This is a genomic window from uncultured Sutterella sp., from assembly GCF_937923675.1.
Taxonomy (GTDB): Bacteria; Pseudomonadota; Gammaproteobacteria; order Burkholderiales; family Burkholderiaceae_F; genus Sutterella.
Map to the genome: position 1 here is coordinate 1 of NZ_CALDXB010000044.1, position 55,981 is coordinate 55,981.

Annotated in this window: 50 protein-coding genes (1 of these 50 cut by a window edge); 20 read left to right on the plus strand and 30 right to left on the minus strand. The window is 59.9% G+C overall.

Annotated elements, in window-relative coordinates:
* Positions 1–5 precede the first annotated feature (5 nt).
* From Q0106_RS05240 to Q0106_RS05255, 4 genes are all read right to left on the minus strand, one after another.
* Positions 6–449 (minus strand): hypothetical protein, encoded by a 444-nt coding sequence (locus Q0106_RS05240; RefSeq protein ID WP_297609846.1) that lies wholly within the window; start codon positions 447–449, stop codon positions 6–8.
* A 313-nt stretch (positions 450–762) separates the two neighbouring features.
* Entirely contained in the window at positions 763–1,860 is a 1,098-nt protein-coding gene (locus Q0106_RS05245) for a threonine synthase (RefSeq protein ID WP_297609849.1), read from the minus strand.
* A 7-nt stretch (positions 1,861–1,867) separates the two neighbouring features.
* The gene (locus tag Q0106_RS05250; RefSeq protein WP_297609852.1) at positions 1,868–2,251 is read right to left on the minus strand and encodes a RidA family protein; all 384 of its coding nucleotides are present in this window, start codon (positions 2,249–2,251) and stop codon (positions 1,868–1,870) included.
* Complete coding sequence (locus Q0106_RS05255; protein ID WP_297609855.1) at positions 2,248–3,060, minus strand: transcriptional regulator; 813 nt, start codon at positions 3,058–3,060, stop codon at positions 2,248–2,250. Before Q0106_RS05255 ends, Q0106_RS05250 begins: the two co-directional genes overlap by 4 nt.
* A gap of 185 nt (positions 3,061–3,245) precedes the next feature.
* Here Q0106_RS05255 and Q0106_RS05260 point away from each other — a divergent pair, with 185 nt between their 5' ends.
* Positions 3,246–4,469, plus strand: a complete 1,224-nt coding sequence (locus tag Q0106_RS05260) for an alanine racemase (protein WP_297609990.1) — start codon at positions 3,246–3,248, stop codon at positions 4,467–4,469.
* A 77-nt stretch (positions 4,470–4,546) separates the two neighbouring features.
* Here the strand turns inward: Q0106_RS05260 and Q0106_RS05265 are convergent, their stop codons facing one another.
* The gene (locus Q0106_RS05265; protein WP_297609858.1) at positions 4,547–5,647 is read right to left on the minus strand and encodes an adenosine deaminase; all 1,101 of its coding nucleotides are present in this window, start codon (positions 5,645–5,647) and stop codon (positions 4,547–4,549) included.
* A 176-nt stretch (positions 5,648–5,823) separates the two neighbouring features.
* On the opposite strand from Q0106_RS05265, the gene dcuC (Q0106_RS05270) reads away from it, so the two are divergent.
* Positions 5,824–7,197, plus strand: coding sequence for a C4-dicarboxylate transporter DcuC (gene dcuC, locus Q0106_RS05270; RefSeq protein WP_297609861.1), 1,374 nt, complete (start codon positions 5,824–5,826; stop codon positions 7,195–7,197).
* A gap of 78 nt (positions 7,198–7,275) precedes the next feature.
* Here dcuC (Q0106_RS05270) and Q0106_RS05275 read toward each other — a convergent pair whose 3' ends face one another.
* Positions 7,276–8,592 carry a HAMP domain-containing sensor histidine kinase gene (locus tag Q0106_RS05275; RefSeq protein ID WP_297609864.1) on the minus strand — a complete coding sequence of 439 codons (1,317 nt, stop codon included), beginning with the start codon at positions 8,590–8,592 and terminating at the stop codon, positions 7,276–7,278.
* A gap of 3 nt (positions 8,593–8,595) precedes the next feature.
* Positions 8,596–9,288, minus strand: a complete 693-nt coding sequence (locus Q0106_RS05280; protein ID WP_297609867.1) for a response regulator transcription factor — start codon at positions 9,286–9,288, stop codon at positions 8,596–8,598.
* A 174-nt stretch (positions 9,289–9,462) separates the two neighbouring features.
* Between Q0106_RS05280 and Q0106_RS05285 the strand changes: the two genes are divergently transcribed.
* On the plus strand, positions 9,463–11,892 hold the full coding sequence (locus Q0106_RS05285; RefSeq protein ID WP_297609870.1) for a sulfatase-like hydrolase/transferase: 2,430 nt from the start codon (positions 9,463–9,465) through the stop codon (positions 11,890–11,892).
* A gap of 81 nt (positions 11,893–11,973) precedes the next feature.
* On the opposite strand, the gene Q0106_RS05290 is transcribed toward Q0106_RS05285, so the two are convergent.
* Positions 11,974–12,813: a hypothetical protein gene (locus tag Q0106_RS05290; RefSeq protein ID WP_297609873.1), complete on the minus strand. Its 840-nt coding sequence runs from the start codon at positions 12,811–12,813 to the stop codon at positions 11,974–11,976.
* A 263-nt stretch (positions 12,814–13,076) separates the two neighbouring features.
* Here Q0106_RS05290 and Q0106_RS05295 point away from each other — a divergent pair, with 263 nt between their 5' ends.
* Positions 13,077–13,520, plus strand: coding sequence for a hypothetical protein (locus Q0106_RS05295; protein ID WP_297609876.1), 444 nt, complete (start codon positions 13,077–13,079; stop codon positions 13,518–13,520).
* Here Q0106_RS05295 and Q0106_RS05300 read toward each other — a convergent pair.
* From Q0106_RS05300 to Q0106_RS05320, 5 genes are read right to left on the minus strand one after another with little or no spacing between them, the layout of a single operon-like run.
* A complete protein-coding gene (locus Q0106_RS05300; RefSeq protein WP_152157618.1) occupies positions 13,514–13,771 on the minus strand; it encodes a rubredoxin in 258 nt (85 codons plus the stop codon). The genes Q0106_RS05295 and Q0106_RS05300 overlap by 7 nt on opposite strands.
* The gene (locus tag Q0106_RS05305; protein ID WP_297609879.1) at positions 13,764–14,654 is read right to left on the minus strand and encodes a hydrogenase expression/formation C-terminal domain-containing protein; all 891 of its coding nucleotides are present in this window, start codon (positions 14,652–14,654) and stop codon (positions 13,764–13,766) included. Before Q0106_RS05305 ends, Q0106_RS05300 begins: the two co-directional genes overlap by 8 nt.
* 45 nt (positions 14,655–14,699) lie before the next feature.
* On the minus strand, positions 14,700–15,170 hold the full coding sequence (locus Q0106_RS05310; protein WP_297609881.1) for a hydrogenase expression protein HyaE: 471 nt from the start codon (positions 15,168–15,170) through the stop codon (positions 14,700–14,702).
* A 44-nt stretch (positions 15,171–15,214) separates the two neighbouring features.
* On the minus strand, positions 15,215–15,538 hold the full coding sequence (locus Q0106_RS05315; RefSeq protein ID WP_152157615.1) for a HypC/HybG/HupF family hydrogenase formation chaperone: 324 nt from the start codon (positions 15,536–15,538) through the stop codon (positions 15,215–15,217).
* A gap of 27 nt (positions 15,539–15,565) precedes the next feature.
* Complete coding sequence (locus Q0106_RS05320) at positions 15,566–16,228, minus strand: HyaD/HybD family hydrogenase maturation endopeptidase (protein ID WP_297609884.1); 663 nt, start codon at positions 16,226–16,228, stop codon at positions 15,566–15,568.
* Positions 16,229–16,732: 504 nt separating this feature from the next.
* Between Q0106_RS05320 and Q0106_RS05325 the strand changes: the two genes are divergently transcribed.
* The gene (locus Q0106_RS05325; RefSeq protein ID WP_297609886.1) at positions 16,733–17,065 is read left to right on the plus strand and encodes a hypothetical protein; all 333 of its coding nucleotides are present in this window, start codon (positions 16,733–16,735) and stop codon (positions 17,063–17,065) included.
* Positions 17,066–17,193: 128 nt separating this feature from the next.
* Here Q0106_RS05325 and Q0106_RS05330 read toward each other — a convergent pair whose 3' ends face one another.
* Together Q0106_RS05330 and Q0106_RS05335 are read right to left on the minus strand one after the other, a co-directional pair.
* Entirely contained in the window at positions 17,194–18,789 is a 1,596-nt protein-coding gene (locus Q0106_RS05330) for an AAA family ATPase (protein WP_297609888.1), read from the minus strand.
* Between the two features lie 45 nt (positions 18,790–18,834).
* Positions 18,835–19,194, minus strand: coding sequence for a hypothetical protein (locus Q0106_RS05335; RefSeq protein WP_297609889.1), 360 nt, complete (start codon positions 19,192–19,194; stop codon positions 18,835–18,837).
* 340 nt (positions 19,195–19,534) lie between these two features.
* Between Q0106_RS05335 and glnK the strand changes: the two genes are divergently transcribed.
* Together glnK and Q0106_RS05345 are read left to right on the plus strand one after the other, a co-directional pair.
* A complete protein-coding gene (glnK, locus tag Q0106_RS05340) occupies positions 19,535–19,873 on the plus strand; it encodes a P-II family nitrogen regulator (protein WP_297609891.1) in 339 nt (112 codons plus the stop codon).
* A gap of 72 nt (positions 19,874–19,945) precedes the next feature.
* Entirely contained in the window at positions 19,946–21,226 is a 1,281-nt protein-coding gene (locus Q0106_RS05345) for an ammonium transporter (protein ID WP_297609894.1), read from the plus strand.
* A gap of 133 nt (positions 21,227–21,359) precedes the next feature.
* Here the strand turns inward: Q0106_RS05345 and Q0106_RS05350 are convergent, their stop codons facing one another.
* Together Q0106_RS05350 and Q0106_RS05355 are read right to left on the minus strand one after the other, a co-directional pair.
* Positions 21,360–21,836: a hypothetical protein gene (locus Q0106_RS05350; RefSeq protein ID WP_297609896.1), complete on the minus strand. Its 477-nt coding sequence runs from the start codon at positions 21,834–21,836 to the stop codon at positions 21,360–21,362.
* A 158-nt stretch (positions 21,837–21,994) separates the two neighbouring features.
* Entirely contained in the window at positions 21,995–22,420 is a 426-nt protein-coding gene (locus Q0106_RS05355) for a copper resistance protein NlpE (protein ID WP_297609899.1), read from the minus strand.
* Between the two features lie 426 nt (positions 22,421–22,846).
* On the opposite strand from Q0106_RS05355, the gene Q0106_RS05360 reads away from it, so the two are divergent.
* Positions 22,847–23,857, plus strand: a complete 1,011-nt coding sequence (locus Q0106_RS05360; protein ID WP_297609902.1) for an asparaginase — start codon at positions 22,847–22,849, stop codon at positions 23,855–23,857.
* 87 nt (positions 23,858–23,944) lie between these two features.
* Here the strand turns inward: Q0106_RS05360 and Q0106_RS05365 are convergent, their stop codons facing one another.
* A complete protein-coding gene (locus Q0106_RS05365) occupies positions 23,945–24,319 on the minus strand; it encodes a hypothetical protein (RefSeq protein WP_297609905.1) in 375 nt (124 codons plus the stop codon).
* A gap of 207 nt (positions 24,320–24,526) precedes the next feature.
* Positions 24,527–25,552, minus strand: coding sequence for an aminotransferase class I/II-fold pyridoxal phosphate-dependent enzyme (locus Q0106_RS05370; RefSeq protein WP_297609908.1), 1,026 nt, complete (start codon positions 25,550–25,552; stop codon positions 24,527–24,529).
* A 61-nt stretch (positions 25,553–25,613) separates the two neighbouring features.
* Here Q0106_RS05370 and Q0106_RS05375 point away from each other — a divergent pair, with 61 nt between their 5' ends.
* Positions 25,614–25,799 (plus strand): hypothetical protein, encoded by a 186-nt coding sequence (locus Q0106_RS05375; RefSeq protein WP_297609911.1) that lies wholly within the window; start codon positions 25,614–25,616, stop codon positions 25,797–25,799.
* A 35-nt stretch (positions 25,800–25,834) separates the two neighbouring features.
* Here Q0106_RS05375 and nrfD read toward each other — a convergent pair whose 3' ends face one another.
* The 3 genes from nrfD to Q0106_RS05390 are packed head-to-tail and all read right to left on the minus strand — an operon-like array spanning position 25,835 to position 29,951.
* Positions 25,835–26,728, minus strand: a complete 894-nt coding sequence (gene nrfD, locus Q0106_RS05380) for an NrfD/PsrC family molybdoenzyme membrane anchor subunit (protein WP_297609914.1) — start codon at positions 26,726–26,728, stop codon at positions 25,835–25,837.
* Positions 26,725–27,309, minus strand: a complete 585-nt coding sequence (locus Q0106_RS05385) for a 4Fe-4S dicluster domain-containing protein (protein WP_297609917.1) — start codon at positions 27,307–27,309, stop codon at positions 26,725–26,727. Before Q0106_RS05385 ends, nrfD begins: the two co-directional genes overlap by 4 nt.
* 17 nt (positions 27,310–27,326) lie before the next feature.
* Complete coding sequence (locus tag Q0106_RS05390; protein ID WP_297609920.1) at positions 27,327–29,951, minus strand: molybdopterin-dependent oxidoreductase; 2,625 nt, start codon at positions 29,949–29,951, stop codon at positions 27,327–27,329.
* Between the two features lie 589 nt (positions 29,952–30,540).
* On the opposite strand from Q0106_RS05390, the gene Q0106_RS05395 reads away from it, so the two are divergent.
* Both Q0106_RS05395 and dcuC (Q0106_RS05400) read left to right on the plus strand, forming a co-directional pair.
* A complete protein-coding gene (locus Q0106_RS05395) occupies positions 30,541–31,461 on the plus strand; it encodes a manganese-dependent inorganic pyrophosphatase (protein ID WP_297609923.1) in 921 nt (306 codons plus the stop codon).
* 196 nt (positions 31,462–31,657) lie between these two features.
* The gene (dcuC, locus tag Q0106_RS05400; protein ID WP_297609927.1) at positions 31,658–33,028 is read left to right on the plus strand and encodes a C4-dicarboxylate transporter DcuC; all 1,371 of its coding nucleotides are present in this window, start codon (positions 31,658–31,660) and stop codon (positions 33,026–33,028) included.
* A 132-nt stretch (positions 33,029–33,160) separates the two neighbouring features.
* Here the strand turns inward: dcuC (Q0106_RS05400) and mscL are convergent, their stop codons facing one another.
* Positions 33,161–33,709 (minus strand): large conductance mechanosensitive channel protein MscL, encoded by a 549-nt coding sequence (gene mscL, locus Q0106_RS05405; RefSeq protein WP_297609930.1) that lies wholly within the window; start codon positions 33,707–33,709, stop codon positions 33,161–33,163.
* 71 nt (positions 33,710–33,780) lie between these two features.
* Positions 33,781–34,539 (minus strand): DNA alkylation repair protein, encoded by a 759-nt coding sequence (locus Q0106_RS05410; protein ID WP_297609933.1) that lies wholly within the window; start codon positions 34,537–34,539, stop codon positions 33,781–33,783.
* A gap of 221 nt (positions 34,540–34,760) precedes the next feature.
* Between Q0106_RS05410 and Q0106_RS05415 the strand changes: the two genes are divergently transcribed.
* Complete coding sequence (locus Q0106_RS05415) at positions 34,761–35,483, plus strand: nucleoside recognition domain-containing protein (protein ID WP_297609936.1); 723 nt, start codon at positions 34,761–34,763, stop codon at positions 35,481–35,483.
* 136 nt (positions 35,484–35,619) lie between these two features.
* A complete protein-coding gene (locus Q0106_RS05420) occupies positions 35,620–36,519 on the plus strand; it encodes a DMT family transporter (protein WP_297609938.1) in 900 nt (299 codons plus the stop codon).
* An 88-nt stretch (positions 36,520–36,607) separates the two neighbouring features.
* Here Q0106_RS05420 and Q0106_RS05425 read toward each other — a convergent pair whose 3' ends face one another.
* A complete protein-coding gene (locus Q0106_RS05425; RefSeq protein ID WP_297609941.1) occupies positions 36,608–37,237 on the minus strand; it encodes an NAD(P)H-binding protein in 630 nt (209 codons plus the stop codon).
* Positions 37,238–38,497: 1,260 nt separating this feature from the next.
* Between Q0106_RS05425 and Q0106_RS05430 the strand changes: the two genes are divergently transcribed.
* Positions 38,498–38,815, plus strand: a complete 318-nt coding sequence (locus Q0106_RS05430; RefSeq protein WP_297609945.1) for a helix-turn-helix transcriptional regulator — start codon at positions 38,498–38,500, stop codon at positions 38,813–38,815.
* Positions 38,816–39,295: 480 nt separating this feature from the next.
* On the plus strand, positions 39,296–40,210 hold the full coding sequence (locus Q0106_RS05435; RefSeq protein WP_297609948.1) for a HipA domain-containing protein: 915 nt from the start codon (positions 39,296–39,298) through the stop codon (positions 40,208–40,210).
* Between the two features lie 89 nt (positions 40,211–40,299).
* On the opposite strand, the gene Q0106_RS05440 is transcribed toward Q0106_RS05435, so the two are convergent.
* On the minus strand, positions 40,300–40,809 hold the full coding sequence (locus Q0106_RS05440) for a GNAT family N-acetyltransferase (RefSeq protein ID WP_152157594.1): 510 nt from the start codon (positions 40,807–40,809) through the stop codon (positions 40,300–40,302).
* A 272-nt stretch (positions 40,810–41,081) separates the two neighbouring features.
* On the opposite strand from Q0106_RS05440, the gene Q0106_RS05445 reads away from it, so the two are divergent.
* Genes Q0106_RS05445 through Q0106_RS05460 form a run of 4 tightly spaced genes read left to right on the plus strand, consistent with a single transcriptional unit; the run spans position 41,082 to position 46,155 of the window.
* Complete coding sequence (locus Q0106_RS05445) at positions 41,082–42,065, plus strand: HlyD family efflux transporter periplasmic adaptor subunit (protein WP_297609952.1); 984 nt, start codon at positions 41,082–41,084, stop codon at positions 42,063–42,065.
* Between the two features lie 8 nt (positions 42,066–42,073).
* Positions 42,074–43,843 (plus strand): ATP-binding cassette domain-containing protein, encoded by a 1,770-nt coding sequence (locus tag Q0106_RS05450; protein ID WP_297609955.1) that lies wholly within the window; start codon positions 42,074–42,076, stop codon positions 43,841–43,843.
* Positions 43,840–44,997 carry an ABC transporter permease gene (locus Q0106_RS05455; protein ID WP_297609958.1) on the plus strand — a complete coding sequence of 386 codons (1,158 nt, stop codon included), beginning with the start codon at positions 43,840–43,842 and terminating at the stop codon, positions 44,995–44,997. The genes Q0106_RS05450 and Q0106_RS05455 overlap by 4 nt, the downstream gene beginning before the upstream one ends.
* An 18-nt stretch (positions 44,998–45,015) precedes the next feature.
* Positions 45,016–46,155 (plus strand): ABC transporter permease, encoded by a 1,140-nt coding sequence (locus Q0106_RS05460; protein ID WP_297609961.1) that lies wholly within the window; start codon positions 45,016–45,018, stop codon positions 46,153–46,155.
* A gap of 124 nt (positions 46,156–46,279) precedes the next feature.
* Here the strand turns inward: Q0106_RS05460 and fdhF are convergent, their stop codons facing one another.
* From fdhF to Q0106_RS05475, 3 genes are all read right to left on the minus strand, one after another.
* Positions 46,280–49,015, minus strand: coding sequence for a formate dehydrogenase subunit alpha (gene fdhF / locus Q0106_RS05465; RefSeq protein WP_297609966.1), 2,736 nt, complete (start codon positions 49,013–49,015; stop codon positions 46,280–46,282).
* On the minus strand, positions 49,008–50,846 hold the full coding sequence (locus Q0106_RS05470) for an NAD(P)-binding protein (RefSeq protein WP_297609969.1): 1,839 nt from the start codon (positions 50,844–50,846) through the stop codon (positions 49,008–49,010). The genes fdhF and Q0106_RS05470 overlap by 8 nt, the downstream gene beginning before the upstream one ends.
* Positions 50,847–51,371: 525 nt before the next feature.
* Positions 51,372–52,709 carry an AAA family ATPase gene (locus tag Q0106_RS05475; RefSeq protein WP_297609972.1) on the minus strand — a complete coding sequence of 446 codons (1,338 nt, stop codon included), beginning with the start codon at positions 52,707–52,709 and terminating at the stop codon, positions 51,372–51,374.
* Positions 52,710–53,240: 531 nt separating this feature from the next.
* Here Q0106_RS05475 and Q0106_RS05480 point away from each other — a divergent pair.
* A complete protein-coding gene (locus Q0106_RS05480) occupies positions 53,241–54,824 on the plus strand; it encodes an AAA family ATPase (RefSeq protein ID WP_297609975.1) in 1,584 nt (527 codons plus the stop codon).
* Between the two features lie 365 nt (positions 54,825–55,189).
* On the opposite strand, the gene Q0106_RS05485 is transcribed toward Q0106_RS05480, so the two are convergent.
* Positions 55,190–55,981: the 3' portion of a LysR family transcriptional regulator gene (locus Q0106_RS05485; RefSeq protein WP_297609978.1), read on the minus strand. The gene runs 126 nt beyond the window's last position; the window shows 792 of its 918 coding nt (coding positions 127–918); its start codon lies off the right edge, out of view; the stop codon is at positions 55,190–55,192.

Here is a 55,981-nt window from a genome sequence, read left to right on the forward strand (position 1 = left end):
AAAATTCACGATTCAGCTACTTTTTGTGAACTGGCCCCGTGCGATCGCCCTGTGGCATGGATAACATTTACGCCTCTTTGACCGGAGATATGAGGGGCAGTACTGCCGTAATCATGCACATTTGTATAAATTTTTTGATCGTTGGTGAGCTGAAGATCAATTGAATCAATGCCCTGAACATTCAGCTTGCCGACATTTTGATCTTTCTGTTCAGCCAAAAAAGCATTAGCCCATCTGCCCTGCATAGACAAAGACGAACCGGTTGATCCTGTGAGCGTTTCTGTTTTTCCGGATGCAACATAAGCCTGGACGCCATCCTTCAATGCTTCAGGCGTAGGCAGTTGATATTCACCGGTAACATTCCACTGCAAGCCATTAATAACTTCCGCATTCGCAGCAGAGCACGCCAAAGCGGCCAAAACAGCAAAAGAGATCGTCGAATATCTCATTTCAAACTCCAAATAGTCCCGACAAACCACTCCCGGGCGAGATAGGTTTGTCGTTTATAAGCGACTATCCGAGTCTAGTTTTCATGAAACCTTCCGCCGCAAAAGATTTGAACCCAATCCAATGAATTGCGTAAATTTCATAAAGATATGATCGTTTACGGATAAAGCAACGTTGTTTACGAACAACTCCAATGGCCGGCCCTCCGCCCTCCTTCCATGCTCCGTGAAGTGCAGAAAGCCCGGCCTCCCCTGCGCGCAAACGGCAGAGAAGCACCGGGCTTCGAAATGCTCAGATCGACCTGACCTCAGAGACTCAGTGATCCGACTTGATTCCCGCCCCGCAGAGCGTAATGAGAACATCGGTCGCCGGACCGTAGAGCTCGCAATAGCGGTCCCACGCGGCGAAGTTGGCGGCCGTGGTGTGCTCGATGTAGTAGCCCTCGCGAGCCACCGCGGCGCGCGCGGCGAGGATCTTGTCCTCAGGCGCCGTCACGACCGTGATGTCGTGGCGCTTCATCATGTCGAGGATCTCGTGCCCGCGAAGGGGCTTCCCGATCGCAATGCCCTCAGCAATCGTGGGCTTCACGTCGACCGAGACGGGATCGTCCTTCCCTTCTTTCCTCGCCTGATAGAGCGGATCGCAGAATTCGCTCTGAAGCGCCACAATCTTCGGGAACTTCTGGATCACGCCCGAGGCATGGAGGTGTTCAAGGGCCTTCACCGCACCGATGAAGAGCGTGCCGTTCCCGACCGGGAGCACCACGTGCTCGGGGATGCGTCCGAGCTGCTCGTAGACCTCATAGATGTAGGCCTTCATGCCTTCATAGAAGAAGGGATTCACGACATGATTGGCGTAATAGACGCCCTCGTCCTTCACGCGGGCGCGGCAGACGTCGGCGCAGTGGTCGCGAGAGCCCGGAATCACATGGACTTTAGCGCCGTGCGATTCGATCATCGCGATCTTCTTGGGGCTCGTGCCTTCAGGCACATAGATCTCGCACTTGATACCGGCGCGGGCGCAGTAGGCGGCGACGGAATTCCCGGCATTGCCGCTCGAATCCTGAACGCATTCAGCGACGCCGATCGACTTCATGTGGGAGACGAGGCCCGCGGCGCCGCGATCCTTGAAGGACAAGGTCGGCATGGCATAGTCGACCTTCACGAACATGCCGGGCTTCATTTCCACAGTGGGCGTGAGGCCTTCGCCGAGCGAAACGCCGCGCCAGGCATCGCCGTCGAGCGCCATGAATTCGCGGTAGCGGAAGATGCTCCATTCCTTCCTGTCGATTTTCCCGTCGTTCCACTTCGGGGGCGTGAAGTCAAGTTCGAAAAGTCCGCCGCAGGAGCATGTGGGCTCGCGGGTCGTCACCGGGGTTTTCCTGCCGCAGCAGGTGCAGATGTAGTTGAGCATTCCTGAATTACTCCTCATTGAGCTCAGCAACCGCCTCAATTTCAACGAGGCATCCGAAATGAAGGGGCGTCGTCGAGACAACGACGCGGCCGGGCTTGTGTTCTCCGAAGAAGTCTCGGTAGACCTCATTGATCGCGCCCCAGTATTCGTTCGAGGGCGTATAGACGCGGCAGAAGACCACCTGATCGCGGCGGGCGCCCGCGGCCTTCAGAATGCGGTCGAGATTGTCGAGCGCCAGCGCCGCGTGCTCGCGGATGCCGCCCGTGCAGGGTTCGCGCGTGTCCGGGTTGATGGAAAGCTGTCCGGAGACATAAAGCATGCCGTGCGAGACGACGGCAGCGCTGTAATGGCCGGGATTGGTTCCCCTGAAGCCTGGATCGATGAATTTCATTCTTCTCCCCTCCAGTATGGTGTTTTGCCGAATCTCGCCAGCCGTCTGATCTGGTCGAGATCGCTGTAGATCGTTACCTTTGAGACGCCGAGCCGGTCGGCGGCATGTTCAAGCGCTCCCTTCATGAGGAAGATGCCGCGGCTCTCCATGAAGACAAGGAGCTTCACCCGGTCCTCACGCGTCCACGAAGCCTTTCTCCCGGGCCGCGGGGGCGACGAACCGGACGGCGCCGCCTGCGCCTTCGCCTCATCCACCATGCGGTCGATGAGATCAAATACGGCGTCGGCAACGCTCTCCCCTGCCGCAAGGCCCTCTTCGCGGGCGCTATTCTTCGTCGGGCCGGCGGAGAGGGAAGATTCCCCGAATTGAGCCTTCATTTCCGGAGGAAGAAGCCAGTCGAGGCGTTCGAGCTCTGCTGCATCGGCCGTCACGTCCTGATTGACGCAGAGGGCGCCCGCGAGCTTCCCGTCGGCCCCGCGGATCAGCATCGTGACCGAACGGATCAGCTTCTCAACTCCGTCCTCGCCCGTGTGCCTGAACCACCAGACCGGAAGCAGATCGCCTTTTTCAGGGTGCTCGCCCCGAAGGAGCATCTCCTCAACGAGGTGCCTCACGCCCTGCCCGACCTTTCGATCCGTGACATGGCCGTTCACGACGTAGACAACGGAATGAAGGGGATCGGAAAGATCATGGAGCACGACCTCCGTCTGAGTGCCGCCCACGAGCGCCACCAGATCGGCAGTCATCCGCCAGGGTGCGAGCGAGCCAGGGACCGGCGTCGCATATGAAGAGGTGTCGTTCTGAGGCATATTTGCTGCGTGCATCCCGAAGAGGCTGAAAGGAACAACGGGCAGTATTCCATAATTTTTTATATATTGCAACTCTATAAAATTCAATGTGTTTTGCACAAATAAATCAGGGATTCACGCATTCACTCTAGCAGAAGCCTGCTTAGTGATAGAATTTTTTATACATTCCAACAGGAGTCTCCGTGATGATCCCCAGCGACGCTCTTCCCATCGTTTCGCCCGAAGCCCTCGGCAAATTCGCGCCCGATCCGGCTGAGGCCCTGATCGGGCTCTCCGTCAATGACCCGCGCGTCCCGACGCCCTCATTTCTGATTGAGGACGGGAAGCTCGAAAAGAACCTTGAACGCGCGAGAGCCCGCGCCCGGGAACTCGGCGTCGCCTTCCGCCCGCACCTCAAGACCCACAAGTCGATCGTGATTGCGAGGCGGCAGATGACGTCGCCCGAAGGCCCCGCCACCGTTTCCACGCTTTCCGAAGCGCGGTACTTTGCCGCCAACGGCGTCAGGGACCTGATCTACGCCGTCGGCATTGCGCCCCAGAAGCTCGCAGAGGTCGCGAGGATCCGATCCCTGGGAGTCGATCTGAAGATCATTCTCGACAGCGAGGAAGCCGCGAAAGCTGTTTCGGACTTCTGCCGGGAACATCAGACGGAAATCCCGGTGCTCCTCGAAGTCGACGTGGACGGCCATCGCTCGGGGCTTCCTCCCGAGTGCGATGAGCTCATTGATGCCGCAAAGGCGCTTCAGGGAGGCGCGAAGCTTGCGGGCGTTCTCACCCACGCGGGCGACAGCTATGAATGCAAAACGATTGAAGCGATCGAGGCCGCTGCCGAAGGCGAGCGCGCCGGCATCGTGCAGGCGGCCGGGCGCCTCAGGGCAGCCGGATTCGAGGTCCCGATTGTTTCCGTGGGCTCGAGCCCGACGCTCATGCATTCAAAGAGCGAAGCGGGCGTCACGGAAATCCGCGCGGGCGTCTGCGCTCTATTCGACCTCTTCATGACGAACCTCGGCGTCTGCGAATCAGAAGACATCGCAGGTTCGGTTCTCGCCACCGTCATCGGAAGGCAGACAAAGAAGAACCAGCTGATCCTTGATTCGGGGTTCCTCGCCATGTCGCGCGACCGCGGCACCTCGCGCCAGAAGCGCGATTTCGGCTACGGACTCGTCTGCGACGCGCTTGGGACGCCGCTCGACGGCGGCCGCATCATTCTCACCGGCACGAACCAGGAGCACGGCATTCTCACGCTCCCGGCGGATTCCGCTTGCAGGCTCGACGACTTCCCGCTCGGCACCCGGCTCCGGATTCTTCCGAATCACGCCTGCCCGACGGCGGCGCCCTATAAATACATGCTCCTCGTCAAAAACGGGATCATCATCGATGTGCTTGAGCACGTCCGCGGCTGGGATTGATTCCAGCACGAGAGAAAGCCCCGGGAGAACCGATTGGATCCGCCCGGGGCTTTTCTTTATTTCAAAATCGCTTCAATTCAATCAAGCGGCGGAAGCGCTGCCGCGAGACGGTCGAACTCGGCGAGCCACGTCTTCTTCCACTTTGCCTTTTCTTCGTCCGTCACCCAGGCGGCATCGATGGAGTTCTCCAACATGCCTCGCAGGTCGGCGAGCGTGAACCCGAGGAAATTGAACATCAGGTACCAGGATTCGCTGATCCGGATGTGGTGCATGGTCGGGTCGTCGCTGTTGGGGAAGAGCCTGAGGCCCATTTCGTGCATGCGGCGGATCGGGTGCTTCTCCGCCCACTCCTCGTCCGTGAAGGTTCTGAGGTAGTAGGAGTTGGTGGGCACCACGGCGAAAGGCATGCCGAGCGCCTTCGCGTGCTTCATGAGCCCGGGGTTGTCGATGATCGTGTAGCCGTGATCGATCCTTTCGCACTTGAGAAGGTCGATCGCCGTTTCGACGTTTCGCCAGTGTTCGCCGAATTCGCCCGCATGCGCCGTGATGTGAAAGCCCGCATCGCGCGCCATGAAGTAGGCCTTCCAGAAGTTCTCGGGCTCGTGGTTGGTTTCGCGGTAGTCGATTCCGAGGCCGATCGATTCGGGCTCGCGGTGCGCGATCATTTCGCTGACGAGCTCCACCGCATCCTCAGGCGTCGCCTCGCGGTCGATCGAGGGCACGAGGCGCCCGATCACGCCGTAGCGGGCTTCGCCTTCGCGAAGACCCTCGCAGATCGCGCGCTGAGCGGCTTCAAAGGTCATGAAGTGCTTGAGGCCCGTCCAGTTCCAGAAGAATTCGATGTAGCGCACGCCCTGCTTCGACACGCATTCCATGTGCTCGACGGTAATGCGCTTCAGGTATTCGGGCTTCTTCAGAATGTGGGCTTCGAGCGCGCGGAAGATGCGAAGCACCCCTACGGGCTTTTCGCCGCGGGTGTAGAAGCCTTCGATTTCCTCCATGGAAACCGGGGCGCCGGAGTCGCGCACGAGATCGATGAAGGTTTCGCGGCTCGTCGTGCCGAGCAGATGGCAGTGGAGCTCCGCCTTCGGGAATTCGGAGAAGAAATTCATCCATTCGGCCGGAAGCTTCCGGCTGAAGGGGGAATCAGGAACAAAACCGGGATTTGTGCTGCGCATGAGTGCCTCGGGACTTCTTTTGAATGCGATGGGGAAAGATTTCTGCCGGGCCCGCTTCAGAGAATGTTTCAGGAGCCCGGGAAAACGGAGAGATTAGCGCACTTTTCCTGCAGAGCGCATCGGGTAGCGGTATATTCCCCGACTTCCCGTTTTCCCCTCACGATTTCTCTCCCCAAATGCTTGCCGCACTGATATCCATCATCGTGCTCGTCCTTGCGGGCTGGGCCATTGCCAAGAATTACGACGCCAAGGTCGTGCTTTTCGCCGCCGGGCTGATCCTCATGTACGCCGCGCTCCTCCTCGGGCACGACGTCCTCGCCGCCAAGGCGTCCTCGGGCCTCTCCTGGGTCGATCCCTTCAAGGCGATCAAGGACCTCTTCGTTCGTCAGTATTCGAACGCGGGCCTCATCATCCTCACGCTCTTCGGCTTTGCCGCCTACATGTCCCACATCGGCGCCAATGCCATGGTGATCAAGGTGATGAGCCGGCCGCTCGCGCACGTCCACTCGCCCTACGTGCTCGTGCCGCTCGTCTTCTATCTCGGCACGCTCCTCTCGATCATCATCCCGAGCGCGTCGTCCCTTGCCGTGATTCTGATGGCAACGCTCTACCCGGTTCTGAAGGCGGCGAAGATGTCGCCCCTTACGGCCGCGGGCGTCATCGCCACGACGGCAACGATCGTTCCGACGCCCCTGGGCGGCGACAACGTGGTTGCCGCGCGCGTCCTCGGATTCGAGCACGTGGTCGACTACGTCTTCTACCACCATGCGCCGATCTCAATCCCCGCGATCATCATCATGGGCATCGTGCACTACTTCTGGCAGCGCTGGGAGGACAAGAAGGACCTCGAATCCGGGAAGGCCCTTGCGGGCTCGATCGACGAATCGAAGCTCGAAGAAGATGAAACCGACGCCCCCGTCTGGTATGCGATCTTCCCGGTTCTGCCCCTCATTCTCACGATCTTCTTCTGGGCCTTCTTTAAGTCGGTGAAGATCGGCCTCGTTGAAATCACGCTCTTCTCCTTCGTCTGCGCCTTCATTGCCGAACTCGCGCGCAAGAAGAACATGAAGGGCTCGATGAAGGACGTGAACCTCTTCTTCCGCGGCATGGGCGACGGCTTCTCGAAGGTCGTCGTGCTGATCGTCGCCGCCTCGACCATGGTGGCGGGCCTCTCCGCGATGGGCCTCATCAGCATGATTTCGTCCTCGGTCTCGGGCGTTGAAAATGCGGGCGCGGGCCTCATGCTTGCCTTCTCGGGCATCACGGCGCTCATCACCTTCATCAGCGGCTCCGGCAACGCCGTCTTCTACAGCTTCATCGAACTCATCCCGCAGCTCGCGGAAAAAGCCGGCATCGACCCCCTGATGGTGGCGCTCCCGATGCAGCACACCTCGAACCTCATCCGCGCGGTCTCGCCGGTTTCGGCCGTGGTGATCATCGTTTCGGCGGTGGTCAAGGTGAATCCCCTCATGGTCGTGAAGCGCACCGCCGTGCCGCTGCTCTCGGGCTTCGTCGCGGTTCTCATTATTTCGCTCATCCGATACATGTAACGAAAGAAGCTACTTTTCAGAATTCAGACACAGAAAGCCCGGGAGCCGCCGTCAAAGCGCCCGGGCTTTTTCGCATCCTTATGCCTCGTCTGCGCGAAGGCCTTTGATTCCGGTATTAAAGACCCGCACCCGGAAAACATTCCCTTCAGGAGCGCTCTCAAGCTCCACCTTCCAGCCCGAGCGCCGGGCCGCCTTCGCAACAATCGCGAGTCCGAGTCCGGTACCGGGAGCCGCCGGGCTCCCGCCCCGCTCATAGGCTTCAAAAATCCGCTCCCGGTCCTCGGGCTTAATGGGAGGCGCGTTGTCGGCAACGAGAAAGCCGTCCGATGTTTCCTTGAGAAGAATCCTGCCCCGCCCCGTATAGGCCACCGCATTCCGCAGAAGGTTCGCAGCAACGATCCCGAGCATTCCGGGCGAATAGGTCCCGGGACAGGTTTCGGAAAAATCAGCTTCAAAAACGAGGCCCTTTGCTTCTGCGAGCGGCTTCCAGACGTCGCAGGCATTAAGGAGAATGCCTCGCACCGCATCCGGAGGCTCGGTGCTCCTCCCCGACGACGCACGGGCGAATTCGAGGAGCGTTTCCATGAGGGAATGCATTTCGCGTGAGGCGCGGTGAATCCTCTCCACCTGGCGGCGTTCTCTTTCGCCGAGGTTCCCTGCAGCGAGGAGTTCCGCGCTTGTTTGAATCACCGTGAGTGGCGTTCTGAGCTCGTGACTCGCATCCGCCGTAAAGGCGCGCTCGCGCTCGAGCGCATCGTTGAGGCGCCTGAGCGCCCGGCTGCAGATCGCCGCAAGTTCGCCCACCTCGTCGGGCGTCTGAAGCTCCTCCGGAATCGGCGTCCAGCTGCTGCTTATCGACGCGTGCTTCACTGCGTCGGAGAGCCTTTCAATCGGACGCATGATGCGCCGCGAAAGCCACCAGCCGGCAAGAGCGCCGGCGAGCCCGGCGAGGCCGAGCGAAAGCGCCGTAAAGAGGAGAATCTCCTTTTCGGCTTCTTCAAAGCGGCTCTGGTCGCGCACGATGAGAATCGTTCCGCCCGGAGTGTTTTCCCGCCAGACGAACCGCGCCGGGTCGTCCAGGATTTCCGTGAAGCCCTCGGGGACGCCCTTCAGCGCCTCCGGGATGGGCGGAAGCCGTTTGTCGTCGCCGAAAATCTCGGTTCCCGGGGGAACTCCCGGGACATTTCCTTTTGCAAGCAGCTCCTGCACATAGCTCGCTTCATCCTTGAGAAGCCCGGCCACGAGATGCTCCTCTGTAAAGCCGATCGCGAACCAGATGGCGCTTCCGTAGAGCGCCGCCGTCAGAAGAAGAAGCGCCGCGAAGGACAAAATAATGCGCTGCGAGAGACCGCGCATGCGGCGCCTGACAGAAGCGAATAGACGCGCGATGGGCATGGTTCATTCGCTCCTCTCGCCTTTCGGCGCGGCAATGGACCAGCCGAAGCCGGGATGCGTTCTGATCATCGGAGCGTCGAAGCCCTTATCGACCGCATTTCTCAGAAGATGCATGTTGGAGCGGAGGCTGTCCGACTTCGGCGCATCGCTTCCCCAGATCCGGTTTTCGAGCGCCTCGCGGCTCACGACGCCCGGGCTCGCGCGCATGAGCTCCCTGAGAATCCGCAGCCCCGTCGGGTTGACGCGAAGAAGGACGCCGTCACGCGTGACGGTGCCCGCCGCGAGGTCGAGTTCCAGCGGGCCGATCCGGAGCGCATGGACGCGCCCGCGGTTGGCGCGCCTCAGGAGCGCCTCGATGCGGGCCGAGAGTTCAGGAAGCGCAAAGGGCTTCACAAGATAGTCGTCCGCTCCGGAGGAAAGTCCTCTCACCCGGTCTTCCACGGCATCGCGGGCCGTGAGCATCAGAACGGGCGTTTCGTCTCCGGCCTCGCGAAGGCGCCTGAGGAACGTGACGCCGTCCGTGCCTGGGAGTCCGATGTCGAGCACCAGAAGATCGGCTCCCTGCTGATTGAGAAGATGCGCGCAGGCTTCCGCGTCCGCCGCGCCCGAAACCTCATACCCGCGCATTTCAAGCCAGTCGCGCAGGTTCGCGCGGATGTCCGGATTGTCGTCGACCACCAGAATCTTTTGCGGCATGAAAGGACCTTCACCGAGTAAAAACTTCAACGGGAAGTGTATCGGGAAAGCCTTCCTCAACAAATCCTCACAAAATGGGTTTACAAGCATTGAGGCGGATCACCCGCTTTGACGCACTTTTGACGCGGCATCCGGATAATTGCAAGATTATTCGTATACATGGATTTTCCTGAAATGCGCGTCAGAGACCTTCCCCCGCAGGCCGAAAGCCGCCCGCTTTCACCGCTCGAAATCCTCTTCTGGTTCGTCATTCCGGCCGGGCTCCTCGTCTGGCTTGTCCTCAACCCGCCGCATGCGCTTGATCTCGCTCTCCAGCGCCTCATCTGGAAGAGCTTCAGCGCCGGGTGGCTCAATACCGATCAGACGGAATTCTGGCTCCACAAGCTCCCGAAGTTCGCGTCGATCGCCGCCTATGCGCTCCTTCTCCTCGCGCTGATCCGGAGCTTCATCAGGGAACGGACATCTCCATTCGCCGCAAACGCCTGGGATCGCCTCATGCGCGGGCGGATTCTTTATGCGCTCCTCGCGGGAGCGCTCTGCGTGCTCGCCGTCTGGTGGCTTAAGAAAACGACGGGCGTGAGCTGCCCCTGGAGCATCGCGGAATTCGGCGGCAGCGCCGAAATTACGAACCCGACCCTCTCCCTCGGCTTCCGCCCGGGCGTATGCTGGCCCTCGGGCGCGGCGGGAAGCGGCTTCTGTCTTCTCCCCGTTTTCTTCATGCTGCGCGGTTTCCCGAGGAAGCTCTCAGCCCTGGCCCTCGCCGCCGCACTCATTCTCGGCCTCACGGCCGGGATCGGACGCATGCTCGCGGGCGCGCACTTTCTTTCGCACGTCGTCGACGCCTTTTTGATTGACTGGCTGATTTCCGCCGCGCTCTACGCCCTCTTTTTCTGCCGCCGCGGATTCTCGAGCTCCGCTCTCCGGGTCCTTCGGGGGTCGGGCCGAACGGAAGGCACGATCGGCTCGGAAGTACGGCGAAGCCAGGCACTTCGCCCCGGGTTTCCCGTTCTCCTCCTCGGACTCGGTCTTTGGTGGGCCTTCGTCTTTGATGCCCCGATGCTCATGAAGCTCCTCGCTCCGCAGGGGACGGCGACGCTCTCCTCCATCGTGCTCGCACTCTCATCCGGCATTGCATTCACGCTCGTGGGCGCAGGACTCACTGCGCTCCTCTCGCTCCTCCCACGGGCAATCTTCAGGACGGTCCTCATTCTTCTCAACATCCTCGGGGCCCTTTCCTTTGCCGCCGCATTCCTTTACGGCACGGCAATGACCCCGGACATGGTGAGGAACTTCCTCGCGACCGACCCGGCCGAATCGGCGGGCTACCTTGCCGCGCGGCCGGTCTTCGTCTTCCTCTGGGTGCTGATTCCGCCCCTCTGGCTCTCTCTAAGAGGTCGGGTGCCTCCTCCTCTCAGCCTGCGGACTGGAAAACGAGCGCTCCTGAAGCGCCTGGGGCTTCGTCTCGGCGGAGCGATCGTCCTCGCTCTCGCCGGCGTTCTGGTCATTGCCCTCAATTTCCAGGCCTTCTCGAGCGCCATGCGGAACGACAAGACGCTTCGCTACCAGATCGCGCCCGTCAATGTCGTCTATTCAACGATCCGCACCTTTGCCGCGGACGAGTCTCCGGACGCAAAACGAGTGCGTCTCGTGACCGATCCGGCGCCGAAGGCAGCCATTAAGGTTAATCGTCCGACGCTCTTCGTCTTCGTCGTGGGCGAGACGGCGCGCGCCGCCAACTGGGGCTTGAACGGCTACGCCCGCGATACGACGCCCGAGCTCTCGAAAATCAAGCTCATCAACTTCCCGAAGGTCACGGCCTGCGGGACCTCGACCGACGTGTCGCTCCCCTGCATGATGAGCCGCATCGGGAGGAGCAGCTACGACCGCGACCGGATTCTTCACGAGGAGTCGCTCCCGAAGCTTCTCGAGCGCGCCGGCATGAACGTGCTCTGGATCGACAATCAGTCGGGCTGCAAGGGGACCTGCGAAGGCGTTCCGACGCGCGAGGCCTCGTGCCCGGAGGGAAAGTGCAGAAACGACGACGTGCTCCTCACGGAACTCAGCCGCGAAATCCCGAAGCTCCCGGCTGACCGCCCGACGGTGCTCTTTCTTCACATGATCGGCTCCCACGGACCTGCCTATTCGGAGCGCTCGCCCGAAGGCGTCAAGGCCTTCGAGCCCGAATGCCGGAACGCTGATTTAGGAAGCTGCTCGCGCGAGGAAGTCGTCAATGCCTACGACAATTCGATCCGCGAGACCGACCGCGTGCTCGCGGGCCTCATCCGGCGCCTAGAAGCGAGCTCGCCCCGCATGGATTCGGCGCTCCTCTACGTGTCGGATCACGGGGAGTCGCTCGGCGAATCAGGGCTCTATCTTCACGGCGCCCCGTGGTGGATGGCGCCTTCGGACCAGACGCGCGTACCGATGATTCTCTGGATGAACGACGGCTTTGCGCGCACCTTCGGCCTCAATCCCCAGTACATTCTCGCGCGCTCGAAGGAAGCGCTTTCGCATGAAAACCTCTGGTCGAGCGTCCTCGGCATTCTCGGCATCGAAAGCTCCACCCTGCGGCCTGAATACGATTTCTCGGGCAGAAGCCGGTGACGAAATCAGGAACGGCAAAGAGGCGCTGCGGGCATCCCGGAGCGCCTCTTTGATTCTGAGGAATAGGCAAAATCACGCGCTTCAGGCGCGAAGATCCTTGTCCTCGGCAAGAATCCCGAACATCTTCTCGACGCGCCGGAACATCCGCCTGCAGTCTTCCGCCTGCGGATGAAGACGCCGGAAGAGAAGCTCGTAGCGGGCGTCGGCCTTGCCGAGAATCTCGAGCCGCTCCTTCGCGTCGAGCGTCACGGCCTCCGCGGCCGCACGATGGATTTCAAGGACGAGGTCGCCCACGGCCATGAGGAAGCTCTCTGGCTCAAGGACGGCCTTGGGGTCTTCGGGGAGCGCCTCCGCGACCGTTCCCCAGTAGCGGAGATCCGGGTTTTTAAGGTCAATCAGCGTCTGCGCGGCAAGGGACACCGCCGTCACGAGATAGTCGGGAGCGGCCTCGAGGGCATTCCCTTCCGCCCAGGCGTCCGAAATCCGGCGCTCGAGGTTGGCGCGCGCAATCAGGCGGAAAGCAAGGTCGAACTGTCCGGTGCGAAGCGCGAGGAGACCCTCCGCGAGGGGAAGGAGCGCCCGCTGGCCGTGGGCATCGGACTCTCTCACTGCCGCCGCAATCCGCGGGAAATGGTTGAGCGCAATCTGCGCGAGCGCCATCGTCTGGCGCACAGGGGCGTCAATGTGCGAGAGCGCTGCGAAAAGCGCCCGGAGGAGATTCTTCGCGTAGAGCGGGTCGTCTAGCCGCTCGGCCGGAAGCGCCTCAAAGGCCGCCACGGCTGCCGGCCATCGCGGGAGTCCGTCGGCCGGAAGTTTTTCAAGAATTTCGAGGAGCCGCTCATCGACCGGCTGGTCGGCCGAAGCGTCGCGCGGCGCATCCGTTGAAGGACCCTTCAGCTTCTCCTTCAGCCATTTGAACATGTCTCTTTCCCCTGCTTTCAGTTGTGAATCCATCGTGTCCGCATTTGCCGGATCAGTTCGATACTACCGCGGCGAGAAGGAGATTCGCCTCTGCAGATTTCCTGATGGAAGCTCCTTTTGAGCCGCCCGGGAGTCCTCTCCGGATTCTTTTGTCAGATTTCTTTATAAGAGATTCCGCCCGATCGGGCGACAGATAGAATGTTGAGGACGATTTTCCGCGCCTCTTTTCGCGGACCTCAACGGCACTCCGGGACCATACGCACATGCGCCGTGCTCTTACCTTTCTACTCATTCTCTGCACGCTCCTCTTCTGGAGCATGAGCCTCTGGACGCTTTCCGCCCGCGTTTCCGGCACGGACTTCCTCTGGTGCGCGCTTCCGGCAGCGGCGGGTCTTCTGATGATGATCGGGCTCTTTGCCTCGGGAAGAATCTTCAATCCCGTCGACCGCGTAAGGCGCCTCTTTTCCGCGGTGCTCGCGACGACGCTTCTCGTCGTCATCGCCTGCGTCTACGCCGACGTCCTCATGCTGAACGGCGTCATCTTCGAAAAGCTCCTCGGGATCTTCAATCTCGGGATCTTCATCGACAGCCGTCTCATTCTCACGCTCGCCTGCGCCGGAGCCTGGGTTCACCCCGTGCTCTTCATCATCGCCGGGGTCGGGCTGCTCTGCCTCCCGCCCCCGTCGGACAACTTCTTTCGTCAATGATCCTCGTCGGCCGGAATGAAGGCCGACTTCGGATGCCCGCAGTCAGGGCACACGAATTCGTCGGGAAGGTCCCTGAAGGGCGTTCCCGGGAGAATATTCTCCTCGGGACAGCCTTCGGCCGGGTCGTAGACGTACCAGCAGACCTTGCACTGCATCCGGGCGTCGGGCGGAACGCGCTCGGCGGCGAGCCGGTCAAGGAGCGCCTCGATCTCAGAGCCCTTCGTGAAGCGCCCGGAATTTTCCTCAGGCATGGGACGCCTCCCTTTTGCCTCCGATCGTGCCGCGCTCAAGGTCGTGGCGGATCCATTCAATGAGGTCCGTGCACTTTCTCACCGCTTCGGGGAACTCCTCCGCCGACACCGGCACCTCGGGCGGCACGCGCGCGATCACGAAGGCGTCGAGAAGCGTTTTTCCGGAATTGTTGATGATGCGGCTGCGCCAGAGGTTCTTCACGCGCGTGCGCGTGAAGCGCGAGTGCGCGAACCCCTGAAGCTCCACTTCAATGTCGCCTGTACCGAGGGTCGAAAGGAGCGCCGTCATGTCGCCGGGCGACAGGGGCTGGCGCTGGAGCTCCACCATGAACGCCGGGTCGTCGGAAAGCTTCTCGATTCTGCCCGAGGCGGTTTCTTCCTTCAGCTCATGCCCGAGTTCCTCAAGGATCGCCGGGGCGGCAAAAACGTCGGCGCTCGGGTTCACGAGCTTCGGAACTTCCGTTTCGCCCCGTTCCGAGACAACGAGCACCGTGCGGGGAAGGCGCCCCAATACGAAGGAGTTGGCGGCGCGGCCCTGGTCCCCCGCCTGAACGCGCCAGAGGCCGGGAACGCCAGTGTCGGCTGCGCGCGCTTCGCCGTCGAAGAGCAGGATCTTCACCTCGCCCTCGCCGATCGTGGAGAGAAGGAAGTCGAGATGCTTGGGGTCAAAGCCTGAAAAATCCCAGACGGCGTGAAGGTCGGAACCGTCCGCAGCCGCATTTCCCTTTGCCATGTCGTCGAGATGCTGCGAAAGCTTCTCCCTCACGTCAGTGAGGAAGTCAATGGTTGCGAGCGCCGCCCTGCGCTCCGTTTCCGGGTCGAGTTCCGGGGCGTTCTGCCACCGGCGCGCCACATCGGCGGCGGAATAAGTCTGAAGGCTCATCTCTATCTTGTCCGAATAGGTTTTGAATTCTTCTGCGAAAATCGATCAGCAGCAGGAGCTCTCTTCGGCCGCGTTCCTCGGGAGGATCGCGACGGAGCGCTTCGGCGCCTCGGTGCGCGCTGCAATCCCGGCGAGCTTCGCAAGGTACCCGTCCCAGGAGTCGAGCCCTTCGGCGGCGCCGAGAAAGACATTGCCTCGAAAGAGCGCGAGCGCGGGGAGCTTTCTCACGCCCCAGCGGGCTGCGAGCGCTCTTCCTTCCGCGACATCCGTGCACCAGGCGCTTTGAACGATGCTCCCCATGCTGCGGCGGATTTCCGGACCGATCACGACGATGTCCATCGTTTCCTTCCGGGTATTCGGGTCATCGGCAAAAATCACGAATTTGAGTCCCGGCTCGGCAAGAAAGCCCTCGAGCGAGGCTTCGGAGAGCGTTCTGAATCCCTCTTCCCCGCGCATGCGCTGAAAGAGCGGGTTCGTCTGCGGATCGATTTCCGCAATTCGCGTGAATTTGGACATGCTTGAAATTCTTTTCTTTATGGAGGATTGAGGCGATCGCGGGATCAGCTTCTTCCCGGAACCAGCCTGCGCAGATGTTCGGGAAGCTCGGGCTCGCGGTCAATCAAGTCGCCGAAGCCCGCGCGGATCGCCGCCTCGTCGGCTTCGCCCGCCATGGCAAGCGCCGTCGCCTTAAGCGCGGCTTCAATTTCAGAAGCTTCCGCCTCATCAATCGCCCGGATGGCGCGATCCTGAAAGACGAGGAGCCAGTCGCCCGGCTTCGGCGGGTCGATCATGGAAATGTCGACGACGACTTCGCTTCCCTTTCGCTCGCACCGCGCCTTCATTTCCTCGAGCGCGACGATTTTCATGGGCAAGGCAATGCACATTTGAAGTGTTCTCCGGAAAACCGATCCTTATGAGGGGTCGGAAGCATGACCCGCGGGACGAACCAGAAACCGCTCGTCCCCGGTCCGGCAGGCCTCGGCCTCGTCGGGGCGCCCGGACTCATAGGCGTCGATTGAAAGGCTCTGGAAGGAAAGCGGCGGCACGCGCTCGCCCGGCGCTCTCTCGACGGGCGGGAATCCCCACTCGCAAAGGATGCCGCGGGCGGCTTCCAGGGCATCGGGAATGCGCGCCTTCACCGTTTCGGTGAGGCTTCCGCCGTAGTCGTCAAGGAGCTCCGGCTGAATGCCCACGACGGCGATGTCCTCGGGGCTCGAGCCCATGAGCGCAGCTGTCGCGAGGAGATCGTTGAAGCCCGTCTGGTGGGGCGAAATCTTGGTCGAGCTCCAGATGCGGATGTCGTCCTTTCTGAGGACGCGAAGCGTCCCCGGAGGCGCCTTCAGATCGCAGCAGTCGAAAACGAGAATGCGCTTCGTCGAGCAGATCTCGTTCACGAGCCAGCCGCCGAGCGTTCCGCCGTCCATGACTTCCGCGCCCTCAGGCAGCCGGTAGCGGCTGTTGAAGGCCTCGGCCGCCCTGGGGCCGAACCCTTCGTCCGCCCAGAGGATGTTGCCGATGCCGAGGAGCAGCACGTCGCGGGCATAGCGCCCCGGCGAGAGTTCCTGTGTATTCATGAATTTCCTCCCAGAGAGGGTTCCTGCCGGCATCTTTCTCTTCAAAAAAAACGGGGTGCGGATGCTGCCGGAGCCTCTTCTTATGTGATCTCAACTATATCGAGTGAGGCTCATAAGCCGCCATTCTCCGAAAGGCCCACCGTTAAGCCTCCGGAAGCACTCCCTATGGAATAATGCGCTCCGCTTTTGGGCATAGTCCGGCCGGTCATGAGCGGAAAGTCCCGCGGACAGGAAAGCAGTACTTCAAAAATATACAAAACTATCGTCCGAAGATTGGGTACTGTTTTTTCAAATTCCCCTTTACCTCCCGGTCGACCCCCTGCACTCTCACATTGTTTACCAGAAAAGTCAAGAGAAGTACGCGAATGATGATGTTGGATCGTCCTTCCCTAAGAAGAAACCCTGATTTTTGCCTGTTTATACTGAATCGAGTTGCAAAACGTTTGAAAGCGCCATACAGTGGAACTGAGCAATGGCAATCCGTCCTTAGAAGGAGGAACCACCATGCCGGGTAAGAAAACACCATCCGCACCGAGCCTCATCAAGCCGTGCAAGCCCCTTGCAAAGAGAAAAGCCTCCAGTCATGACGGCTGGGGCGGCGTTCGTCAGGGCGCCGGCCGCAAACCGCTTGGCGAAAAGGCCCTCGACAAAATGGTCGTCATTCGTCTGACGGCTGAACAGAAGACTTTCTTCAGAACGCTCGGCGGCAGCGTCTGGCTGAGACAGGTCCTTGACCTCTGCATGCGTGAAAGCACGCCGGAGAAAATCCGGGACGCAGCCAACGAGTCGCCCTTCGGCGGCATTCCCGCAGAAAAATTCTTCACTGAAAGGATCTAAAGCCAAAATCGCCAGCAGACGAGCCGGAAGATTCAAAACATCTTCCGGCTTTTTTCTCGGTGCTGAGGAAACGCTTTGAGGAAAGCGATTCCGCTCCGCATCAGATGCCCGCAAAACGACCTTCCGGTTCAGTCTCCGCCCGCGTCAACTTCGAGCCACTTCTCGAAGCGCCGGGTCTCGGCGTTGAAAACAAGGACTGCCCGACGGAGCTCTCCTTCCTGCGGACCTTCGCCGTATCGGCGGCTCAGAATCTGCTCTTTTCCTCTTTCGAGGAGCTTCGTGACCTCATGAGCGTCGGCCGCGAATTTAAACTCAAAGACCCAGTGCCGGTTTCCGGCGCGCACTTCCAGGTCGCTTCTCCCAAGCGCCGAATGCTTTTCGACCTCCGGCATCAAAGCAGCTCCCATGAGAAAGAGCTGGATTGAAGCGCGACAGGCTGCCTCCGTTGTAATCGGGAAATTCTGATAGTCAATCAAATTGATGCCGTCGTTAAAACGAGCAACGATGTCGTTCAACGTCCCGGATTCGATGAGTTCGGAGAGCATCGGAACTCCCAGAGGATCAAGATTTTTCCCGCGCAGAAGCTCATCCGCGTAAAGCTGCGCCATAGAGAGCTCCACTTCCTTATTGGGATAGCCGAGTTCAACATACCCGTTACTGCGAACAGACCGTATTGTCAGGTAGCCCGCCTGTGCCAGAAGCGCCTCGATGCCGATATTCTTATATTCCCGAGCGGCCATAAGTTCAGAAAGTCGGATCTGCACGTTCTCGTCAAAGGCAAAAGGATTGGCTATCTTATGTGTTTTAAGATAGTTTAATAAAACCCTTGGCTGTCCCCCGCTTGCATACCAATAATTAAGAAATCCTTCTCCCGGATTATTGAAAAAATTAAGAACCGACCACGGGCAATATACATGGTTTTTCCCTTTTCGGTCAAAACAAAAACCGTCATAATTTTCTCGTATTTTATCCAGAAGCTCAGTTCTGCTAATTTGGAGTTCCTTTTCAGCCCTTAAAAGATAGCCTTCAAAATATAATGAAATCTCCCTTTCAGTCAGTCCTAGAAGACTGCTGTATTTTGTATCCAGTGAAATGTCCGTAAGATCATTTAGTGCAGAGAAAATGCTGGTATTACTGAGCTTCGTAATACCCGTCATAAAGAAAAATCTAAGACAACGTTCTGCGGACTTGAGGACAGTATAAAAATTATCAAGATGATTTAGAATAACTTCAAGAACATCATGATCATCGAGATGCGCGGTGAGCGGAGTATCGTATTCATCAATCAGAAGCACCAGCGAGTCCGATGGAAGCGTCAGCAGCCAAGAACCGAGCTGGTCTAAGAATACAATATTTTCATCGGAATAATTAAAATTGAATCCGAGTGGTGCAAAAGCAGATATTAGTACGCTGCGAAAATCCCGCTCAAATTGAGCGGAGGTTTCAAAAAGCTTAAGTCTAGAAAAATCAAGCCGTACAACTTTGTATTGCCGATCCGTCCAGAGTTTTTCTATAGCGAGCCCGGAAAATTGCTCAAGCCCGTCGCTAAAAAGCGTTTGGAAGGTTGAAACGAGGAGTGATTTACCGAAACGTCTGGGCTTTGCGAGGAAAACTTTTCCGCGAACTGATGCGAGGGAGTAAATCAGATCCGTTTTATCGGCATAGATCATGTCGTTGCGCCGCAGTGTCGGAAAATCGCTGGAGCCCAAAGGTAATGGACGCATTAAACACTCCCTAAAATAGGGTCATCAACGTCAATAGACGTAACCTTATTTTGCTTTTGCGTAGGCAGCATGCGCCGCCCGAACGGCCTTGACGAGCTCCGCTTCCATGTCGGCGTAGCTTCTCTCCTTGCGGGGTTCGCCGCCGATGCTGTAGACCACATCCTTCGGACCGTAGCGAGGATCCTCGCGCACGATTGTTTCGACCGTCATGCCCTTCCCGGCCATGTAGTCCGCTTCGGAAAGCGCCCGGAGGCCCGCGAAGAAGTGCGCCCTCGCGGCGATGTCCGAATTGCTCATGCAGGGAAAGACTTTGGTGAGGCGGACAAGAGGCCATCCCCGGCTGTCGAGGAGCGGCTCTTCCGGCACTCCTTCTTCCTTCTTATTGTCTTTGACGTTCCCTGTCATGGCGCAGACGCTCCGCTCAATGGTTGCAATGCACCCGATTTTAACGGATGCCGCATGACGCGCCCGAGTTCCCGTCCTCTCGCCCGGGAAAGCCGATCTCAGAGGCCGTCGCCTGAACTTCCCGCAGCTTGCCGCCGCCCACTACACACTTCTTTCCGCAGAAGGCAATGCCGCAGGCATAGTGCTTTCTGCATTGCAGCCGGTGAATAACATTCCGACGACTCGACATCCTTGTCCGCCCGAGAGAAGCTCCCCTGGCAGAGCGCTTTTGGCACAAATCTTGCTTCAGAGTATTTAAGCGACGAAAGAAATTCTTCTTCCGTCCCATGGAGAAACACTCATGAAGCTTGTCACCATCATCATCAAGCCCTTCAAGCTCGACGACGTCCGGGAAGCCCTCTCCGACGCCGGCGTTCACGGCCTCACCGTCACGGAAGTGAAGGGTTTCGGCCGGCAGCGCGGCCACACGGAGCTCTACCGCGGCGCTGAATACGTCGTCGATTTTCTTCCCAAGACCCGCATTGACGTTGCGGTAACGGAAGACATGCTCGACGACGTGATCGAAACGGTCATTGCCGCCGCCCGCACGGGCAAGGTCGGCGACGGAAAGATTTTCGTGACGCCCCTTGAACAGGTCGTCCGCATCCGCACCGGCGAAACGGGAGAAGCCGCCATCTGACGCCCCGGAAGCTTCAGAGCGGTTCTTAAACCCCCAGTATCAAAAAAACTCCCAAAGACGGAGTATGAAAAAATGCACGCCTACATCAAATACATCCCTTTCGCGGGGCTCCTTGCACTCATGAGCGCCCCGGGATTCGCAGCTGACGCCCCGGCGCTCGACAAAGCCGACACCGCCTGGGTCATGGTCTCGGGGCTCCTCGTCCTCCTCATGACCATCCCGGGCATTGCACTCTTTTATGCCGGCATGGTGAGAAAGAAGAACATTCTCTCGACCCTCGCGCAATCGGTCGCGATCTGCGGCATCATCACGCTCCTCTGGTACTTCGTCGGCTATTCCCTCGCCTTCTCGGAAGGAAGCTCCTTCGTGGGCGGGCTTTCGAAGGCCTTCCTCTCCGGCATCGGCATCAATACGCTCTCGGGCACGATTCCGGAGCTCCTCTTCGTCTTCTTCCAGATGACCTTCGCGATCCTCACGCCCGCGCTCATCACGGGCTCGATCGCCGGCCGCATGAAGTTCTCCTCCCTCCTCATCTTCATGGCCGCCTGGAGCCTTCTCGTCTACGCCCCCGTCTGCCACTGGGTCTGGGCTTCGGACGGATTCTTCTTCAAAATGGGCGCGCTTGACTATGCGGGCGGCACCGTCGTCCACATCAACGCCGGCATTGCGGGCCTCGTTGCCTGCCTGATGGTCGGTCCCCGCCGCGGCTGGGGTCAGCAGCACCTCGCTCCCGCGAACCTCGCGCTCGCCGTCATCGGCGCCTCGCTCCTCTGGTTCGGCTGGATGGGCTTCAACGGCGGCTCGGGCCTTGCCGCCAACGAACGCGCCGTGATGGCGATCATCGTGACGCAGATCGCCGCCGCTGCCGGCGCCGTGGCCTGGATGTTCACGGAATGGAAGACCCGCGGCAAGCCCTCGCTCCTCGGCATGATTTCGGGCGCCGTCGCCGGGCTCGTTGCCATCACCCCGGGCTCGGGCTTCGTTGAGCCGGGTCCGGCGCTCGTGATCGGCCTCCTCGCCGGCCTGGTCTGCTTCTTCATGGTTGCGGTCGTGAAGGCAAAGCTCGGCTACGACGATTCGCTCGACGCCTTCGGCGTTCACGGCGTGGGCGGGATCCTCGGCGCCATCCTCACGGGCTTCTTTGCCTCGGGCGCCGTGACGGGCTCTGAACTTCCTCCCATGTGGACCCAGGTCGGCATCCAGGTTCTCTCCGTCGCAGCTACCCTCGTCTACGGCGGCGTCATGAGCTTCGTGATCCTCTTCATCATCAAGAAGACCATGGGTCTGCGCGTTTCGACCGACGACGAGCTCTCGGGCCTCGACCTTGCCTCGCACGGCGAGCGCATTGAGTAGCGCCCTGACCTTTCAGTCAATCACATAACAAAATCCCGGGTTCGGCAGGCGCCGGATCCGGGATTTTTGCTGAGCGCCTTCTCTCAATGGAGAGGCAGAGGAGCCGCCGGGGCGGCCCTCAGGGGAAAGCCTGTCAGAAGAGCGGCTCGTTCATGTAGATTTTCTTCAGCATGTCGTCCGCATCCGGGCCGCGCACGCTGATGCCCGCATATTCGGCATCGTTCATGGAGGTGAAGGTCACCATGCGGAGCGCCGCCTTCTGCTGACGATCAATCCGGAAGTCGAACTGGATCACCGTGCCGTCGTCGAGCCTGCAGGAGAACTGCACGTCGCCCGCCTCAACCTCTTCCCAGAGACGGCTCTTCGGCGTGCAGGCGCCGTACTGCTCGAAGGCGGTTTCAAGCGGAATCGTCTCGTCGTACGGAAGAACGGTTTTTCTCACGAGCATCACGTTGGGGGTCTGCACGGGTGCAGGGGCCTCGATTTCAGCAGCGGAAGAGGAAAGAACCCCGGTTCCGGACGTTCCGGTCGTGCCGCAGCCGGCGAGCGTGCCGGCAAGAATCAAAGCTGACGAAATTCCAAGAAGTCGAAGAGAAGTATCACGAGCCACGGTATTGCGCTTCCTTGAATGAATTAAGACGCCGCCCCGGAAAAACAGACCCCGGCCATTCCCGGGATCCGGTCGTCCGGAGGCAGCGGATGTTTTCGTATCCCAATTCTAGGAATCGCGGCTTAAGGGAATTCTGAAGGAGAGAAGAGGAAAGTGGCTCACTGTCGCATGAGGTCGTACATCGGCGCGAGGACGCCCTCGACGGGCTTCCCCTCACGGTCGAGGAGCCTCACGCCATTCGGAATCGGAAGCGCATACCAGGGGTCCTCCCCGGGCGCAGCGGAATCAAAGCGGAGCTTTCCGTCCTCAAAGGACCACTTTCCGCCCTCATCGAAGGCGCCGTCCGTCCCAACATAGTGCGAAACGCGCGTATAGGTGCCAGACGCCCTCAGATAGAGCGCCGTACGGATTCCTTCGCAGTCGGCGCACGGGAGCATGCCTTCATAGACGCCTGCAGCTTCAGATGCTGCTCCGGCCTGGGGCGAAGGCGCCTCCTTCGCACCGTTTGAAGGCGCAGTGCACCCGGAAAGCGAAAGCGCGAGCGCTGCGCAAATGGCGAAAGGACGGATCAATGAAAGCGGCATGACGACATCCAGCGGAGGAAGAGAAATGTAAACGGCAGGACAATCCTTGCACGAAAACTATCTCCATCATAGGGAGAGCGAAGGTTCAAAGCAGCGCCCAAGATGTAACGAATCCCGTCGGGCTGCCCTGCATGACAGCAAATATCCTATTGTTTTCCATGGGGTAATTTGGATAGCCGCTGTCTCCAGAGAAAGATCCTGCATATTGGCGAAAGAAGAATTAGTAAAAATACCTACGCATAAATACGATACGCAATCGCCCGACTTTCCCGTAGTATCTAGTTCGAGGTCAAAAGGAGCCTGATCTGCCTTGCGCGACAGATCCGACTCCGCAGGGAGAGCGCCGGGAAACCGGCGCTCTTTTTGCATCCGGCGCATCAATCGATAGAATCCTCGGGATCGACACCGCTACCATTGGATTCCACCATGACTGAAAAGCTACCCAAAGTCCGCCTCCTCACCTGCGGCGGCACGATTGTTTCCTCGGGCGAGAGCGCGAGCCAGATGACGGGCTACCGCCTCAAGGACTTCAGCGTTGATGCGCTTCTCTCCGCCGTTCCCGGCCTCGCCGATGTCGCCCGCATCGACGTCCACGAAGTCGCCCGCATCGACTCCATGTCGATGACGAGCGCCGTCTGGAAGGACCTCGGGCGCGCCATCGCGGAAGCCGACGCGGATCCGGAAATTGACGGCATTGTCGTCACGCACGGCACCGACACGATGGAGGAAACCGCCTGGTTCACGCATCTCACGATGAAGACCGCGAAGCCCGTCGTCTTTACGGGCGCCATGCGTCCTTCGACCGCGCTTTCCGCCGACGGCCCCCTCAACCTCTACAACGCCGTGCGGATCGCCGTCGACCCCGAGGCCCGCGGCCGCGGCGTCCTCGTCGCCCTCAACGACGTGATCTACGGCGCCCGCGCCGCAATGAAGGTGAACCCCACGAACGCCGCCGCCTTCGGCGGACTCGCCGAGGGACCGCTCGGGATCGTCTCGGGCGACGCCATCGTCTGGCTCGGCCGACCGGAGAAGCCTTTCGGCGCCGAGACGCCCTTCAGGCTTGAAACCTACTCGCACCCGAGGCGCCTGCCGCGCGTCGACATCCTCTATTCGCATGCGGACGACGACGGCATGCTCGTGCGCGCCGCCGTTGAAGCAGGCGCCGAAGCCATCGTCCATGCCGGCACCGGAAACGGCTCCATTCATGCCGAAACCGAAAAAGCGCTCGCCGAAGCTGCCGAACGCGGCGTCTTCATCATCCGGGCGAGCCGGGTACCGGGCGGATGCGTGACCCCGGGCCTTGCCGAGTGGCAGGAGCGCGGCTACATCCCCTCGGGGACGCTTTCGCCCCAGAAGGCGCGCATTCTTGCCATGCTCGCGCTCGTCACCTTCGGATGGAATCCGGAGAAGATGAAGGAAGCGTTCGAGCGCTTCTGATGAAGAGCCTCCGGGAATAAGAAAAACGCCGGCTGACAATCAAAAGTCAGTACCGGCGTTTTGGTTTTTCCGCGAAAAATCCCCTGCTCAGTCCTTATAGAGCGAGCAGCAGTTCTCGGCAGCCATCACAAGGGGCTTCCCTTCGGCGTCAAGGAGATGGAGCTTTCCGTCATTACCGACCTCAAACTCGCGATTGACGACGCCGCCCGAATTCTTGAGAAGCACGCGGCCGTTCTTCACCTCGAAGAAGCCCGTTTCAATGCCGCGGTCCTTCTTGACGGAAAGCGCGTAGCAGCCATAATGGTCGAGCGAGAGTTCCGCGTCCGCGGCTTCCTCTGCCTGAGAGAGGAGGACGCCCGACCAGTGTCCTTCAAGCCCCGTGTCCTTGTGCGCGGTCTCAGCGGCGCCCGCAGCAAGACTGACGGAAAAAAGAGCGGCGAAAAGGACTTTGGAGAACGACATGGCAGATGTATTGGGGAAAACGGGGAATGAAACGAGGAACCCCTGAAACATCCGCGGCTCAGCTGCGACCAAGCAAGCTCACTTGAAGCGGCGGGAAGCTTCGCAAAGTTCCTCCTGATGACTCATACCTTACGCCGCGCACCTCACGCAAACCTTAAGGACAGAATCGGAAACAATTGCCGCTCTTTCGCGCCGCCTTGCTCCCGATCAGAGGAGCGCGATCACGGCGTCGACGTCCTCCTCGCGGGTCGCCCAGCTCGTGCAGAAGCGGCAGAGGGTCTTCCCGTCGTCGCGGCGCTCCCAGATGGAGATGGCCGCCTTTTCGCCGATGCGCTTCAGATCCTCATCGGCGAGCCAGGCAAAGATCTGGTTCGTGCGGGAGTCGACATAGAGCTCGTAGCCCTTTTCAAGGAGCGCCGCGCGGATTTTCTGCGCGAGCTCAACGCCGTGGCGGCCGGCGTCGACGTAGGTGGTCCCGCTCATGAGGACCTCGAAATTGATGCCGAGGAGCCGCCCCTTGGCGAGCACCGCGCCCTGCTGCTTCTGAAGCGTGAAGAAATGCTTCATGAGGGCCGGGTTCGTGACGACGAGCGCTTCGCCGATGAGGGCGCCACACTTCGTGCCGCCGATGTAGAAGACGTCGGCGAGCCTCGCGATGTCGGAAAGCCCGACGTCGTTCGCTTCAGATGCGAGCCCGTAGGCCATACGGGCGCCGTCGATGAAGAGCGGAAGCCCATAGCGGCAGCAGACGGCAGAAATATCCTCGAGCTCGGCGAGGCTGTAGAGCGTGCCGAATTCCGTCGGCTGCGAGATGTAGACCATCCCGGGCTGCACGACATGGTCCTTGCTCGTATCGCGAAGGAACGCCTCCATCCACTTTTCGATCGACGCGGCGGAAATCTTTCCGTCCTTCTGCGGAAGCGTGATCACCTTGTGGCCGCGCGCTTCAACTGCGCCCGCCTCATGAACGGCAATATGACCGGTCTCGGCGGAGAGAACCCCTTCGTAGCCCGCAAGAATCGCGTGAATCGCGATGGAATTGGTCTGCGTGCCGCCCTCGAGGAAGAAGACGCGGGCCTCCGGCGCCCGGCAGGCCTCGCGGATGAGGCGGCGGGCATTTTCGGAAAACTCATCCTCGCCGTAGCCCGGCGCCGGAACAAGATTGGTTTCCTGAAGACGTTCAAGAATCGCCGGAAGGCAGCCTTCCTGGTAGTCGCAAGCAAGACGGATCATTGCCGAAATTTCCAATTGAATTGAAAGCGGGGAGCGCTGCCGCAGAAGGAGCGGCGCGCTGATGGAAGATGATTATATGAACACCTCTCCGACTATTCAGTGCATTTTGCTCACATTTACTAACCCGGAAAAGTCGCGTAAACGTTCTCCCGAAAAAAAAATGCAGTCCCCCGACAAAGTGAAGCCCGGCAGCGGAAGCGTCCGCTGCCGGGCTTGTCTGCCGGTAAGAGTTCCTGAAGTTTTCTGAAGGGAAAACTCGTCTGGAACCCTTTCCTCTCGCGATTACCAGATCACCGGATCAAAGTAGCCCGCAAAGAGGACGGAGGCGCGCAGCGCAAGCGCGCCGATGATCGAGCAGAGGCCTCCGAGCATTACCATCGAGCGGTGCTCCTTCAGGAACGTGCAGAGGATCGGCATCACGATGCCGAGACCGATCGCGCCCGCCCAGAAGATGAGGGATGCCCCGCCCATGAGAAGGCTTTCCGCACCCGCAGCGGCGCCGGGCGTACCCGTCCAGGCCGACTGAATGAAGGCGAAGATCACGAAGGCTTCGCCCAGGTGCACGCCCCAGGCAGTGCCGCCGAGCCAGCCGGGATGACCCGTCTCGAGCTTACCGCTCGCGGCAAGGAGCTCAGCGAGACCCACGGCGCAGCCGAGGCCCGAGAAGATCCAGAGGACCGGGAGCACCGCAGTATTCCAGAGCGGAACGCCCGCGGCCTGGGTGAGAAGGAACCCCGAATAGGCCGTGGCCGCAACGCCCAGAACGCCGTTGCACCAGCGCACCATCACGCCTTCGGCGATGTCGGCGAGGACGCGGTTGCCGCCCTCCTTCGAGCCCAGCCAGATCATGAGGCCTTCAACGACGACGGCAATGCAGAGCACTGCGAGCAAGCAGATGCCGATGAACATCCAGCTCGTGAAGTTGAAGGACCAGTTGGCGAGCGCGTGAAAGGCCGCGAACGGGAGGTTGAGAAGGCGCCCCAGGTGCGAAAGCACCAGGAGCGTGCCCGCGATCGCGGCGATGCCCGCGATCGCGAAGACGCGGCGGCTCTTGAGCCAGATGTTCAAAAAGAGCGCCATGCCCGAGAGGCCGACGAACCAGAGGAAGAACGCAATCGTCCACGCCCAGTGGCTCGTGGCGGCCTGAGCGGTAAGTTCCATGTATTCAGGAGTCATTTCTGCACCACGACGAAGTAGTTGGGCTTAGTGCCTTTCTGCGGGAGAAGGCGTTCAGTGCGCGTGCGGGCGATGCGCTGCGAGACCGCGGATTCCGGATCCTGGATGTTGCCGAAGGCGCGCGCCGAGACCGGGCAGGCGGCAACGCATGCCGGGTCCTGGCCCTGGGCGACGAGCTTTTCGCAGCCTTCGCCCATGCACTTGACGGGAAGCCCCGTCTTCGGATGGAGCCAGCGCACGTCGTACGGACACGCCGTAACGCAGTAGCCGCACCCCACGCAGCGCGCGGGATCGGTCTTCACCTGGCCCGTGAGCGGATCGTGGTAGTTGGCGCCGAAGGGGCAGACGCCGATGCAGGGCGCGTCGTCGCACTGCTGGCACTGCACGAGGATCTGCTGCGGACGGCGGAGCGTCTCTAGCTTCACGACGCGGATGTTCGAGGGAAGAGACTTCCAGCCCGTATTCTCGTCGTTGAGCATATCCGGATAATTCGTCTGAGCGCAGGCCACGATGCAGGCCGAGCACCCGACGCACTGCGTCGCATCAAAGAGATGCGCAAGCTTTTTGCTGTATTGAGTCATTGCCTGATGCCTCCCTCTTAGATGCGTTCGACGCGGACGGTGGAGTTGTTGGCGAGCGAACCCGTCACCGGCTCGCGGTAGCCCGTGCAGAACCAGTGCGAGTTGATGCCTTCGCGCGTCCACTCATAAGCGCCGAGGTTTCTCTTCGTTCTCACGCCGCCGGCAAAGCCGTGGGCAAAGAGCGCGCCCGCGACGACGCGGTTCGTGACCGTCACCTTCGTGCGGCCCTTGACGCCCGTGTCGAGGCTCGTCAATTCCACCGTGTCGCCCGTGCGGATGCCGAGGCGTTCGGCGTCGACGGGGTTCATCCAGACCGTGCGGTCGCCCAGGAACTTCGACGGCCACGTCCACATGGAGACGCCCGAATTCGAAGCGCTGTCCTTGCCCGAGACGAGATAGAACTCGTTCGAGCGCGGTCTCGGGATGGTGTATGCCGGAGGCATCACCCAGTCGGAAAGGCCCGAAGCGCCCTTCTTCTCATACTTCCCGGCAAAGAGGAAGGAAATGATTTCGCCCTTGCCCGTGGGGGTGCCGAAGGGCTTCTTCTGCGGATAGACGCCGAACTTCTTCACCGCAACCTGAGACCAGCCGCGGGCCTTCACGTCCGCATCGATGCGGTCGCCTTCGCCCGCCTTGTCGCTGTTCTTCTTTGCAATGAACTTCGCCCAGGCGCTGTCCATCATGCCGCGGTACCACTTCTTGAATTCCTCGCGGGTCTTCATCTCGTGGTCGTAGCCGAGGCGCTCCTTAGCGCGCTCGGGGAATGCGCGGCGCAGTATTTCGCAGAACTGCCAGATTTCGTCGCGCGCGTCGCATCCTTCGGGGGGTTCAATTCCGGCGTTCGAGAACTGGACGTTGCCGTTCAGAGCCCACTTGACGCCGCCGTATTCATAGGCTTCGAGGAAGAAGGTCGAGGGGAGCACGTAGTCGGCGTAGTCGATCACCTCATGCGGGAAGATGTCCTGCACGACCATGAGGTCGAGCGCCCTGAAGGCCTTCGCCATGCGGTCCGAATTCGCCTCGCGGTGGAACATGGTCGAACCCGTGATGAAGGCGGCGCGGATCGGATAGGGCTTCCCTTCCTCAATCGCGGTGAAGATGGCCGAATAGGTGCCGGAGCCTTCCGGATAAATCACCTTGTCGAGGGCCTTCCCTTCGGCGTTCTTCCAGGATTCGCCGTGCGGGCCCTTGCCCTTTCCGCCCGACTGCGAGGCGCCCGGCCCCTTGAAGCCGCCGCCCTGGGTGACGACGAAGCCGCCCGGCTGATCGATCTGCCCCGTGAAGAGGTTGATCATGCTCATGAGCGCATAGGCGTGGGTGTCGTTGCCGTTTCTCGAGGCGTACCAGCCGTCGTCGCAGACGCCGCCTTCGGTGAAGAAGGCGCGCGCAATGCGCACGATCGTTTCGGAGGGGATCCCCGTCGTGAGGGACGCTTTTTCAGGCGTCCAGGCAAGCGCGGTCTTCGAGAAACGCACGAAGGCCGTTTCAACCGCGATGTCCTTGCCGTCGACCGTGCGGACGGTGCCCGCATAATCGAGATCCGGGTCGACGCCCTCGGGTTCGTCGAACCCCTTGACGGCGCCCTTTTCGTCGCGCGCGAGCCCCATCGCCGCAAAGGCGGAGGACGCGCGGTTCATGACGACGAAGGAGTCCTTCGCTGCGCCTTCGATCAGTTCGTTCGCGGCGATCGGACGGTGCGTGCCGGCCTCAATGAGGTAGGGAGCGTTCGTATAGCGGCGCAGGAACTCAAAGTCGACGAGCTTTTCCGTGATGCCGACGCCGATCATCGAGAGGAGGAACGCAGAGTCCGTGCCCGGGCGGATGGGAACCCATTCGGCGCCCGAGGACATGGCGTTTTCAGGCATGCGCGGGTCGACGAAGATCACCTTTGCGCCCTTTTCGCGCGCGCGGCCGAAGACCGCAGTCACGCCCATGGCGCAGTTGAGCGAGCGCCCCACGCAGAGAAGCAGACGGCAGCGTTCGTAGTCGGGCTCGACCTTGCCCGCACCGTCGAAGCCCTTGCCGAAGACCATGCGGCGGCCGGCAACGGAAGCGGAATTGCAGGTGGAGGAATGACTGATCACGTTGGGCGTGCCGAGAGGCGCCCCGAGCCACTGCTGGAGGCCCGAGAAATTGTGCGACGTCATCGAGATCGCGCGTTCGCCGTGCTCCTCGACGATCTTCTTCACGCGTTCGGCAATTTCGGTGAGGGCCTGATCCCAGGAGATCTCCTCGAACTTTCCTTCGCCGCGCTCGCCCGTGCGCTTCAAGGGCTTTCTGAGGCGCTGCGGATGGTTCCACACCCACATCGCCTGCGCGCCGCGGGCGCAGCAGCCGCGCTGCGGATGCGTGGGGTTCGGCATGATCTTCACGGTTGCCTGAGAGACGGGCTCGCCCTTCTTGTGAAGCGCGAGGAGGCCGCAGTAGCCGCCGCACACCATGCAGGCGGTCGGGTGCGCTTCCCAGCCTTCGGCCTTGAGCGCCTCGACTTCCTTAGCGATGGCTTCGTCGGCAGCCGTCCAGACAGCCGCACCGATCGTTCCCGTGCCTGCAGCCGCGCCGACCGCACCGGCGGCGCCGATGAAGCTGCGGCGGGAGAGACCGGGACCGCGGGCCGCGGAGGGCTCAACGTTCTTCGTCATATGAATCTCCTCTTGAGGAGAGATTGCCGCCGGACAAATAAAGAAAGCAGAAGCCGTCCTGAGCATGGATCCCGCGGGAAGTCTTCAGAAGGAAGCCTCCCCGGGAGCGCGCTCAGGACTTTAAATGTGAATCTGCGGGGGTCCTGGCAGACATCTGTCCAATCAATTTTTTTTCAGGGTCGCGGCCTTAATGCTTAATTTGTATAGTTGCCGCTGAGGGGAAAGATAAAGACCCCGGCCCTCTTCTCTTACAGGGAAAGCCCTCGCTTTTTCCGATTCGTTATTCATCCTTTGAATAGCGACGTGCCCCAGATGCATTGAACATTCGTCGTATATCGGGGACTTAGGTCTTGTCTGACCCGAGTCTTAAAAGCAGAGATAAGGCTAATCCACTACCTCATAAAGAGTAGACCCTATTAAAGAGAGATTACCGTTAGCAATAAACTACCGGGCGCCTCTTCCTGCGCAGACTCCCCGCATTCTCCTAAAATGACGGGATTCCTGATTTCAGCTCCGGGACGCGGCCGGCTCCTGCCTCCGGTTCCGCAGCATGAGACTTTCCCAACAAAACATCTGAAGGCATACCTACATGTCCGCCATTATTCTCGGCCATAAGCACCCCGATACCGACAGCATTGTTTCCGCCCTTGCCTGCGCGGATCTCTATAAGAAGCGCGGCCTCGACGTCGTCCCTGCCGCTCAGGGGACGCCTGCTCCTGAGACGGCCTTCGTTCTCGAACGCTTCGGCCTCAAGGCTCCTGAAGTCGTCACGTCGGTTGCCGGCCGCGAGGTCTACATCGTCGACTATTCCGACCTCAATCAGGCGCCGGACGATTTTGCCGAATGCACGCTGAAGGGCATCGTCGACCACCACAAGCTCGGCGACATGACCTCCTCCGCTCCGCTTGAATGCGTGATCATGCCGGTCGGCTGCACGAACACGATTCTGAAGCGCATGTACGACTACCTCGGCTTCGTTCCTCCGAAGGAAATCGCGGGCGCCATGCTCTGCGCGATTCTCTCCGACACCGTGATCTTCAAGTCCCCGACCTGCACGGAAGCCGACCGCGCCGCCGCGCGCGAGCTCGCCCTCATCGCGGGCGTAGAGGACATGAAGGCCCTCGGCATGGAGCTCTTTACCGCGAAGTCCGCCGTCAAGGGCGTCGCTGCCCGCGACCTCATCATGCGCGACTTCAAGGACTTCAACATGTCGGGCCACAAGGTCGGCATCGGCCAGCTCGAACTCGTCGACCTTGCGCTCCTTGAGGACCGCATCCCCGAGCTCCTCGCGGAACTCGGCCGCATGAAGGCCGAAGGCCGCCACACCGCCATGCTGCTCCTCACGGACATCATGAAGGAAGGCTCTCTCCTCCTCATGGCTTCCGACGATCCCGCGAAGATCGCCTCCGCCTGGAAGAAGACCCTCGGCAGCGACAACCTCTGGCTCGAAGGCGTCATGTCCCGCAAGAAGCAGGTCGTGCCCTTCCTTGAAGCCGTCTTCAAGGCGTAAGCAGTCAGACTGATGGATGCCGCCCCTGCAAGAGGCGCGCATCTAAGCCAAAACCCGCAGTCTTTTTGATCGGACTGCGGGTTTTTTATGCTTTACAAGCTCAAGCCGGAGCCTTCGAAGCAGAATAACCTGCGGCTGCAACGATTCGTTTCAAGCGCTCAGTGCGGCTTTTTCAAATTCAAGCAAAGGAATTCACATGAATCCGATTTTCCCCTGGCTCGGCATAGCCGTGCTCATCCTCTGCGGATGGGCGATCGTTAAAAAGTACCAGGTCAACATGGTGCTGCTTCTGGGCGGCCTTCTTCTCAATGCGCTCGCGATCTGGGGCGGCGCTCAGGTCTTCCCGGCCAAATTCAACGCCACCGGCATCATGGGCTTCGACCTCGTTGAGTTCCTGCGCACCATTTCGGTTTCTCAGGTGAGCGGCGTGGGCTTTCTCATCCTGATCTCCGGCGGCTTTGCCGCCTACATGCAGGCAATCGGCGCTTCGGACCGCTTCGTCACGGTCTGCGCAAAGCCCCTTTCCTTCATTAAGAATCCGTACCTCATCCTTGCCGCCGTCTTCATCGTCGGCCACTGCCTCGGTCTCGTCATCACCTCCGCGGCGGGCCTTGCCATGCTGATGGTGGTTACCGTCTATCCGCTCATCATCCGCGTCGGCTGCTCGCCGCTCGCCGCAGCCGCGGTCGTCGCGAGCGTGCTCGCGATCGGCTATGCGCCGGCTTCGGGTACGGCGAATCTTGCCTCCCAGATCGTGCACCTCGATCCGATCGAATACCTCGTGCGCTATCAGCTCCCGATGGCGGTGCCGGTCGTGATCGCCATGGCCGTCGCGCACGTCTTCACGCAGTACTGGTTCGACCGGCGCGAAGGCAAGGGCGAGGTTGCCGACCTCTCTGAGCTCGAATCGAAGCGCCAGAATCTCGAAAAGACGCCGGCCTTCTATGCGCTCATGCCGCTCTTTCCGATTGCGCTTCTCCTCGTCTTCAACAAGTTCGTCTGGGGCACCGGCATGAACGTCGCCACCGCGATGTTCATCGCCTGGATCATCGCCTTCGCGATCGACCTCCTCGTGCGCCGGAAGGTGAAGGAATCGTTCGACCTTTCGTTCGCCATGTTCAAGGGCATGGGTTCGATCCTCACTTCGACCGTGGGCCTCATCTTCGTTGCCGCCTTCTTCGCGAAGGGCCTTCAGAACATCGGCATCGTCGACCTCCTCATGAGCGGCGCGCAGTCGATCGGTCTCGGCTACACGGGCACGAGCGTCGTCCTCTCGGCGATCATCGGCGTCGTTACTGTCCTCACGGGCTCAGGCGTCGCGGCCTTCACGAGCCTCGGGCACCTCGTTCCGGATGCGGCCCAGGCCTTCAACCAGAACGGCATCTCGATGATGCTCATGATGCACACCGCCTCCGAAATGCTCCGCGCCATGAGCCCGGTTGCCGGCGTCATCATCATCGTTTCGGGCTTCGCGAAGGTGAACCCGCTCACCATGGTGAAGCGCACGATCATCCCGTGCCTCACGGGCTACGTCGTCATGCTCATCACGGTGAATCTGATCGTTTAATCGATCAGGGAAAACCTGTCAGAGGTCTCCGCCCGAATACGGCCTGAGAGATCCTCCAAAATGGAAAACGCCCGCGGAAGCAAACAGCTTCAGGCGGGCGTTTTCTTTGTGAGTCAAAAGCGTGAAAGCGCTTTATTCGGCAGCCTTTCCATTGGCCTTCAAAAGATCGCGGATTTCAGCGAGAAGCTTCAGCTCCTCGGCATTGACGGGCGCGGGAGCAGGAGCCGGAGCGGGCTTTTCGGCCGCAGCCTTCTTCGCCGCCTCTTCTGCCGCCTTCTTTTCCTCGGCATCCTTGTCGGCAAGGAGACGAGCGGCTTCAGCCGCGATGCGCGCACGGGCCGTCACGACGATCTTGATGAGCCAGAAGACAGAGAAGGCAAGAAGAAGGAACTGGACGACGGCCGTAAGGAAGGCGCCGTAGCCGAAAACGGTGGCGCCGGCCTTCACGAGCGCCTCATACGTGTGAGGACCCGTATAGCCCGCGGGAGCATCCTTCAGAACGATGAAGAGGTTCGTGAAGTCCGGGCGCCCGACGATGACGCCGAGGATCGGATTGATGATGTCCTTCACGAGACTGTCGACGATCTTTGAAAAAGCAGCGCCGATGATCACGGCGACGGCCAGGTCTAGGACATTCCCTTTCGAAATGAATGCCTGAAATTCCTGAAAGAACTTGCGCATTTCTTTATTCACCTTTGGGTGCGTTTATGGTTTTTTGAAGTGTGTTCGATCGATCCGCCGGGGCACAGACCCTAGAGCCTGCGGCTCCGGCGAATTGCCGACTCCGTATTTTCCTTGAATTCGCGCGCGTCTGCGCGGGAAACGCGGAGCGACTCGCGGATTTTCTGCGCCGTCCGCCGCGCCGTCACGGGGTCAATGCCGCCCGAAGCAGCGCTTTCGAGGAAGGTCCGGCGCGTGAGATCCGCGTTTGCAACATAGAAAATTGAAAGCGCCCAGGCGAGCCCCATGGAGACGTAGTAGGCCTTCCCGGCCCAGCGGAGCACATTTTTGTCGAACGCGAGGCTGAGAGCGCGGGGAAGCGTCGACTCATCGAGAAAGTTAGTGAGAAGCAGCACGAGCCCAGTACGGACGCGCCAGAGATCATCCGATTCAATGAGTTCGCGGATGAAGCAGAAGGCATCTTCGGGCGACTTTCTGAGGCACTTCATCGATCCCGCAAAGAGGTCGCAGAGCGCCCAGTTTGTGATGAAGGGCTGATACTTCCTGGAATATTGAAGCCGCTCCTCAAGGGGAAAACGCTTCTCGAGCGCGATCACAAGTCCCGTGGTTTTGAGCACCTCATGCGCGCGGACCTTTCCCGGGACAAGCGCTTCCGCGAGGAATTCCCTCGAGCGGCCGCTCCGGATGATTCTCTGCGCCGCGGCGCGTACTGCCGCCATCGGAACGCCGATGCGGTAAGGCACGCCCGGGAGCATCACTCCCTTCGTGTCGTACATCCGGAAGTCCGCGGCGTGAATGAGTTCCATATGGAGCTCGTCAAGGAGCGTCATGAAAAGTGCCTCTCGAAAAGAAATACGCAAATATCGGAAAAGGATAGCGGAAGCGCCTCACTCAACAAATGAATGAGGCCTCCCATTGAAATCCCGAATGCGCCTCATCTTTCGCATGCCGCTACAATGCTCTTCGAAAACAATTCCAAAGCGCCCTTTGAAGCCGGGATTTTTCTGAATCTCCCGCCGGCGCTCCACCACTGCCACTGAAGTCCATCATCATGCATAGCGAAACGCCCACCCCGGCAGCTGACCCTGCCCTGATTCAGAAGAAGAAGCCCGGCATCGTCGCCTACATCGCCTTCGCGCTCGCCGTCGCGTTCTTTTCAGGCCTGCTCATTACCGACAAGTGGTGGGGCATTTTCGACTACACCGTGCTCCTCGGCGACTTCGGCTCCGTCGTCGCAAAGGTAACCGACAAGGGCGGGGAAATCTCGACCGTCATGTCGAACTTCCGCGGCAAGGGCGGCTCGGGCGCCATCGACGGCTTCATGTTTGCGCTCGCGCTGGTTCCGACCATCATGCTCGCCACGGCCATGATCGCGGTCTTCGAATACTATGGCGCCCTCAATGCCGCGGAACGCCTCCTCAACCCGATTCTGCGTCCGCTTCTCGGCCTCCCCGGCTGCTGCTCGCTCTCGATCATCGCCTCCCTCCAGTCGACCGACGCCGGCGCCGTCCTCACCCGCACGCTCAAGGAATCAGGCGACATCACCGAACGCGAAACGCTCATCTTTGCGGCCTTCCAGATGACCGCGGGCGCTGCGATCGGAAACTTCCTCTCGAGCGGCATCGTCTTCTTCTCGCTTCGCGGCGCAGACGGCTCGCTCGTAGTCCCGACGACGATCGGCACCTGCCTCGGCATCATTCTCCTCGGCAAGGTCCTCTCCGCCAACCTCACGCGTCTCGTCTTCATCCGCGAGGACAAGAAGGCTCACGGTTAAGCGTCTTCTTCAGACCTTCCGCAGCCAAAAGCCGGCCTTCCTCGGAATGCCGGCTTTTTTGCGCCCGTATGAAGCGGATGCCCTACGGCGGCCGTTAAAATTAAAGAATTGCCGCAAAGAAAAGAGGAATACCCGCATGCGCAACCTCCCCTACCACCTTCTCGCGCTTTTCGTCGTGATCTGCTGGGGTCTCGCCTTCGTGAGCACCAAGGTGCTCTACGCCTACGGCATGGGCCCCTGGGCAGTCGTTGCGCTTCGCGCGGTGCTCGCCTACGGGCTCCTCATCTTCATCGCTCCGAAGAATCTTTACGCCGGGACCTTCCGCAACGAAGTCACCGTGGCGCTTCTCGGCTTTGCGAGCGTGCCGCTCTCCTACGGGCTACAGAATCAGGCGCTCGTGACGGGGCAGGCATCCACCGTCGCCGTGCTCGTCGCCATGGGGCCGGTCCTCACGGGCCTTCTCGCGATGGCGGCGCTCCGCACCTGGAAGATGCACTGGATGACGATGCTCGGACTTGTCGCCGCCGTCACAGGCGCGCTTCTTCTCTATTTCGACGTTGCCGTCATGCAGGAACTCCCGAGCAGAGGCTTCATGCTCGGCATTGCCGCCGCGGCCGCCTATGCGCTCTACGCGCTGCTTTTGCGCGCGCTCGGCGACCTCTCGCCTCTCTTTGTGCTCCGCAAAGCCACCGGCTACGGCGTCATCGGCACCATTCCCTTCTTCCTTGCCGAAGGCCCCACGGAAGCCGTACTCCTCACGGATCCGGTGGTCGTCGCAAACTTCCTCTTCCTCGCGCTCGTGGTTTCAGCAATCGGCTGGGTGCTCTGGCAGACTGCGGAACGCCATGTCGGGGCCCCCGCAGCGCGCATCTACACCTTCATCTGGCCGCTCGCTGCCGTCCTCGGTGGCATCTTCATTCTCGACGAAACCTGGAGCTACATCGGCTTCATGGGCGCCGGCATGATTCTCTGCGGCGTCATCAGCGCGCAGACGGGACTCGCCAAAGTAGCGCTGGAGATGGCGAAGCGCTATTGATGACGAAGCACTAAAGCATCGCGAAAAAGGCCTTCCCGGTTCATGCCGGAAAGGCCTTTTTTATGGAATCAGACCAGGCGTCAGAGCATCAGGAGCGAACCGAGACCTGCTCGTGCGCATGACCGCCCTTTGCGATCAGATCAACCATGGCGAGCGCATAGTCGGCATAGCTCACAACGCTCTCGCCCGCGGCGTTGACCGAGAACTCGTCGCTCCCGAGCACGTACTTTCCCGTTGCGGGCGCATCCGGCAGGAACGCGGCGGCCGGGCTCACATAGGTCCACAACACGTCGGAACGAGCCTTCACGGCTGCAACCTGACGACGCTGGGCGTCGGCAAGCGGGAAGTACTCCTTCGGGAAGGACGGTTCGTCCACGACCTGACGGGGGTGCTCAGGGTTGAGCCAGAGGCTCCCGGCGCCGCCCACGATGTAGAGGCGCTTTTCAGTGCCGGAGAGAAGATCGCAGAGATGTTCCGCCGTGGTGATGTGAAGCGGGATCGTCTCTGCAGTCCAGAAGCCGAGGGCGTCCACGACGACGTCGAAAGGCTTCAGATCTTCCTTCGTAAGCGCCATAACGTCCTTCTCGATGATGGAACCGGCACCAGATTCATTTGCATGGCGGACAACCGCCGTGACATCGTATCCGCGGCGAAGCGCTTCACTGACAATAAGGCGGCCGGACTTGCCGTTCGCGCCGACAACTGCAATCTTCAACATGTTTGTTTCCTTCGTATGTAGTTCGATATCGAACTGTTGACAAGATTAATCCTTAACCTTGGAATCGTCAATATTGTTCGATATCGAACTTGTAACGAAAGTTGTCGCCCTCAGAAAGAAAGGCCATCAGAAGAAAAGAGAGCCTGCCTGCCAATATGCCAATACCAAAACCGGACCAGAAGCCTGGAACCTCTCAATTCGTAATGATCGGGCCGGTATTTCCTGCCCATCGTTCAGAGGCTTAAGGACATAGGGAAAACCGGAGCCGCATTGAAGTGGATCTTGCTTCCGAAATTCAGAGGCTGAAAAAAAAAGCAAAGCGAAAAATCGCCATGGCCTGTAATGCTGTAGCGAAGAAGAATCTCAGTACCGACAGACAGGGATGATTCGCATCCAGACTGCACGAGGCCTGACTCAATAGAAACAGAAGCTGTGTTGTCTCCTAATGAGGAAAGTTTGAATAAGAGAAGTGAAGCGGGTCAGCCTGTAAAAAATATTCATTTGCATAGAATCTGCGAATCAATTTCCATTGATATGGAAAAATCAACTGCGCGTTACAAGGTGAGCAATTCACCATAAGCAGCCATCAATAGCAGATTACTTTCTGTAAAGTGAGAAACAATGATTTTCAGTGCTCATTCGTATTGATTAAGTTTCAATGCAAGTATATTTGATTCGGACTGGACATCAAAGAATGAAAACCATCGGCAGCAAAGACTCACCGATCAGTCTGCACATTCAGTTTCTTCATCAGTCAATCATGAACTCGCTTCATCAAAAAGGACGCGCATTTTATTTCAGTGTAATCATTACAGCTGCAGTGCATTGTTTCCATCCCAGCCGTATCAGCAATTAGCCACATTTCATCCAGAACGATTAGTCAATGTTTTTGGATTGATGGCCCGTTGTTCCGAATACCCCTCGCGCGCCCTGGGGAGGGGAGGTTCCTTAATCAAAGGAAGCGTCAGTTTATTGGATGCGCCACTCAGACCGCATTCCTGGCTGCCGGTGCGACGCCGGGCATGGTCGTTCCCGTCAAATTTCTTGCCTGCTTACGTCTATTATAAGCATTGTTATACATAACAACACATCGTATGTTGCGTGTTATTTACTTTAAACCTGATGTCTGAAACACGACGGGAAGCCGGAAAAAAGACTTTTTTGCAAGTTTTCGCCATTACTTGCCCACTTCCTGCATGAAGTTTATAATTCGCATAATCTTGTGAATCTAACCTCATAACTCACTTTAAAGTACATGTCATGAGACCATCCATCGCTGTTGAGGACGCCGTCCAGACACTCGGCGCCAATATCAGGAATGCCCGCCTCCGCCGCAGGCTTCCTCAGTCTGTCGTTGCAGAACGCGCCGGGGTTTCACTCAATACCCTTTCCAAAGTGGAGAATGGCGACTGCGGCGTTTCGATCGGAAACATTGCGTCTATCCTGAACGCCGTCGGCCTTCTCCCCCTCCTCTCCTCTCTTGCATCCTCTGAGAATGATGATGCGGGTCTTCTGATGGAAGAGAAGAATCTTCCACGGAGAATCCGACAGAAAAAGAAGCCTTCCCTCTCCGCCTGATCTCATTCTGGGCCTGAATTAAATCAGAATCAGCACAGCTCCATTCACGACTATCATTCCTTTTCCATTATGAAGCAGATCGAATTCAGACGCTGGGAAGTCCGTTCTTCGGCCTCCTCCGGAGCGCTTTTGATCGGAGAACTTTTCTTTCCCCTGAATGATGAAGGAAATGAATTGGAATCATATTCCAATGACTCTGATAATGACTCATTGAAAAAAGAAAAGAAGAAAAAGGCCGTCAGGAGCAGCAGAGAGAGAATTGCATCTCCATCAGGACTCAATCAGCCGCTTCTTCCGAGATTCCGCTATTCGTCAGAATGGATTGAATCTGGCTTCGCATTGGGTGCCGATCTTCCGCTTGAAAATGGAATAAAGATTCCGCCACGAGGAAAGAAGCTTTTCGGCTTTCTCGCCGATCGGGCGCTTTCGCCTCAATCCGGTTCCATTTTTCAATCCGCACGTGAAGCCGGATCAAAAGTAATGGACGTGTCAGAGGCCTTCCGCAATGCAGGCGATATGGAGATGCTCTCGCTCCTTCTCCCGCATCGTGATGCGCACGCAGGAGGAGCCGAATTCTATACTGACGGCGTGCAGGCAGGGAGCGCCTCCAGGATTCCGAATGAATCCTCGAGTCTCGAAAGCATTCTCTATGCGCTCCATGCAGAAGAACGAGGCAGGGCCAATCTGAAGGCCCTCATTGATCTTTCTTCCGCCACTGCCCTTCCCGGCCGTCATACGGCGCAGGTCGTGGTCTCCGGAAATGACGAAAAAGCGCTGACGCTCAAGCGCTATTCCGATCTGATTGATGCGCCCCTCTGGCGGGAAGTCTTCATGCGGCTCGCCCGGGACTGCGGCATTGAATGCGTCGAAACGCGGCTCGCCGACACCATGGGCGCGCGCGCCCTCTTTGCCGACCGCGCCGACCGCAATGAAGGCAGAAAGCGCTTTACGCTCTCAGCGCGCACCCTGTCGCCCGAAAGATCCGTTTCCTATCTCGGCATTGCCGACATTCTCAACCGGGAGGGGGCGGCGCCCAGGCTTGATCTTCCGCAGGTCTGGCGGCGCATGGTCTTCTCGCTTCTCACGGGCGCGGAGGACCGAGGCGAAAAATGGCTCTTCTACCGTACGGATTTAGGGTGGCGTCTTGCGAAAACGCATGGATTTTCGCCTGCCTCGGGCGCAGCGCGCATGATGACCGTTGACGGACGGCGGCCTCTCGCGTCGCTCGATGATGCAATCCGCCTCGCGCCCTACTTTGCCATGACGCTTGCCGACGCCAAGGCGGGCGCCCAGGAAATGCGCCGTGTGCTCTCCTTCTGGGAAGACCGGGCGCTCGAGCTCGGCGCCGATGCGGCGGAAGCCGAGCTGCTGGCTCCGGGCTTTGAAGCCTATTGATGCCTGGGAGCCCCAACCCCGAAAAGCAGGCGCCCGGAATCCTCATTAAGGAACTCCGGGCGCCTCTTTAATAGAGAGCGGTCGAATAGTTATTCGTCATCGCGCTTCGCCGCGCGGAAGTCGAGCTCCATGTCGTACCAGACGGCGCCGCCGTGGACGGACTTAGAAATGCCGCAGTTGACGAACCCGAAGCCCGAATAGAAATCAATGAGGTGCTTCTTGCAGGTGAGGATCACGCCGTCGCGCCCTTCCTGACGGGCCTTTTCAATAAAGGCGCGCATCAATGCGGAGGCGTAGCCCTGATGCTGCTCCTCGGGGATGACGGCAAGGCCGAAGATCGACTGCCAGTGGCCGTCGGGGTTATGCATCTTCGCGTCGGCAAACATCTCGTCGCAGATCGTGCGGTTGTCCGTCACCATGCCGTCGATCAGGCCGACGGGACGATCGTCCTTCATCAGAATGAGAAAGCAGTCGGAAAAAGCGTTGAGACGTTCGACGAAGCGCTCCCTGCTCGCCCTTTCCGCAGGCGGAAAGCACTTCGCTTCGATCTCAGTAACAATGTCGACATCGGCCGGCGAAGCCGCACGGATGGAAAGCATGTAAACCCCTCTTTAAACCTGACGTCTTCCTGGAGTCCCGGAAACCAATGCCCGGGGATGAAGGAAGCGCGTGAGGCATCATCTTAACGTAGCCTTATCTCCCGATGCCGATCCCCAGGTCGTCTATTTGGCTTTTTCACCACGCATCGCCTTCTTTTTCGAATTCCCCTTCATTTGGACCGGCCGATCTCCTTTCCCCGAAGCGGGCCATCCGGAGGAAGCCCGCTAAAATTTCCCTGAGCCTCTCACTTTCCCACTCTTTGGTTCCAACCATGAAAGCCCTGCGAATTGCCTTTGTCCTCGTTCTCATTGCACTCCTGGCGGGAGCCGCCTGGTGGCTGAGGAACCATGAGGACAAGGCCCCGCTCACGCGCGCATGGGGGAACGTCGATACGCGTCAGATTTCGCTCGCCTTTGAGGCATCTGGCCGCATTCTGGAGCTTGGCCCTCAGGAGGGAGCTCCGGTGAAGGCGGGAGAGATCATCGGGAAGCTCGATACCGAAGCCCTCAGAATTGAGCGCGACCGGGCTCAGGCAGAGCTTGAGCGCGCCGAAGCGCAGGCCTCTCTCTCGCGCGAAGGCTACCGGGCCGAGGACATCGAGGCGCAGCGCGCGCAAACGCTCGCCCTCCAGTCCCGTCTCGAGCTCGCCCGCCGCACCTACGTCCGCCAGAAGGAACTCGCCCGGGCGAACGTCTCGAGCCGGCAGAACCTCGATGATGCGGAGATGTCCCTCGAAGCCGCCCGCCGCGAACTGAAGGCTTCCGAAGCGCAGCTCCATGCGCTTGAATCCGGACTTCGCCCGCAGGAAGTCGCCTCGGCTGAAGCGGCGGCAAAGTCCGCCCGCGCCGCCGTCGCCTCGCTCGATTATCAGATTGAGAAGGCCTCCGTCCTCAAAGCCCCGGCAGAGGGCATCATCCGCACGCGTCTGGCTGAGCCCGGCGACATGGCGTCTCCCTCGAGAACGATCTATCAGCTCTCCATCGTTTCGCCCAAGTGGATCCGGACGTACGTCACGGAAAATCAGCTCGGCCTAGTTAAGGAAGGCGCTCAAGCCCTCATTTCCACCGACACGATCGGGTCCGTCAATGCGCGCGTGAGCTGGATCTCGAGCACCGCGGAGTTCACGCCCAAAACGGTGCAGACGGCGGAACTGCGCACCGCGCTCGTTTACGAAGTCCGTCTTGAAGCGGCCGATCCGGAGAACCGCCTGCGCCTCGGCCAGCCCGTCACGGTCGACTTCATTCCCGGGAAATGAAGCAGAGGATGACTGACGCCCGTTCACTTCCCGTCGAAATCAGGAACCTCAGAAAAACCTTCCGGGGTCCTGACGGGAACCCTTTTGCCGCCGTCGACAATCTCTCAGTCGTTTTGCCTGAGCCCGGCGCCATCGTGAGCCTCATCGGCCCGGACGGCGCAGGAAAGACGACGCTTCTGAGGCTCCTTGCCGGAATCCTCACGCCGGACGACGGCGAGATTTCGCTTTTCGGCAAAAAGCCCGACACCGATGATCCGGACTTCGTCGCCATGCTCGGCTTCATGCCGCAGCGCTTCGGGCTCTACGAAGAGCTTTCCGTCTGGGAAAACTTCCGGATTTTCGGGGCCCTCCGCGGCATCCGCGGAAAAGCGCTCGAGGCGCGGTTTCGGGACCTCATGACGCTCTCGGGGCTCAGGGGCTTCGAATCCCGCGAGGCCGGAAAGCTCTCGGGCGGCATGAAGCAGAAGCTCGGGCTCTCGTGCTCGCTTCTCGCGGAACCGAAGCTCCTCCTTCTCGACGAACCGACCGTGGGCGTTGATCCCCTCTCGCGCCGCGAACTCTGGCGCATTCTCCGGGACATGCGGGACCGCACCGGAATGACGGTGCTCGTCTCCACGGCGTATCTCGATGAGGCGGAGGCCGCCGACCGCACGATCCTCATTTCGTCTGGGCGCCTCATCGCGGAGGGCGACCCGAAGGCGCTCGCGCGGGAAACTCAGGGCCGGACCTGGCTCGCACGGGCCGGAGACGAACGCCAAACACTCCCGCTCGCCCGAACGCTCATGCGGGAAGTCCGGGCTGCGGACCCCAGAGCCCCCTGGCTTGATGCCGTCCCGCACGGCGACGCCGTCAACCTGCTTGCTCCGGAAGACGCCGTTGATGCGCCCCGGGCACTCCCGGACGACGCACCGCTCTCTTCCAGAACGCCCGCCCTCGAAGACGCCTACTGCGCGCTCACCTTCCCGATTGCCGCCAAAACCGACGCGCTCCGGATTCTCCCGCCCGCCTATTCGGTTGAGGAGCCGGACGCGGTAGTCGCGAGAAACATCTCCCGCCGGTTCGGGAGCTTCACGGCGGTCGAGGACACGAGCTTTTCCGTGAAGAAGGGCGAGATCTTCGGGCTCCTCGGCCCCAACGGGGCCGGGAAGACCACGACCTTCCGCATGCTCTGCGGGCTTCTGCCGGCCTCGGGCGGCACCATTTCCGTCGCGGGCTGCGACCTGAGGACGGCAAGGAGCGCTGCTCGCGCCAAGGTAGGCTACGTCGCGCAGAAGTTTTCGCTCTACGCGCAGCTCTCCGCCCGTCAGAATCTGGAATATTTCGGCGCCTGCTTCGGCGTCGCCGGCCGGACGCTTGAAGACCGGATCGAGGAGCTCACGGCGGGAAGCGACCTCTGCAGCCGGCTCGAGTCCATCACGCGGGAGCTCCCTCTCGGAGCGAAGCGCGAACTCGCGCTCGCCTGTGCCCTGATTCACCGCCCGGCCATTCTTTTCCTCGATGAGGCAACGTCAGGCGCCGACATCGCCGCCCGGCGCGCCTTCTGGCGGCGGATCGTCGGCCTCGCGGAAGCGGGCACCACCGTCATCGTCACGACGCACTTTCTGGAAGAAGCCGAATACTGCGACCGCTTTCTCATTCAGGATGCGGGCCGGGTGCTTACGCTCGGAACCCCATCGGAAGTCCGGAAGGAAACCGGGGCATCGAGCATTGAGGAAGCCTTCATCTCCATCGTAACCCGGGCGCGCAAGAACCGCGTCAACTCGGAGATTCAGTCATGACGCATGCGCAAGGCTTTTCCCCGGTGCGGTTCATGACGCTTCTCATGAAGGAATTCAGGCAGATGGTCTGCGACCCGGCGACCATCTTTCTCGGCACCATCCTCCCCGTCATTCTGATTCTTCTTTTCGGCTGGGGCCTCTCGATGGACCTCACCCGGGTCCCTGCGGCCGTCGTCGAAGGCGAAGCGACGCCCCTCGCGCGGGCGCTCACTCAGGAATTCGTCGGGAGCCGTTACTTCGACATCACGACGCTCAGAAACAGAACGGAAGCCGAGGCGCTCCTTTCCGCGCGCCGGATCGAGGCGATCATCGACATTCCGCAGGGTTTTGAGCGCGACGTTTCCCGCGGGAACGGCACGATCGGCCTCACGATCCACGGCGTCGATGCGAGCGCCGCAACGATCATCCGCACCTACGCCAAGGCTGCGGTCGCGCTTCTTCAGGAAAAGATTGCGCTCCGCGAGGACGGCGCCGCCATGACGGGCGTGAGCGGCACGGGTTCAGCAGGCGGCGTCATGATGCTTTCTCGCTCCTGGTTCAACGAAGCCAATACCTCCGCCTGGTACCTCGTTCCCGGCCTCTCCATCGTCGTCCTTACGCTGTCGGCGAGCTTCCTCGGAAGCATCGTCATCGCCCGCGAATGGGAGCGGGGAACGATGGAGACGCTCTCGATCACCCCCGCGACCTCTCTTGAGATCGTGCTCTCGAAGTTCCTCGCGAACTACGCCCTGATTACCGTTGGAAGCCTTCTCACCTTCCTCACGGCCGTCTTCATTTTCGATGCCCCCGTGCGCGGGAGTCTCTTTCTCCTCGCGCTCACGATGCTCTTTTACACCGCCTGGGCCGTGAGCTTCGGACTTTTCCTCTCCGCCTTTCTGAAGAGTCAGTTCGTCGCGATCCAGCTCGCCGTGATCGGAAGCTACCTCCCGTCTCTCATTCTCTCCGGGTATCTCTTCGACCTTCGGAGCGTCCCCGCCTTTATTTCGGCGGTCGGCCACATGATGCCCCCCACCTACGCAATCGAGTCCGTGAAGATTCTCTATCTCTCGGGAGGGCCCGAGCACATCGTGCTCTCAAACCTCGCCGTCCTCGCCGCCTGGGTGGTCCTCTTCCTTGCCCTCGCGCTCGCCGCGACCAGGAAGCGCCTTGACTGACGGATGGAGAAGCCCGAAATGTCCAGCACTTCCTTCCGCGCCTTCCTTGCCGGGCTCAGAGCCTCGCTTCTGAGGCTCCGCGCGCTCGCCCGCAAGGAGCTCATCACGCTCCTGCGCGACCCCGGAATGCGCCGGATCCTCGTCGTTCCCATCATTGCGCAGTCGATTCTCTTCGGCTACGGCGCGACCTTCAATCTCGAGGAAGCACCCTACGTCATTTACGACGCGTCGCAAAGCCCGGCGAGCGAACGCGTGATCCGGAAAATTGAAGCGAACCGCATCTTCGTGCGCGCGGGGTCCCCGCAGTCCTACGAGGCTTTCGAGAAGGCCGTGAACGACGGCGACGCGCTGATCGGCCTCTATTTCCCCGACGACTTCGCGAAGAAGCTCGCCCGGGACGAACCCGCGGAAATCTTCGTCGCCGCCGACGCGCGAAACACCACCACCGCCAATGTGGCGACGGGCTACGTCTCGGCGATCATCGAGTCCATCGCCCGCGAGGACGGCACCGCGGGCCCCGTCGAGGTGCGCGAACGCTACCGCTACAACGAAAACGGCATTACCCGCTACAACATCATGACGGGCCTCATTCTCGGTCTTGCCATGATTCAGGTGATGCTCCTCGCCGGGCTTTCGATCTCGCGCGAGCGCGAGGAAGGGTCCTTCGACATGATGCTGATGACGCCGCTCTCGCCCGTGGAAATCTTCATCGGCAAGGCCGCCGCCCCCATTCTCATCGGGATCTTCCAGAGCTTTCTGATTTTCGCCGTCTGCCGCTGGTGGTTCGAGATCCCCTTTGCCGGGTCGCTTCCGCTCCTCTTCTTCGTGGTGGCGCTCTTCTCAACGAGCATCGTGGGGCTTGCGCTTGCGATCTCCGCCTGGGCGAAGACCCTGCAGCAGTCGGTGGTCCTCTCCTTCATTCTGCTTCTTCCCTCGCTCGTCCTCTCGGGCCTCATGACGCCGGTAGCGGCGATGCCCGAATGGATGCAGACCCTCACCATCCTCAACCCCGTCCGCTACGGGATCCTCACGATCCGCATGATCTACTTTGAGAATGCCGGGATGAACGACATCCTCCCCTACCTCTGGCCGCTCGCCGTGATTTCGGCCGTTACCATCCCGGGCGCCGCCTGGCTCTTCAGAAACAAGGTCGTCTGAAGTTTTTTAGGTCCAAAAGAGAAAAAGCCGCAACGCCCTTAATGAGGCTGCGGCTTTTCCTATTTTCTTATCGTCCCGGGTAGCCGGAAGCGGATTCCGTGACGATGTCGCCCTTCAGAAGCTTTCAGGCGGAAAAGGCGGCGGAGGAAGCTCCTGCTTTTTCAACCCTCACTGCGCACACCTTGTATTCCGGCGTGGAGCAGATGTTGTCGAGCGCGGCCTTCGTGAGCCAGTTGCAGTTGCCGTCCTGGAAGTGGAAGGGCATCCAGGTCTCGCCCGCATTGGTCTTCCCGGAGACGTGCGCCACCGATTCGATCCTGCCGCGGCGGGAGCTCACGACGACGCGGTCGCCGTCGGCAATGCCGAGGTTCGCCGCATCCTTCGTGTTGATTTCAATGAAGGAGTGGCCCGAGATCTCGTTGATGCCCTCGGTCTTGTCCGTCATCGCGCAGGCGTTGTAGTGGTAGAGCACGCGCCCCGTCGTCAACATGAGCGGATAGTCGGCGTCGGGGAGTTCGCTCGATTCGCGGTAGGCCGCGGTCGAATAGCGGCCAAGCCCGCGCGTGAACTTCCCGACATGGAGGATGGGCGTTCCCGGATGGTCCTTCCCGGTGCAGGGCCACTGCAGACCCTGACCGTTCACCTCGGGACTGTCGAGACGCGCGTGGCTGATGCCCGCGAAGGACGGCGTCACCGAGGCGATTTCGTCCATGATCTCTGCAGGCGTCAGGCGCGGCTGCGGATATCCCATGCGGTTCATGATGTCCGTGAAGATGTCCGTGTCGGCCCGGGTGCCTTCGATCGTCACCGCACGGCGAATGCGCTGCACGCGGCGCTCGGTGTTGCTGAAGGTGCCCTCTTTTTCCGCATAGCTTCTGCCAGGCAGCACGACGTCGGCGTACTTCGCCGTTTCCGTGAGGAAGAGGTCGTCCACCACGAGGAAGTCGAGGTTCTTGAGCGCCTTGATGACGTGATGCGTGTCGGGGTCCGTGCGCACCGGATCCTCGCCGAAGATGAAAAGGCCCTTCACGGCGCCTTCAATCATCTTCGGGAAGCAGTCCGTGGCGTAAAGGCCCTTGAAGCGCGGAAGCTCCGTGCCCCAGGCCTTTTCGAACTTCTCGACGATGCCGGGCTGAGCAATCTTCTGGTAGCCCGTCATGTCGCCCGGGGACGCGCCCATGTCGCAGGCGCCCTGAACGTTGTTCTGGCCGCGAAGCGGGTTGATGCCGCAGCCCGGACGCCCGTACTTCCCCGTCACCATGGCCATGTTGGAGAGCGCCATCACGCCTTCGGTGCCGGACGAATGTTCGGTGACGCCGAGGCAGTAGACGATCGCCGCGCGCTTCGCTTCGCCGTACATGCGCGCCGCCGCGATCAGGTCGCGCGGGTCGATGCGGCAGATTTCTGCGACGCGCTCGGGCGTATAGGCCTCGACCATCGCCTTCAGGTCCTCAAAACCTTCGGTGCGCGTGCGGATGAATTCCTGATCAATGAGGCCGTCATGAATAAGCTGACGGACGATGCCGTTCGCGAAGGCGACGTTCGTGCCCGGACGGAGCTTCAGATGAATCTGCGCAGACTGAGCGAGCCCGATGTCGCGGGGATCCACCACGATGAGCTTCAGGCCCCGGCGGATTGCCGCGCGGAGCTGCATGCCGATCACCGGATGCGCTTCCTCGGGGTTCGAGCCCACAAGCACCACAACCTCGGCGTTTTCGCAGATGTCCGAAATCGGATTCGTCATGGCGCCCGAGCCGAGCGTTCTCTGAAGGCCCGCCACGGAGGGACCGTGGCAGACGCGCGCGCAGTTGTCGACGTTGTTGGTCTTGAAGACCGTGCGCGCCATCTTCTGGAGCATGTAGATGTCTTCGTTCGCGGAACGCGCGCAGGCAAAGGCTGCGAGCGCTTCCCCCCCGAACTTGTCGCGGAGTTCCGTGAACTTCTTCGCGACGAGATCAAGCGCCTCGTCCCAGGAAGCGGGTTCAAGCTCGCCCGTGACGGAGGAGCGGATGAGGGGCGTCGTCAAACGGCGGTCCGACTGCACGAAGTCGAAGCTTGCCGAACGTCCCTTCACGCAGAGGAGTCCGTGGTTCGAGGGACCGTCCGCCGCTTCCGTATCGACGATGCGGCCGTCCTTCACGATCAGATCGTACTGGCAACCCGTCGCGCAGTGCGGACACGTCGTGCGGACCTTCTTGATTTCCCACGAGCGGTAGGCGCGGCGGCGCTTCATCGTGATGGCGCCCGTCGGGCAGGCCGCGGCGCAGGTGCCGCAGGATTCGCAGTTCGTGCTCTTCCAGTCCCTGCCGAAGGGCGCGAGGATCGTCGTGCGAAGGCCCGCCTTGCCGGAGACCAGGGTGTGGTTCCCGGCAGCGTTGTTGCACGCGCCCACGCAGCGCTGGCAGCGGATGCAGAGCGACGGATTGAAGGCGATGAAGGGGTTGCTGTCGAGGATTTCGCCCGATGCCGGCGTAATTTTGAAGGGCGACGTTTCGACGCCGAGTTCGCGGCAGCGGTCCTGAAGCTCGCAGCTTCCGTTCTTCGTGCAGCTGAAGCAGTACTGGGTGCTGTTCAAGCCGTGCTCGGCGATGATGAGCTGAAGCGCCGTGCGGCGAGCCCGATCGATCGCTTCAGAACGGGTCTTCACGACCATGCCGGGGTGCGCGAGCGTATTGCAGGAGGAGACGAGCCCGCTCACGCCTTCGACCTCCACCACGCAGAGGCGGCAGGAGCCGATATTGCTCACGTTCTTCAGGTAGCAGAGGGTCGGGATGTGAATGCCGGCGGAACGCGCCGCATCAAGAAGCGTTGCGCCCTCTTCGACCGCGATCGTGCGGCCGTCCATCGTAATCTCAAACATACTGAATCCTCCCGCCCACGGCAGCACCCGCGCCGAAGCAGTCGCAGCGCAGGCAGCGGCTGCATTCCTGAACGGCTTCTTCCCTGCTCATCCCGAGCTCGACGTCCCTGAAGTCGCGCTTGCGGAACTTCACCGGACGCTCATTGATGTTGACGCGCCCCATCGGGGTGCGGTTGTTGGCCTTCGGAGCCGGCGCCGTGACGCCGCAGTCGAGAATGTGGTGGTAGCCGAGCATCTCGTCGATGTTGCGCGCAGCGGCCTTGCCGGCGCCCACGGCGCGGATGACGGTGGTCGGTCCGCTCTGGCAGTCTCCGCCCGCGTAGACGTTGGGGAGACCCGGAACCTGAAGGAACTCGTCCGTAACGAAGGCGCCCCATTTGACAGGCATGCCGAATTCCTCAAAGGGCTTCGTGACGACGTCCTGACCGACGGCGGCAATGATGAGGTCGGCTTCGAGGCGTTCCGTTTCCTTGTCGGCTTTGGCGACCCCCGGACGACCGCGCGAGTATGCGCCGATCTTCTGGGGCTGCATGATGAGCGCCCTGCAGCATCCGTTTTCGTCGGCTTCAACGGAAACCGGGGCTTCGAGCGTCAGCATTTCGACGCCTTCGGCGATCGCCGCGTGAATTTCTTCCTTCAATGCCGTCATGTCGTCGATGCGGCGGCGGTAGACGAGATTCACTTCGTCCGCGCCCGCGCGCACGGCCGTGCGCACGCAGTCCATCGCAACGTTGCCGCCGCCGATCACGGCGATCTTCTTCCCGCGGTAGTCGGGATAGACGTCGTCGCCGATCGCGCGGAGCATTTCAACCGCCGAGATGACGCCCTTAGAATCCATGCCGGGGAGCTTCAGGCCCTTCGCCGCATGCGCGCCGATCGCCACATAGACCGCGTCGCACTCCTTCGAGAGAGTCTTCATCTCCTCCGTGCCGATCGAGGCGTTCGTGACGACTTCAATGTCGCCCGCCGAAAGAATGGCGCGGATGTCCTCGTCGAGGCGCTCGCGCGGGAAGCGGTAGGCGGGGATGCCGTAGCGCATCATGCCGCCCAGCTTGTCGCGGGCTTCAAAGACCTTCACCTTGTGGCCCATGAGGGCGAGATAGTAGGCGCAGGTGAGCCCGGAGGGGCCGGCCCCGATCACGGCGATGGTACGGCCCGTGGGAGGGAGCGCCTTCGGGACCGGAACCGTGTCGGCAGCAGCGCCGTCGACTGCATACTTCTTGATGCCGCGGATGTTGATGGGCGCATCAATGAGGGTCCTGCGGCAGCGCTTTTCGCAGGGATGTTCGCAAACAAACCCGCAGGCCGTCGGGAACGGATTGTCCTTGCGGATCAGCGCGACGGCTTCGGCAAAACGCCCTTCGCCCGCGAGCGCAATGTAGCCCGGCACATCCACGTGCGCGGGGCAGAAAGTTTCGCAGGGAACGGACTGGGAAATCCCCTTCTGGCACGCATGCGCCTCGATGTGGCTCCGGAATTCGTCGGAGAAGCGCTCGATGCCGTCGAGCACCGCCTGAGCGGCGTCCCAGCCGATCGCGCAGTCGGAGCCGTCGCGGATCACTTCGGCGAGCGACTTAAGCGCCTCGAGGTCGTCGGGCTCCGCCTTGCAGGAGGCGATGCGGCGAAGGATTTCCGCGAGCTGCGGCAATCCGTCGCGGCAGGGCACGCACTTGCCGCAGGTCTGAAGGAGCGAGGCGTCGAGTTGACTGAGGAGCAGCGTTACGGCGCACTGCCCCGGAGGCGTGGCTTCAATGCGGCGCATGAAACCCTGCATGGTCTCCTCATTGCGCGCATCAGTCACGGCTGGCGGACGGACGGATAGACGTGTCATTTTCTTTTTCTTGGCGTTTTGCTCTCCGCATGCGGGCTGAGGACTTCTCTCACGAAGTCATCGCCAGTACGGGAAGCATTGGTGGGTCTTGATTATTGGTGTTATCCCTAGCGATTTCATGTCCGCTGATTCTAGCGTTTTCCCTTCCGCTACTGAAGAGGTATTCAAGACTCTGCGCGCGATCATTTGAAAAAAATCCCCGGCGCGCCGCGGAAATTTACATTTCATTTTCATCCGCATTTCGTTTACAGATATCGCCTGAGCCTCAGGGATCTGCAAAGTTTTTCATGGGCTGAAGGACTGCCTGATTCAGCATTAATGCGTCACAAACAGACGCTAATTAAATGTACCGCAATTGGCGGAGCTTACTGATTGGATAGGTCCTGCCTTATCGGCACGGTAGAAATTTCGCAATAGCGTGAGCGGCATCGGGGCGGTACTGATCTGCCCGGCTCGACCGCCTGCCTGAGACCCGCCGCATCGAAGAGGAGGACACTCTGGAGGCCGGGCTTGAGTTACCGGGATTCAGAGGAGCGCCGCCATATAGTAGGGAAAGAATTGAACGCCATCCTCTATTTTCGTTTCGCCATGATGGAGAACGATCGGCGCATCAATATGCTTCCCATAGATTTCCTTGAAGCGAAGCAGCGACTTGATGGATGACGACGACGAAGACTTCACTTCGATCGGAACGATTTTTTTACCCTTCCGGATCAAAAAATCAATTTCAATTTCCGTCTTCCTCGTCTTCTCATTCCGGCGAGCATAGAAGAACGGCCGATGCCCGTTCGCCTTGAGGCACTGAGCGACGATGTTTTCAAGAAGCATGCCTTCATTGACGCCGAGCTGATCCTTGAGAATCGCCTTATAGAGATCATTCTCAAGAAACGGCCGGTCGGAAAAGGCGAGCGACACGAGAAGCCCGGTATCCATCATGTAGCACTTGAAGCCCGGATCCGAAATGCTCAATTGAAATGCCGCACTCGGGTCATCCACCTTGCTCGCGATGTTGACGATCATCGCCTCATCGAGCCAGCGGATTGGCCCGCGATACTCCCGCATGCGCGCCTGACCGTCGATATGCGAAAGAACATAGCGCTTGTCGTGCTGCGAGAGCTCCGAAGGAATCCGGTCGAAGAAATTAGTCACATAGAGAGAACTCTCTTCGTTCTGCTCCTGCATGTCGTTCTTGTAGAGCGTCAGGATCTGCTGCTTCACGAAATCGGCCGCGGCGTAATCTTTGCCCTGCAGGAAGGCGGTAACAACCTGCGGCATGCCGCCCACGAGCATGTACTCCCGGAACGACTTCAGAATGACCTGATGAAGCGCTCCCATGGGCTTTCTTTTCCCGAAATAATCCCTGAGGACCGGAAAAGTCATCCGGTCGTCCTGCGCCCAAAGGAATTCCTCAAAATCCATCGGCAGAACTTCGAGCGTGTATTCCTCCGAAGGGATAAGAATATCCTTGCTTTTCTTGGTAATTCCCGCTAAAGACCCCGTCTCAAGATAATCGTAGCGCCCGTCTTCCAGGAGCGTCTTCAATGCCTGCCGCGCCGGTGGAAAGAGCTGAATTTCATCGAGGATGATGAGCGACTTCCCGGGAAAAAGCTGCGTGCGGTATTCGAGCTGCAGCTGCATGAAAAACGTATCGAGATCGCGCAGGCTCTCGACGAAGAGATTTCTGATCGAGGCGTCGGCATTATCGAAACGGATGAGGATGTAAGAGTCGTACGCTTCCCGCCCGAGCTTTTCCGCGAGCGTCGTTTTCCCAACGCGCCGAGCGCCCTTGAGAAAAAGCGCGTACTTTGGCGCGAACGCTTCCTTCCAGCGAAGCATCTCCGAATAGATTTTTCTCTCAAACATCCGTTCCACCTGTCCTGAGGAAAGTACCTGTCTCAAGCGCTAACGTTGACTGCAGAACATCGACAATTAATATCCTGAAATATCAATTAACTCACGTTTGCGCCATATTTTTTATGCTATTTTTCCACAATTGCGCCACCATTTTACAGGCCATTTTCCACAATTGCGCACACTTTGCTCGTCAGGAAAGCGGAAGCCGCATCTCGCCAACTCATGCGGCTGCTGGTCTGGAAAAGCTGAGGCCTCGTCAGCCTTCACGATTTTCAGCGGCCTTGCGGGCGAACCCAGCTATGAGCTCAATCATCCGCGGCATTTCGAGCTCACGCGAAATGAGATGGATCCCGTACCGGAAGCCTGATTCCGGAAGCGCCTCGACTTGCATGCGACTCCTTGCCGCCGGGTGCTGGAGGAAGACGGAGGAAACGACGATGTCCCTGTAACGGAAGGTGCAACTACGGCTTTTTCCAAACATCAAATTCATCGATGTTACGATTTTGATATCACAGTTCAAGCTTTCTGAGGCTTCTGCCCATGCGCAATCTCCCGCTCGGCATTTCCGATTTTTCGACCATCCGCAACCCGGCCCGCAACTATATATATGTCGACAAGACGGCGCAGATTGCAGAGATGGTGCGGATGTTTCCTGCGGTCTTCATCGCCCGTCCGCGCCGTTTCGGGAAGTCCCTCCTCTCCTCAACGCTTCGAGATCTTTTCGGCAAGGGCATCGAATGCTTTGAAGGTCTGGACATTGCTAAGACCTGGACAGACACCACGTATAAAGTCGTGAGTCTGGATTTCTCTGCCGTCAGGGATGTCGAGACGCTGGAGGATTTTTTACTCGCCTTCGATCTGCACCTTCAGGGACGTCTGCGCGCCGCAGGAATCGAAACCTCGCCAGATGTGTCGCGCTTCCCGCTTGAGCGCTGGGAGACAGCGCTATTGACGTTGCCGAACAGCTCGCTCGTGCTTCTCATCGACGAATACGATGCGCCGCTCACCGAATGTCTGCATTTGCCGAAACGGTTCGAGCAGTATCGCAGAGTCATCGCATCCTTCTTTGCAAGAACAAAGTCGCTCTCCGGGGCCCTTCGGTTCTTATGCGTCACCGGTGTCATGAAGTTCAAGCAAAACGTGCTGACTCCGAGCTTCAATGCCTTGACGGATCTGTCAATGATGCCTCAGTACGGATCTCTTCTCGGCTTCACGGAAGATGAACTCCGGGCATATTTTTCACCCTGGCTCGAGCGGGCATCCGACCTCTGCGGCATGTCACACGACCAACTCATTAGTCGAATGCGCCGCGAGTACGGCGGATTCTCATTCGATGAAAGGGCTTCAACTCATGTCTTTGCACCCTGGTCGATTTTGCGGTTCCTTACTTATCCGCAAAACGGCTTCCAGCACTATTGGTTCGATCCCTGCGGCACGACTGCGATTGTTCGCAACTTCCTAAAAGTTCGGGGCCTGTTGGATCCTGCGCATTACGACGAGCCGGTGGAAGAGGATCTTGCAGCCATATCCGGTGCCGATCATATTCTGGAGCTCCAGCCAACCTCTGTCCTTGTTCATACGGGCTATCTGACCATCAAAAAGGCAACCGGCGACGGTGCCGTCATGCTCGGCTATCCGAACGAAGAGGTGCGGGAGGCGATGGGTCAACTGCTTTGCACGTCCTTCTGGCCGGCCGTGAATGCTCGTACTACCTTGAGCAATGCGTTCTTCGAAGCAATCGACTCGAAGGACAGCCATCAGGTGATGCTGGCTCTGAATGCCATCGTGCACCAGCTTGACTACAAGGATTTCTCCCTGACGAGCGAATGCGCCGTTCGCCAGCTGATTCACATTTTCTGCCTGGGTGCCGGTGTGAACGCCAAGATCGAGCTGCACTCTCCTCGCGGCCGGAGCGATCTGGAGTTTTCGCGGAAAAAGTTCGATGTTGTCTTCGAGTTCAAGCACGTCAAAAAAGCGGCGCAGGCGCCTGACGCCCTCGCCCAGGCGCTTGAGCAGATTCAGACGCGCAACTACGGCGCTCAATTGCCAGGGCATGAACTGCTCCGTTTCGGCATTGTCTTTGCCGAAGACGAGCGCAAGTTCTGCGAGATTGGGCAAGCCTGACGAAGCGATGGCGTCGGACAGGTTGAAGCCGGCCGACATTCTTCCGATTGATGATTTGCCTGGCTGGACTTCTCCTGTCCGTTGCTCTGTTCGTGTCTGCTCTTACCCGCCGGGCCTTTCGAAAAGACCTTGGGAAAGCACACCGGAGCATTCCAGAAGATCACTTAATCATCCTCTCCTCCTGTCTATAGGAGAGCCTGAGCACCAGTCGCCAGAGTCTACTGCCAAACACCATCCATTAATATCCTTAAATATCAACTATTTCACATTTGCGCCAGAATTCCTCATTAGACCAAGCGGGATCAGCGCTTCTCCGCCGTCCGCCAACGGAGGCGACCGCCAGCATAATCACAGGTGAAGCCTCGTCAGCCTTCACGATTTTCCGCGGCCTTGCGGGCGAAACCGGCTATGCGCTCAATCATCTGCGGCATTTCGCGCTCACGCGAAATGAGATAGATCCCGTGCCGGAAGCCTGATTCCGGAAGCGCCTCGACATGCACGCGGCTCCTTGCTTCCGGATGCTGGAGAAAGACGGATGAAACAACAATGCCCCAGCCGACGCCTTTTTCAACGAGGGAAAGCATAGTAGCGTTGTTGTCGACTTCAATCCTCTGGGGGAACTCGAACCCGAGCGTGCTCATAAAGCTTTCGTTGAGTCTGCCGCCCCCGCCCTCGCGAACGAAGCGGATGAAGGGAAGTCCGCAGAATCTCAGGTCGTTCCAGGACCAGCCGTCTGCATGCTTCTGCGCCATGGATTCCGGCATGACGATTACCGCCTCGTCTTCAAAAATGAGCGTTCTCGAAACGCCCTGAACCTCCGCAAAGGAGCCTGTCACGAAAGCGCAGTCGATTTCTCTTCTGGCGAGACTTTCAAGGAGTTGCGGCGAAGTGCCGGTGAGCGCGGTAATGCCGGAAGCATAGGGAAGGAGTTCCCGGATGAGTTCAGGAAGAAGCCAGTTGGTGAGGAGATCAATGGCGCCGATTCTCAGGAGCGGCTTGATGTAGGAGCGCTGCTGGAGCTCCCGTGCGGCCGCCTGAAGCCGCTCCCTGCACTCGAGCGCCTCGCGGCGCAGAACAATCGCCTCCTCGGTGAGCGCCATAGGTCTTCGCGTGCGGTCAAAGAGCTCCATGCCGAGAGAGCGCTCAAGCTTCTGAAT

Bases quoted from the DNA above. Each gene is read 5' to 3' on its own strand.
- Q0106_RS05290 (WP_297609873.1), bottom strand. From the start codon at position 12,813: ATGTTCAAATGGCTGAAGGAGAAGCTGAAGGGTCCTTCAACGGATGCG.
- Q0106_RS05470 (WP_297609969.1), bottom strand. From the start codon at position 50,846: ATGACACGTCTATCCGTCCGTCCGCCAGCCGTGACTGATGCGCGCAAT.
- glnK (WP_297609891.1), top strand. From the start codon at position 19,535: ATGAAGCTTGTCACCATCATCATCAAGCCCTTCAAGCTCGACGACGTC.
- nrfD (WP_297609914.1), bottom strand. From the start codon at position 26,728: ATGACTCCTGAATACATGGAACTTACCGCTCAGGCCGCCACGAGCCAC.
- Q0106_RS05480 (WP_297609975.1), top strand. From the start codon at position 53,241: ATGCGCAATCTCCCGCTCGGCATTTCCGATTTTTCGACCATCCGCAAC.
- Q0106_RS05345 (WP_297609894.1), top strand. From the start codon at position 19,946: ATGCACGCCTACATCAAATACATCCCTTTCGCGGGGCTCCTTGCACTC.
- Q0106_RS05320 (WP_297609884.1), bottom strand. From the start codon at position 16,228: ATGAATACACAGGAACTCTCGCCGGGGCGCTATGCCCGCGACGTGCTG.
- Q0106_RS05325 (WP_297609886.1), top strand. From the start codon at position 16,733: ATGCCGGGTAAGAAAACACCATCCGCACCGAGCCTCATCAAGCCGTGC.
- Q0106_RS05275 (WP_297609864.1), bottom strand. From the start codon at position 8,592: ATGCCCATCGCGCGTCTATTCGCTTCTGTCAGGCGCCGCATGCGCGGT.
- Q0106_RS05330 (WP_297609888.1), bottom strand. From the start codon at position 18,789: ATGCGTCCATTACCTTTGGGCTCCAGCGATTTTCCGACACTGCGGCGC.
- Q0106_RS05260 (WP_297609990.1), top strand. From the start codon at position 3,246: ATGATCCCCAGCGACGCTCTTCCCATCGTTTCGCCCGAAGCCCTCGGC.
- Q0106_RS05395 (WP_297609923.1), top strand. From the start codon at position 30,541: ATGTCCGCCATTATTCTCGGCCATAAGCACCCCGATACCGACAGCATT.
- dcuC (WP_297609927.1), top strand. From the start codon at position 31,658: ATGAATCCGATTTTCCCCTGGCTCGGCATAGCCGTGCTCATCCTCTGC.
- Q0106_RS05240 (WP_297609846.1), bottom strand. From the start codon at position 449: ATGAGATATTCGACGATCTCTTTTGCTGTTTTGGCCGCTTTGGCGTGC.
- Q0106_RS05255 (WP_297609855.1), bottom strand. From the start codon at position 3,060: ATGCCTCAGAACGACACCTCTTCATATGCGACGCCGGTCCCTGGCTCG.
- Q0106_RS05310 (WP_297609881.1), bottom strand. From the start codon at position 15,170: ATGTCCAAATTCACGCGAATTGCGGAAATCGATCCGCAGACGAACCCG.
- Q0106_RS05335 (WP_297609889.1), bottom strand. From the start codon at position 19,194: ATGACAGGGAACGTCAAAGACAATAAGAAGGAAGAAGGAGTGCCGGAA.
- Q0106_RS05295 (WP_297609876.1), top strand. From the start codon at position 13,077: ATGCGCCGTGCTCTTACCTTTCTACTCATTCTCTGCACGCTCCTCTTC.
- Q0106_RS05305 (WP_297609879.1), bottom strand. From the start codon at position 14,654: ATGAGCCTTCAGACTTATTCCGCCGCCGATGTGGCGCGCCGGTGGCAG.
- Q0106_RS05445 (WP_297609952.1), top strand. From the start codon at position 41,082: ATGAAAGCCCTGCGAATTGCCTTTGTCCTCGTTCTCATTGCACTCCTG.
- Q0106_RS05430 (WP_297609945.1), top strand. From the start codon at position 38,498: ATGAGACCATCCATCGCTGTTGAGGACGCCGTCCAGACACTCGGCGCC.
- Q0106_RS05410 (WP_297609933.1), bottom strand. From the start codon at position 34,539: ATGACGCTCCTTGACGAGCTCCATATGGAACTCATTCACGCCGCGGAC.
- Q0106_RS05440 (WP_152157594.1), bottom strand. From the start codon at position 40,809: ATGCTTTCCATCCGTGCGGCTTCGCCGGCCGATGTCGACATTGTTACT.
- Q0106_RS05420 (WP_297609938.1), top strand. From the start codon at position 35,620: ATGCGCAACCTCCCCTACCACCTTCTCGCGCTTTTCGTCGTGATCTGC.
- Q0106_RS05475 (WP_297609972.1), bottom strand. From the start codon at position 52,709: ATGTTTGAGAGAAAAATCTATTCGGAGATGCTTCGCTGGAAGGAAGCG.
- Q0106_RS05360 (WP_297609902.1), top strand. From the start codon at position 22,847: ATGACTGAAAAGCTACCCAAAGTCCGCCTCCTCACCTGCGGCGGCACG.
- Q0106_RS05245 (WP_297609849.1), bottom strand. From the start codon at position 1,860: ATGCTCAACTACATCTGCACCTGCTGCGGCAGGAAAACCCCGGTGACG.
- Q0106_RS05390 (WP_297609920.1), bottom strand. From the start codon at position 29,951: ATGACGAAGAACGTTGAGCCCTCCGCGGCCCGCGGTCCCGGTCTCTCC.
- Q0106_RS05450 (WP_297609955.1), top strand. From the start codon at position 42,074: ATGACTGACGCCCGTTCACTTCCCGTCGAAATCAGGAACCTCAGAAAA.
- Q0106_RS05285 (WP_297609870.1), top strand. From the start codon at position 9,463: ATGCGCGTCAGAGACCTTCCCCCGCAGGCCGAAAGCCGCCCGCTTTCA.
- Q0106_RS05250 (WP_297609852.1), bottom strand. From the start codon at position 2,251: ATGAAATTCATCGATCCAGGCTTCAGGGGAACCAATCCCGGCCATTAC.
- Q0106_RS05375 (WP_297609911.1), top strand. From the start codon at position 25,614: ATGGAAGATGATTATATGAACACCTCTCCGACTATTCAGTGCATTTTG.
- Q0106_RS05300 (WP_152157618.1), bottom strand. From the start codon at position 13,771: ATGCCTGAGGAAAATTCCGGGCGCTTCACGAAGGGCTCTGAGATCGAG.
- Q0106_RS05455 (WP_297609958.1), top strand. From the start codon at position 43,840: ATGACGCATGCGCAAGGCTTTTCCCCGGTGCGGTTCATGACGCTTCTC.
- Q0106_RS05435 (WP_297609948.1), top strand. From the start codon at position 39,296: ATGGACGTGTCAGAGGCCTTCCGCAATGCAGGCGATATGGAGATGCTC.
- dcuC (WP_297609861.1), top strand. From the start codon at position 5,824: ATGCTTGCCGCACTGATATCCATCATCGTGCTCGTCCTTGCGGGCTGG.
- Q0106_RS05425 (WP_297609941.1), bottom strand. From the start codon at position 37,237: ATGTTGAAGATTGCAGTTGTCGGCGCGAACGGCAAGTCCGGCCGCCTT.
- Q0106_RS05280 (WP_297609867.1), bottom strand. From the start codon at position 9,288: ATGCCGCAAAAGATTCTGGTGGTCGACGACAATCCGGACATCCGCGCG.
- mscL (WP_297609930.1), bottom strand. From the start codon at position 33,709: ATGCGCAAGTTCTTTCAGGAATTTCAGGCATTCATTTCGAAAGGGAAT.
- Q0106_RS05315 (WP_152157615.1), bottom strand. From the start codon at position 15,538: ATGTGCATTGCCTTGCCCATGAAAATCGTCGCGCTCGAGGAAATGAAG.
- Q0106_RS05415 (WP_297609936.1), top strand. From the start codon at position 34,761: ATGCATAGCGAAACGCCCACCCCGGCAGCTGACCCTGCCCTGATTCAG.
- Q0106_RS05460 (WP_297609961.1), top strand. From the start codon at position 45,016: ATGTCCAGCACTTCCTTCCGCGCCTTCCTTGCCGGGCTCAGAGCCTCG.
- Q0106_RS05385 (WP_297609917.1), bottom strand. From the start codon at position 27,309: ATGACTCAATACAGCAAAAAGCTTGCGCATCTCTTTGATGCGACGCAG.
- Q0106_RS05355 (WP_297609899.1), bottom strand. From the start codon at position 22,420: ATGCCGCTTTCATTGATCCGTCCTTTCGCCATTTGCGCAGCGCTCGCG.
- fdhF (WP_297609966.1), bottom strand. From the start codon at position 49,015: ATGTTTGAGATTACGATGGACGGCCGCACGATCGCGGTCGAAGAGGGC.
- Q0106_RS05265 (WP_297609858.1), bottom strand. From the start codon at position 5,647: ATGCGCAGCACAAATCCCGGTTTTGTTCCTGATTCCCCCTTCAGCCGG.
- Q0106_RS05370 (WP_297609908.1), bottom strand. From the start codon at position 25,552: ATGATCCGTCTTGCTTGCGACTACCAGGAAGGCTGCCTTCCGGCGATT.
- Q0106_RS05365 (WP_297609905.1), bottom strand. From the start codon at position 24,319: ATGTCGTTCTCCAAAGTCCTTTTCGCCGCTCTTTTTTCCGTCAGTCTT.